The organism is Streptomyces coeruleofuscus (assembly GCF_039532725.1).
GTDB lineage: Bacteria > Actinomycetota > Actinomycetes > Streptomycetales > Streptomycetaceae > Streptomyces > Streptomyces coeruleofuscus.
In genome coordinates this window covers 57,672-115,342 of the sequence record NZ_BAAASE010000001.1, presented here as the reverse complement: position 1 = coordinate 115,342, position 57,671 = coordinate 57,672, and the positions used below count along the sequence as shown (strand labels likewise).

At 70.6% G+C, this 57,671-nt stretch carries 42 protein-coding genes and 3 pseudogenes (1 of these 45 only partly in view); 17 read left to right on the top strand and 28 right to left on the bottom strand.

Annotation, left to right across the window (positions count from 1 at the left end; genetic code table 11):
- Positions 1-246: the beginning of an insulinase family protein gene (locus tag ABFX81_RS00475; RefSeq protein WP_086845741.1), read on the bottom strand. Its footprint begins 1,149 nt before the window's first position; 246 of the gene's 1,395 nt are visible here — the first part of the coding sequence; it begins with the start codon at positions 244-246; its stop codon lies off the left edge, out of view.
- Between the two features lie 458 nt (positions 247-704).
- Here ABFX81_RS00475 and ABFX81_RS00470 point away from each other — a divergent pair, with 458 nt between their 5' ends.
- Entirely contained in the window at positions 705-3,161 is a 2,457-nt protein-coding gene (locus tag ABFX81_RS00470; protein ID WP_086845728.1) for a DNA topoisomerase (ATP-hydrolyzing), read from the top strand.
- 18 nt (positions 3,162-3,179) lie between these two features.
- Here ABFX81_RS00470 and ABFX81_RS00465 read toward each other — a convergent pair whose 3' ends face one another.
- A complete protein-coding gene (locus tag ABFX81_RS00465) occupies positions 3,180-4,238 on the bottom strand; it encodes a GTP-binding protein (protein ID WP_086845726.1) in 1,059 nt (352 codons plus the stop codon).
- Positions 4,239-4,297: 59 nt separating this feature from the next.
- Here ABFX81_RS00465 and ABFX81_RS00460 point away from each other — a divergent pair, with 59 nt between their 5' ends.
- From ABFX81_RS00460 to ABFX81_RS42145, 3 genes are all read left to right on the top strand, one after another.
- Positions 4,298-4,579, top strand: coding sequence for a DUF6082 family protein (locus tag ABFX81_RS00460; RefSeq protein WP_346137465.1), 282 nt, complete (start codon positions 4,298-4,300; stop codon positions 4,577-4,579).
- Between the two features lie 204 nt (positions 4,580-4,783).
- Positions 4,784-5,020, top strand: a complete 237-nt coding sequence (locus ABFX81_RS00455) for a hypothetical protein (RefSeq protein WP_086845738.1) — start codon at positions 4,784-4,786, stop codon at positions 5,018-5,020.
- A 292-nt stretch (positions 5,021-5,312) separates the two neighbouring features.
- Positions 5,313-5,687, top strand: coding sequence for a DUF6082 family protein (locus tag ABFX81_RS42145; RefSeq protein WP_428837128.1), 375 nt, complete (start codon positions 5,313-5,315; stop codon positions 5,685-5,687).
- Here ABFX81_RS42145 and ABFX81_RS00450 read toward each other — a convergent pair.
- Positions 5,648-6,808: a citrate synthase gene (locus ABFX81_RS00450; RefSeq protein WP_086845722.1), complete on the bottom strand. Its 1,161-nt coding sequence runs from the start codon at positions 6,806-6,808 to the stop codon at positions 5,648-5,650. The genes ABFX81_RS42145 and ABFX81_RS00450 overlap by 40 nt on opposite strands.
- Before the next feature lie 117 nt (positions 6,809-6,925).
- On the opposite strand from ABFX81_RS00450, the gene ABFX81_RS00445 reads away from it, so the two are divergent.
- The 4 genes from ABFX81_RS00445 to ABFX81_RS00430 all read left to right on the top strand — a co-directional run bounded on the left by ABFX81_RS00445 (position 6,926) and on the right by ABFX81_RS00430 (position 11,638).
- The gene (locus ABFX81_RS00445) at positions 6,926-8,185 is read left to right on the top strand and encodes a citrate/2-methylcitrate synthase (protein WP_086845719.1); all 1,260 of its coding nucleotides are present in this window, start codon (positions 6,926-6,928) and stop codon (positions 8,183-8,185) included.
- A 53-nt stretch (positions 8,186-8,238) separates the two neighbouring features.
- Positions 8,239-9,183 (top strand): sucrase ferredoxin, encoded by a 945-nt coding sequence (locus tag ABFX81_RS00440; RefSeq protein WP_086845718.1) that lies wholly within the window; start codon positions 8,239-8,241, stop codon positions 9,181-9,183.
- 104 nt (positions 9,184-9,287) lie between these two features.
- On the top strand, positions 9,288-10,958 hold the full coding sequence (locus ABFX81_RS00435) for an ATP-binding protein (protein WP_086845714.1): 1,671 nt from the start codon (positions 9,288-9,290) through the stop codon (positions 10,956-10,958).
- The gene (locus ABFX81_RS00430; protein WP_086845712.1) at positions 10,958-11,638 is read left to right on the top strand and encodes a response regulator; all 681 of its coding nucleotides are present in this window, start codon (positions 10,958-10,960) and stop codon (positions 11,636-11,638) included. Before ABFX81_RS00435 ends, ABFX81_RS00430 begins: the two co-directional genes overlap by 1 nt.
- A 32-nt stretch (positions 11,639-11,670) precedes the next feature.
- Here the strand turns inward: ABFX81_RS00430 and ABFX81_RS00425 are convergent.
- A pseudogene (locus tag ABFX81_RS00425) lies at positions 11,671-12,012 on the bottom strand (ABC transporter substrate-binding protein); the annotation flags it as partial.
- Between ABFX81_RS00425 and ABFX81_RS00420 the strand changes: the two are divergent.
- A pseudogene (locus ABFX81_RS00420) lies at positions 12,012-12,218 on the top strand (helix-turn-helix domain-containing protein); the annotation flags it as partial. The pseudogenes ABFX81_RS00425 and ABFX81_RS00420 overlap by 1 nt on opposite strands.
- 25 nt (positions 12,219-12,243) lie before the next feature.
- Here the strand turns inward: ABFX81_RS00420 and ABFX81_RS00415 are convergent.
- From ABFX81_RS00415 to ABFX81_RS00395, 4 genes and pseudogenes are all read right to left on the bottom strand, one after another.
- Positions 12,244-13,836 (bottom strand): sodium:solute symporter family transporter, encoded by a 1,593-nt coding sequence (locus ABFX81_RS00415; RefSeq protein WP_086845709.1) that lies wholly within the window; start codon positions 13,834-13,836, stop codon positions 12,244-12,246.
- Positions 13,833-14,393 (bottom strand): DUF485 domain-containing protein, encoded by a 561-nt coding sequence (locus ABFX81_RS00410; protein ID WP_086845736.1) that lies wholly within the window; start codon positions 14,391-14,393, stop codon positions 13,833-13,835. Before ABFX81_RS00410 ends, ABFX81_RS00415 begins: the two co-directional genes overlap by 4 nt.
- A 69-nt stretch (positions 14,394-14,462) precedes the next feature.
- Positions 14,463-14,744: pseudogene (locus tag ABFX81_RS00405) on the bottom strand (response regulator transcription factor); the annotation flags it as partial.
- Positions 14,745-15,096: 352 nt separating this feature from the next.
- Positions 15,097-17,220: a DNA gyrase/topoisomerase IV subunit B gene (locus tag ABFX81_RS00395; RefSeq protein WP_346137464.1), complete on the bottom strand. Its 2,124-nt coding sequence runs from the start codon at positions 17,218-17,220 to the stop codon at positions 15,097-15,099.
- Between the two features lie 442 nt (positions 17,221-17,662).
- Between ABFX81_RS00395 and ABFX81_RS00390 the strand changes: the two genes are divergently transcribed.
- Positions 17,663-17,893 carry a DUF7455 domain-containing protein gene (locus ABFX81_RS00390; protein WP_010034922.1) on the top strand — a complete coding sequence of 77 codons (231 nt, stop codon included), beginning with the start codon at positions 17,663-17,665 and terminating at the stop codon, positions 17,891-17,893.
- A gap of 167 nt (positions 17,894-18,060) precedes the next feature.
- On the opposite strand, the gene ABFX81_RS00385 is transcribed toward ABFX81_RS00390, so the two are convergent.
- The 7 genes from ABFX81_RS00385 to ABFX81_RS00355 all read right to left on the bottom strand — a co-directional run bounded on the left by ABFX81_RS00385 (position 18,061) and on the right by ABFX81_RS00355 (position 29,753).
- Positions 18,061-18,897 (bottom strand): trypsin-like serine protease, encoded by an 837-nt coding sequence (locus ABFX81_RS00385; RefSeq protein ID WP_086853813.1) that lies wholly within the window; start codon positions 18,895-18,897, stop codon positions 18,061-18,063.
- A gap of 137 nt (positions 18,898-19,034) precedes the next feature.
- Entirely contained in the window at positions 19,035-20,573 is a 1,539-nt protein-coding gene (locus ABFX81_RS00380; RefSeq protein ID WP_346137463.1) for an RNA polymerase sigma factor, read from the bottom strand.
- 426 nt (positions 20,574-20,999) lie between these two features.
- A complete protein-coding gene (locus ABFX81_RS00375) occupies positions 21,000-21,887 on the bottom strand; it encodes a FadR/GntR family transcriptional regulator (protein WP_346137462.1) in 888 nt (295 codons plus the stop codon).
- Between the two features lie 161 nt (positions 21,888-22,048).
- On the bottom strand, positions 22,049-24,277 hold the full coding sequence (locus ABFX81_RS00370) for an ATP-binding cassette domain-containing protein (RefSeq protein WP_346137461.1): 2,229 nt from the start codon (positions 24,275-24,277) through the stop codon (positions 22,049-22,051).
- Between the two features lie 110 nt (positions 24,278-24,387).
- Positions 24,388-25,146, bottom strand: coding sequence for an NUDIX hydrolase (locus ABFX81_RS00365; RefSeq protein ID WP_010034909.1), 759 nt, complete (start codon positions 25,144-25,146; stop codon positions 24,388-24,390).
- A 129-nt stretch (positions 25,147-25,275) separates the two neighbouring features.
- Positions 25,276-27,144, bottom strand: a complete 1,869-nt coding sequence (locus ABFX81_RS00360) for a glycogen debranching N-terminal domain-containing protein (RefSeq protein WP_428837127.1) — start codon at positions 27,142-27,144, stop codon at positions 25,276-25,278.
- A gap of 686 nt (positions 27,145-27,830) precedes the next feature.
- A complete protein-coding gene (locus ABFX81_RS00355) occupies positions 27,831-29,753 on the bottom strand; it encodes a DUF4192 family protein (protein WP_346137460.1) in 1,923 nt (640 codons plus the stop codon).
- 141 nt (positions 29,754-29,894) lie between these two features.
- Here ABFX81_RS00355 and ABFX81_RS00350 point away from each other — a divergent pair, with 141 nt between their 5' ends.
- Positions 29,895-32,060, top strand: a complete 2,166-nt coding sequence (locus tag ABFX81_RS00350; protein WP_086849083.1) for a RecQ family ATP-dependent DNA helicase — start codon at positions 29,895-29,897, stop codon at positions 32,058-32,060.
- 358 nt (positions 32,061-32,418) lie between these two features.
- Positions 32,419-33,033: a hypothetical protein gene (locus ABFX81_RS00345; RefSeq protein ID WP_086849086.1), complete on the top strand. Its 615-nt coding sequence runs from the start codon at positions 32,419-32,421 to the stop codon at positions 33,031-33,033.
- A 239-nt stretch (positions 33,034-33,272) separates the two neighbouring features.
- Here ABFX81_RS00345 and ABFX81_RS00340 read toward each other — a convergent pair whose 3' ends face one another.
- The 3 genes from ABFX81_RS00340 to ABFX81_RS00330 form a co-directional block, all read right to left on the bottom strand.
- The gene (locus tag ABFX81_RS00340; RefSeq protein WP_086849087.1) at positions 33,273-33,902 is read right to left on the bottom strand and encodes a hypothetical protein; all 630 of its coding nucleotides are present in this window, start codon (positions 33,900-33,902) and stop codon (positions 33,273-33,275) included.
- A 68-nt stretch (positions 33,903-33,970) separates the two neighbouring features.
- Positions 33,971-34,672, bottom strand: coding sequence for a ribonuclease HII (locus tag ABFX81_RS00335; RefSeq protein ID WP_086849089.1), 702 nt, complete (start codon positions 34,670-34,672; stop codon positions 33,971-33,973).
- 82 nt (positions 34,673-34,754) lie between these two features.
- Positions 34,755-35,375, bottom strand: coding sequence for a TetR/AcrR family transcriptional regulator C-terminal ligand-binding domain-containing protein (locus tag ABFX81_RS00330; protein WP_086849091.1), 621 nt, complete (start codon positions 35,373-35,375; stop codon positions 34,755-34,757).
- Positions 35,376-35,562: 187 nt separating this feature from the next.
- On the opposite strand from ABFX81_RS00330, the gene ABFX81_RS00325 reads away from it, so the two are divergent.
- A complete protein-coding gene (locus tag ABFX81_RS00325) occupies positions 35,563-37,110 on the top strand; it encodes a DHA2 family efflux MFS transporter permease subunit (RefSeq protein WP_086849093.1) in 1,548 nt (515 codons plus the stop codon).
- A 543-nt stretch (positions 37,111-37,653) separates the two neighbouring features.
- Here the strand turns inward: ABFX81_RS00325 and ABFX81_RS00320 are convergent.
- The 3 genes from ABFX81_RS00320 to ABFX81_RS00310 all read right to left on the bottom strand — a co-directional run bounded on the left by ABFX81_RS00320 (position 37,654) and on the right by ABFX81_RS00310 (position 39,989).
- Positions 37,654-38,562: an ADP-ribosylglycohydrolase family protein gene (locus ABFX81_RS00320; RefSeq protein WP_086849095.1), complete on the bottom strand. Its 909-nt coding sequence runs from the start codon at positions 38,560-38,562 to the stop codon at positions 37,654-37,656.
- Positions 38,563-38,574: 12 nt separating this feature from the next.
- Positions 38,575-39,234: a histidine phosphatase family protein gene (locus ABFX81_RS00315; RefSeq protein WP_086849097.1), complete on the bottom strand. Its 660-nt coding sequence runs from the start codon at positions 39,232-39,234 to the stop codon at positions 38,575-38,577.
- Between the two features lie 149 nt (positions 39,235-39,383).
- Entirely contained in the window at positions 39,384-39,989 is a 606-nt protein-coding gene (locus tag ABFX81_RS00310) for a YdbC family protein (protein ID WP_346137459.1), read from the bottom strand.
- 155 nt (positions 39,990-40,144) lie between these two features.
- Here ABFX81_RS00310 and ABFX81_RS00305 point away from each other — a divergent pair, with 155 nt between their 5' ends.
- Entirely contained in the window at positions 40,145-40,678 is a 534-nt protein-coding gene (locus tag ABFX81_RS00305; RefSeq protein WP_086855482.1) for a TerD family protein, read from the top strand.
- A gap of 254 nt (positions 40,679-40,932) precedes the next feature.
- Here ABFX81_RS00305 and ABFX81_RS00300 read toward each other — a convergent pair whose 3' ends face one another.
- Positions 40,933-43,809, bottom strand: a complete 2,877-nt coding sequence (locus tag ABFX81_RS00300; protein ID WP_086855063.1) for a vitamin B12-dependent ribonucleotide reductase — start codon at positions 43,807-43,809, stop codon at positions 40,933-40,935.
- Positions 43,810-43,973: 164 nt separating this feature from the next.
- A complete protein-coding gene (gene nrdR / locus ABFX81_RS00295; RefSeq protein ID WP_086855064.1) occupies positions 43,974-44,534 on the bottom strand; it encodes a transcriptional regulator NrdR in 561 nt (186 codons plus the stop codon).
- A 622-nt stretch (positions 44,535-45,156) separates the two neighbouring features.
- Here nrdR and lexA point away from each other — a divergent pair.
- Positions 45,157-45,936, top strand: coding sequence for a transcriptional repressor LexA (gene lexA / locus ABFX81_RS00290; RefSeq protein ID WP_010034857.1), 780 nt, complete (start codon positions 45,157-45,159; stop codon positions 45,934-45,936).
- A gap of 166 nt (positions 45,937-46,102) precedes the next feature.
- Here lexA and ABFX81_RS00285 read toward each other — a convergent pair whose 3' ends face one another.
- The 4 genes from ABFX81_RS00285 to ABFX81_RS00270 form a co-directional block, all read right to left on the bottom strand.
- On the bottom strand, positions 46,103-48,079 hold the full coding sequence (locus tag ABFX81_RS00285; protein WP_346137457.1) for an ATP-dependent DNA helicase: 1,977 nt from the start codon (positions 48,077-48,079) through the stop codon (positions 46,103-46,105).
- A gap of 345 nt (positions 48,080-48,424) precedes the next feature.
- A complete protein-coding gene (locus ABFX81_RS00280) occupies positions 48,425-49,339 on the bottom strand; it encodes a GNAT family N-acetyltransferase (RefSeq protein WP_086854994.1) in 915 nt (304 codons plus the stop codon).
- Positions 49,340-49,411: 72 nt separating this feature from the next.
- Positions 49,412-51,286, bottom strand: coding sequence for an IucA/IucC family protein (locus ABFX81_RS00275; RefSeq protein WP_346137754.1), 1,875 nt, complete (start codon positions 51,284-51,286; stop codon positions 49,412-49,414).
- Between the two features lie 285 nt (positions 51,287-51,571).
- Complete coding sequence (locus ABFX81_RS00270; RefSeq protein WP_086854995.1) at positions 51,572-52,990, bottom strand: diaminobutyrate--2-oxoglutarate transaminase family protein; 1,419 nt, start codon at positions 52,988-52,990, stop codon at positions 51,572-51,574.
- Between the two features lie 340 nt (positions 52,991-53,330).
- Here ABFX81_RS00270 and ABFX81_RS00265 point away from each other — a divergent pair, with 340 nt between their 5' ends.
- Complete coding sequence (locus tag ABFX81_RS00265; RefSeq protein ID WP_346137456.1) at positions 53,331-54,554, top strand: trypsin-like serine peptidase; 1,224 nt, start codon at positions 53,331-53,333, stop codon at positions 54,552-54,554.
- A 227-nt stretch (positions 54,555-54,781) separates the two neighbouring features.
- Positions 54,782-55,984: a trypsin-like serine peptidase gene (locus tag ABFX81_RS00260; RefSeq protein WP_086855535.1), complete on the top strand. Its 1,203-nt coding sequence runs from the start codon at positions 54,782-54,784 to the stop codon at positions 55,982-55,984.
- 114 nt (positions 55,985-56,098) lie between these two features.
- On the opposite strand, the gene hflX is transcribed toward ABFX81_RS00260, so the two are convergent.
- Positions 56,099-57,592, bottom strand: coding sequence for a GTPase HflX (gene hflX / locus ABFX81_RS00255; protein ID WP_086855534.1), 1,494 nt, complete (start codon positions 57,590-57,592; stop codon positions 56,099-56,101).
- Positions 57,593-57,671: the final 79 nt, after the last annotated feature.

The window sequence follows — 57,671 nt, the reverse complement described above, 5'->3', positions numbered from 1 at the left end:
GACGAGTTCGAAGTGGCCGTTGCCCTTCACCTGGGCGGAACCCTGGAACATCAGGTGCTCGAAAAGGTGAGCCAGGCCGGTACGCCCCTTGACTTCGTGGCGCGAGCCGACGTCGTACCAGAGGCACACCGCCGCGACCGGGGTCAGGTGGTCCTCGGAGAGCACCACGCGCAGGCCGTTGGCCAGGCGGTGCTCGGTCGCTGTCAGGCCCCCGGAGCCTGCCTGGGCTGTGGCCGTGTGACCCATGGGCATGTACGTCCCTTCGATCGCGGCGCGGTCGTTCAAACCGCGGTTTTCCTGGCGAGTCCTGCCACTGTATGCAAGCGTGCGGGGCCCTGGTGAAGTTCCCGAGGGGCGTACGCGGAGAGCGAGAGTGGGAAGCGGCCGGGGGCGGTGTGCGGTGGTGACGGCGTGCCTCCTCCGGGGCCCGGTGACCGCCGTGTCCGCGTACGGTCATCCCGGTGCACGACAGGCCGCCCGGAGCCTGGAGGGCGCCGGACGAAAGACCGGAGACGGGCCGGCCCACGGCAGTCCTCCGACGGGGTCCCGGGCCGCCGCGGCGGCCCGGCGACCGGCGTCCACTTCCCGTGTGCGAACCCCTGCCGGTGGGGCAGAGACAGGGTCCTGGTCCCGGTTGTCAGTGCGGCGGTCCACAATGGTCGGCGTCAGATCTCGTTCCACGCTTCAGCAAGGAGCCGGCAGCGATGGCCCGCCGCAGCACGAAGACCCCGCCGCCCGACGACTCGTACGAGGAGAGAATCCTCGACATCGACGTCGTCGACGAGATGCAGGGCTCCTTCCTCGAGTACGCGTACTCGGTCATCTACTCCCGCGCCCTGCCCGACGCGCGCGACGGCCTCAAGCCGGTGCATCGCCGCATCGTCTACCAGATGAACGAGATGGGCCTGCGCCCCGAGCGCGGGTACGTCAAGTGCGCCCGCGTCGTCGGCGAGGTGATGGGCAAGCTGCACCCGCACGGCGACACGTCGATCTACGACGCCCTCGTGCGCATGGCCCAGCCCTTCTCGATGCGCGTCCCCCTGGTCGACGGCCACGGCAACTTCGGTTCGCTGGGCAACGACGACCCGCCGGCCGCCATGCGGTACACCGAGTGCCGGATGGCCGAGGCGACGAGCCTGATGACGGAGTCCATCGAAGAGGACACCGTCGACTTCAACCCCAACTACGACGGCCAGGAGCAGGAGCCGGTGGCCCTGCCGGCCGCCTTCCCGAACCTCCTGGTCAACGGGGCCTCCGGCATCGCGGTCGGTATGGCCACGAACATGCCTCCGCACAACCTGCGCGAGGTGATCGCCGCCGCCCGCCACCTGATCAGGTACCCCAACGCGGACCTCGACGCCCTGATGAAGCACGTCCCGGGCCCCGACCTGCCCACCGGCGGCCGCATCGTCGGCCTGTCCGGCATCCGGGACGCCTACGAGACGGGCCGCGGCTCGTTCAAGATGCGCGCCTCGGTGTCCGTGGAGGCCGTGACGGCCCGCCGCAAGGGTCTCGTGGTCACCGAGCTGCCCTTCACGGTCGGCCCGGAGAAGGTGATCGCCAAGATCAAGGACCTGGTGGGCTCGAAGAAGCTCCAAGGCATCGCCGACGTCAAGGACCTCACCGACCGCGCCCACGGCCTGCGCCTGGTCATCGAGATCAAGAACGGCTTCGTGCCGGAGGCGGTCCTGGAGCAGCTGTACAAGCTGACGCCGATGGAGGAGTCCTTCGGCATCAACAACGTCGCCCTGGTCGACGGCCAGCCGCTCACGCTGGGTCTGAAGGAGCTGCTGGAGGTCTATCTCGACCACCGCTTCAACGTCGTGCGGCGGCGTTCGGAGTTCCGCCGCGGCAAGAAGCGCGACCGGCTGCATCTGGTCGAGGGTCTGCTGACGGCCCTGCTGGACATCGACGAGGTCATCCGCCTCATCCGCTCCAGCGACAACTCCGCGCAGGCCAAGCAGCGCCTGATGGAGCAGTTCTCGCTGAGCGAGGTGCAGACGCAGTACATCCTCGACACTCCGCTGCGGCGCCTGACCAAGTACGACCGCATCGAACTGGAAGCGGAGAAGGACCGGCTCAACGCGGAGATCGAGGAACTGACCCGGATCCTCGACTCGGACACGGAACTGCGCAAGCTGGTCTCCACCGAACTGGCCAACGTCGCCAAGAAGTTCGGCACCGACCGGCGTACGGTCCTGCTGGAGTCGGGCGGGGCCCCGGTCGCCGCCGTGCCGCTCCAGGTGGCCGACGACCCGTGCCGGGTGCTGCTGTCCTCGACGGGCCTGCTGGCCCGTACGGCGAACGGCGAGCCGTTCCCGGAGGACGCCGGTGCCAAGCGAGTGAAGCACGACGTGATCGTCTCGGCGGTGCCGGCCACCGCCCGCGGCGAGGTGGGCGCGGTCACCTCCGCGGGCCGGCTGCTGCGGCTGAACGTGGTCGACCTGCCCCAGCTCCCGGAGTCGATGCCGACGCCGAATCTCGCCGGAGGCGCCCCGCTGGCGGAGTTCGTCTCCCTTGAGGACGACGAGACGGTGGTCTGCCTGACGACGCTCGACGAGTCGTCCCCGGGCCTGGCGCTCGGCACGGCACAGGGCGTGGTCAAGCGCGTGGTGCCGGACTATCCGTCCCACAAGGAGGAGCTGGAGGTGATCACCCTCAAGGAGGGTGACCGGATCGTCGGCGCGGTCGAGCTGCGCACCGGCGAGGAGGACCTGGTCTTCATCACCGACGACGCCCAGCTGCTGCGCTTCCAGGCGTCCCAGGTCCGGCCGCAGGGCCGCCCGGCCGGTGGCGTGGCCGGCATCAAGCTCACCGAGGGCGCGAAGGTCATCTCGTTCACGGCGGTGGACCCGGCGGTGGACGCCGTCGTCTTCACCGTCGCCGGCTCGCGGGGCACGCTGGACGACTCCGTGCAGACGACGGCCAAGATGACCCCGTTCGACCAGTACCCGCGCAAGGGCCGCGCCACCGGCGGCGTCCGCTGCCAGCGGTTCCTGAAGGGCGAGGACTGCCTGTCCCTGGCCTGGGCGGGCCCGGCCCCGGCCCTCGCCGCGCAGAAGAACGGCACACCGGCCGACCTCCCGGAGATGGACCCGCGGCGGGACGGCTCGGGTGTGTCCCTGGCGAAGACGGTGGCCGTGGTGGCGGGGCCGGTCTAGAACCCTCCGGCGGAGGGCTCAGGCAGGCTCTGCCGGGTCCTCCTCCGGATTCTGTACGTACCTCAGGACGCCCCACATGCCGCGCTCGTCGGCGTGTGGGGCGTCGCTCGTGCACGCGCCGAGTTCCTTGTCGAGGGCGGAGGCGTCGATGCCGGAGCCGATGAGCACCAGCTGGGTGACGCGCTCGCCGCCGGCCGGCCAGGGTTCCGGGTAGAAACGCAGGAACCGCCCGACGGCATGGACCGCGTAGCGGTTCAGGACGTCGTACGGCCCGAAGTCGACATAGCCCTTGATCCGGTACAGCCCCTCGGGCCGGCTGTCGAGGAACTCCATCAGCCGGCGCGGGTCGAGGGGCTCCCGCGAGACGAACGACAGGCTGTCGTAGGCGCTGTGCAGGTGCTCGGCGTGGTCGTCCGTGCCGTGCTCGTGCAGGTCGTCGAAGGACAACTGCCCGATCCGCTCCTCGCTCGGCCGGCAGTCGAAGAGGAACTCGGGGTCGATCCGGCCGTAGGAGGCCGGGACGACGGCGGCGCGGTCGACGAGGGAGCGGACCAGTGCGAGGACGCGTTCGCCGTCCGCCGCCCGGTCGAGCTTGTTGACCACGACCAGATCGGCCAGCGCGAGATGCCGGTCGATCTCGGGATGCCTGGACCGGGTGTCGTCGAACTCGGCGGCGTCGACGACCTCGACGAGACCGCCGTACACGATCCTCGGGTGCTCGCTGGCGAGCACCAGCCGCACGAGTTCCTGCGGCTCGGCCAGTCCGCTCGCCTCGATGACGATGACGTCGATGCCGAGGGAGGGCTCGGCGAGCCGTTCCAGGTACTCGTCCAGCTCGCTCGCGTCGACGGCACAGCACAGACACCCGTTGCCCAGCGAGACCGTCGAGTCGCCGAGCGCTCCCGCCACGGCCATCGCGTCGATCTCGATGGCCCCGAAGTCGTTGACGATGGCGCCGATACGACTGCCGCCACTGCGGTGGAGGAGGTGGTTGAGGAGTGTGGTCTTGCCCGAGCCGAGGAATCCGGCCAGGACGACGACCGGGATCTGCTGCGGTTCCGGGCTCGGCAGGCTCACCGTGCGACCTCTCTCACGCCGACGCGTGCACCGGCTCGGTTCCCGGCACACGTACGAGGATGGGATGCCGCCCCAGGATACGAGCCGCGGGACCCTCGCTTTCCTCCGTTCCCTCCGTTCCCTCCGTTCCCTCCGCGCGCCTCCTCTCCGCCTCCCCGCCGATCAGAGCCGCTCGGCACGCTGGGAGGCGCAAGCGCCGCCCACCGCTCGCCGGTCCTCTCCTCTTCGCCAGCGCCCTTTACACGAACGCCCTGTGCTACTACCGCATGGGCAGCATGACCCGCGAGGAGTTCTTCGGCTTCGCCCGGAGCATGCTGCAGAATCCGGCCTTCAGGGAGTAGTCAACGACGCCTCCCTCCGCATGCCAGACCGGCGGTTGATAACAAAACCGCAATACCGGCGGCCTTACCAAGGTTGACTCTGCCTCCGGTTGCGAGCGGTTCCACAAGTGTCGTTCGCTCCACCGGGCTGCCGGCGCCGCACAGAAAAGTGTCCGTCGGTTTCGGTATTCGCGTGCCCTGCCATGCACTTAAGGATCATCAGTGATGCACATTGCCCGTCGGATCGGCGTCCCCCCATGTGAACGCGGAAGCACCTCCGGCGCAAATTGCCCCGACCTCTTCGAATTGACTGACGGAAACTTCGCCGTCATCGGGACAGACGCCACCGCCGAGTTGGAGGACGAGCTTCCAGGGGACGCCTCGCGGGCCGACTACGAGAGGATCGTCATCATCACCCGGGAAACCCTCGTCCGAGCCAAGGCGGACATCCCGGACGCCTGATCCCGCACTCGAGCGCGGTCCTCGACCCGCCACTGGCCGTCAGGCAGCGACCGCCTACGCGCACTTCCCGACGCACAGGCGGTCGCCGCACGGGCAGAACCGGTTTCGGCCTCGCCGGAGCGGCACTCGTCGGTGCCGCTTCCATCGTGATCAGCGGCTGGCTCCTGAGCGGTGTCGAGGACGCCAACGGCGGGCGCCGGGCAGCGATAGAACGCAGCGCCGTCGGTGACGCGAAGAACTACGCCGCAGCGCAAGAGCCGACCTGTGAGCGCTGCACGTCCAATTGACTCAGATGGCAATGGACGATCCCGCCCTGGCGAACGTGTGGAACGGCTATCCGGGCGAACAGCATGAAGTGGTGCGCCAGCACTTGTTCGCCAACCTGACTTTCGGCCATTTCCTGCTCTTCTACGAATGGGGAGACGTAACGGAAGAGGAGTTGCTCGAGTACGCTCGCACCCTTCTCCGAAGTCCCTTGTTCCACCGCTACTGGGAAGCTTCTCGTGGCGGGAAAGAGGGCCTTTCGCCCGACAGTCACGAGGGTCGGCCTTCCGAATCTTCGAGCAGGCCATCCGCGAATCTCCGGCGCACGGAACACGCAATCCACCGTGACGTGGCGGCAGGCACTCAGACAGCCCCACTCACCTGCGGAGCGGGTCCCACATAGCGCGCCACCGGCCTGATGATCTTCGTGTCCTCCGCCTGTTCCAGGACGTTGGCGCTCCAGCCCACCACACGCGCGGCGGCGAACGTCGGTGTGAACATCTCCCGGGGCAGGCCGCAGAGTTCCATGACCACGCCCGCGTAGTACTCGACGTTGGTGTGGAGTTCGCGGCCCGGCTTCAGCTCCGCCAGGATCGCCTCGACGTGCCGCTCGACCTCCACGGCGAAGTCCACCCGCGGGCCGCCGAACCCCTGGGCGACCTCGCGCAGCATCCGCGACCGCGGATCCTCGGTGCGGTAGATCGCGTGCCCGAAGCCCATGATGCGCTCACCGGAGAGCACCCGCTGCCGTACCCAGGAGTCGATACGGTCCGGGGTGCCGATCGCGTCCAGGGTGTCCAGTGCGCGGCTGGGCGCACCCCCGTGCAACGGCCCCGACAGCGCCGCCACCGCACCGGCGAGGCATGCCGCCACGTCCGCACCCGTCGACGCGATGACCCGGGCCGTGAAGGTTGACGCATTGAATCCGTGATCAATGGTTGAGATCAGGTACTGCTCGATCGCCCGTGCGTGCCGCTCGGTCGGCACCGAGCCGGTCAACATGTACAGGTAATTGGCCGCGTACGACAGGTCCTCGCGCGGCTCCACCGGCTCGAGCCCTTTCTGCAGTCGGTGCAGCGCGGTGAGCAGCGTGGGTACGGCCGCGGCCGCCTCGAGGGTGTCCTGCCTGCGCCGGTCGGCATCGATGTCGTACACGGGCCGGAAGCCCTTGGCGGCGCCAAGCAGCGACAGTGCCGTGCGCATCCCGGCGAGCGGGCCGGAGCGCCCGCCGGCCGCCGCGATGGCCGGCAGGGCCGCTCGCACGTCGTCGGGCAGCCGCCGCAGCATCGCGGTCTCCGCCGCGAAGACCGCACCCTGCCGGGCGTCCGGCAGTTCGCCGTGTACGAGCAGGTGCCAGACATCCTCGAAGGTGCGGGTCCGTGCGAGGTCGACGGCGGAGTACTGCCGGTAGTGGTAGAAGCCCTCGCCACCACGGACGTCACCGATCCGGGTGTCGGTGACGACGACACCGGCGAGTCCTCGTGGTGCGTCGATGAGAGCGGCTGCGGACCTGTTGACGGACATGTCTTCCTCCCTGGACCCTGGACTTGATTCGACTGTCCATGGTTGACTTGAGTTGTGTCAATATTGATTGAATCAATGTACCGGTCAATGGCCCGCTAGGCGGATACGGTGACCCCCATGCGCGATCAAGAACCCGCCCCCCGCGACGCGGAACGGCGGCTGAGCACCAAGGAGGCCGCCGAGCTGCTCGGCGTGAAGCCGGAGACCGTGTACGCGTACGTGAGCCGCGGTCAGCTCAGCAGCCGGCGGGTGGCCGGCGGACGGGGCAGCACCTTCGACGCCAGGGAGGTCGAGGCGCTCGCCCGGCGCAACAGGCGGGAGGCCGCGGGAAGTTCTGCCTCCGGCGGCGAGTTGTCCGTACGGACCGGCATCACACTCATCGAGAGCGACCGCTACTACTACCGCGGTGTCGACGCCGTCGACCTGGCCACCCGGCACAGCTACGAGGAGGTCGCCGAGTGGCTGTGGACCGGCCGGATGCGGCCGGGCACCACGTTCACCGCGCCGGCCGCCTCGGTCGCCGTCGCGCGCCGCGCCGTCGACACGCTGCCCGAACACGCCGCCCCCACCGACCTGCTGCGCGTCGCGACGAGCGTCGCCGCGACCGCCGACCCCCTGCGCTACGACCTGTCCGAGGACGCCGTGCTCGGCACGGCGCGCACCCTCATTCCCACGCTCGTCGCCGCTCTGCCACCGGCGGGACACGACCGCCGCGACGAGGGACCCCTGGCCCACCGGCTGTGGACCCGGCTGTCGCCGCGCAAGGACCCCGACGAGGCGTCCCTGCGCGCTCTGGACACCGCCCTCGCCCTCCTCGTCGACCACGACCTGGCCGCCTCCACGCTCGCGGTGCGCGTCGCCGCGTCGGCCCGTGCCCACGCCTACGCGGCGGTCTCCGCCGGACTCGGCGTGATCGAGGGCCCGCTGCACGGCGCGGCCAGCGGGCTCGCCCACCGGCTGCTCGTCGACGTGCTCGACCAGGGCGACGCCGCGCCCGTGATCGCGGACGAACTGCGCGCCGGTCGCCGCATCCCGGGACTCGGCCACCGGCTCTACCCGGGCGAGGACCCACGCGCGCGTGCCCTGTTCGCCCTCCTGGAGCAGATCCCGCGCGCGGAACCCGCCCTCCTCGCGGCCCGGGACATCGTCGAGACCACCGCCCGCCACGCCCCGCTGCACGCCAACGTCGACCTGGCGCTCGCAGTGCTCACCACGTCCTGCGGCATGCCCCCGACCGCGGGCGAGACGATCTTCGCGGTGGCCCGTACGGCGGGCTGGATCGCCCACGCCCTGGAGGAGTACGGCGAGCGGCCGTTGCGCATGCGCCCGAGCGGTCTCTACGCCGGACCGAAGCCACCTCAGCCACTACCGGAGTAGCGCAGGGCGGGGCCGAGCGTCGCCGCGATCCAACTCAGGTTAGGCTCACCTCTGTGAGTACGTGTTCAAGCGTCTCCCGGGACTCGGCCGAGCCCGTTTCGGGAACCGCGGCCACCGCGAGGACCTGGCTGTTGCTGGAACAGCCCGGTCCGTGGGGTGCCAAGGCGCTCACTTCGAGCCACCTGGACCCCGCCCTGGGCCGTGCCCTAGAGGCGGCGGCGAAGGACACGGGCGTACGGATCGTGCTCATCCGCCGCCCCGGGCGCCACGCGGACCGCCGGATGCCCGCCGCACGCCGGGTGTACGCGGCCCACACCGTTCCGGGAAACGTCTGGCTGCACGGCGCGACGATCTCGGACCCCGGGCAGCTCCTCGACCTCGATTTCGCCGGACTCGGCCGGGGCGAGCACCGCTCCTTCGACGTGGCGCTCGGCGGACGGCCCCACGACGGTGAGCCGCTCGCCCTGGTCTGCACCAACGGCAAGCGCGACCGCTGCTGCGCCCTCCTCGGCCGGCCTCTAGCGGCCGAACTCGCCACGTCCGGCGTCGAGGGCGTCTGGGAGGTCACCCATCTGGGTGGTCACCGCTTCTCCCCGACGGTGCTCGTGCTGCCGTACGGATACGCGTACGGCCGTGCCGAGGCACACACCCTCAAGGAGGTTCTGCACGGCGCGCGGGAGGGGCGGATCGTCGTGGAGGGGTGCCGGGGCAGCTCGGCCTGGGAACGGCCCGGTCAGGCGGCGGAGCTCGCCGTGCGCACCAGGACCGGCGAAGACGCCGCGGAGGCGCTGAGCGTCGTACGGACGGTCGGGGCGGCCCCACGCTGGGAGGTGACCGTCGCCCACGCCGACGGGCGCCACTGGCAGGTCGAGGTGGCCCAGGGGGCGGCCCTGCCGCCCCGGCCGGAGAGCTGTGGGGCGGCAGTCCTCGGTTCGCCCGCCCGGATGGACGTCGTGGCAGTGCGCGAAGTGAGGGTGACTACGGCGCTCGCGAGCTGACCGGTCCGCCGGCCGCGGGTCCGGATCATCTCCTCAAGCATTGATCAAGAGATCCACGCCACACCCATTACGGCAGGTAGCCGGCCCCACGTACCTTCTTGGGTATGAGCCCCACTCCCCCCGCACGCCGCCTGCGCCTCGGCCTGCCCCGGCGGGTGTTCTCGCAGGTGCTGCTGATGCAAGTGGCGATCGCCGCGGGAGTCGCGGTCCTCGCGACCGGGCTGTTCCTCGCGCCCCTGAGCGACCAGCTGGACGACCAGGCGATGCGCCGAGCGCTCGCCATCGCGCAGACCACCGCTCAGCAGCCGGGCCTCGCGGAGGAGGTGAGGGACACGCCTCCCTCACCGAACGGTCCGGTGCAGAGGGAGGCCGAGCGGATCCGGAAGGCCACCCAGGCCGAGTACATCGTGGTGATGGACTGGCGGGGCGTGCGGTGGTCGCACACCGACCCGAAGCAGATCGGCGGCATCGTCTCGACCGACCCCGGCCAGGCCTTGGCCGGCAAGGAGGTCATGGAGATCGACAGCGGCACCCTGGGCCGCTCCGCCCGCGGCAAGGTGCCGCTGCGTGACAGCGACGGCACGGTCGTCGGCGCCGTCTCGGTCGGCATCGCCTACGACAGCGTCCGGGCCCGGCTGATCCACGCGATCCCGGGGCTGCTCGCGTATGCCGGAGGTGCCCTGGCCGTAGGCGCGCTGGCCGCGTGGCTCATCTCCCGGCGGGTCCAGCGGCAGACCAGGGACCTGGCCTTCTCGGACATCGCGTCGCTCCTGTCGGAACGCGAGGCGATGCTGCACGGCATCCGGGAGGGCGTCGTCGCCCTGGACCGCACCGGCCGCATCCGGCTCGTCAACGACGAGGCGCAGCGGCTGCTGGGCATCGGGGACGCGGTGGTGGGCCGTTCCCCCGACGAGGCGCTCGGCGCGGGCCGCACGGCCGACGTGCTGGCCGGGCGCGTGGCCGGCACGGACCTGCTCACCGTCCGCGGCCAGCGGGTGCTGGTCGCCAACCGCATGCCCACCGACGACGGCGGCGCCGTGGCCACCCTGCGCGACCGCACCGAGCTGGAGCAGCTGGGCCGCGAGCTCGACTCCACCCGCGGCCTGATCGACGCGCTGCGCGCCCAGGACCACGAGCACGCCAACCGTATGCACACGCTCCTGGGCCTGCTCGAACTTGAGATGTACGACGACGCCGTGGAGTTCGTCGGCGAAGTGGTCGGCGACCACCGGGCGACCGCGGAGCAGGTCACCGAGCGGATCGAGGACCCGTTGCTCGCCGCCCTGCTGGTCGGCAAGGCGACCGTCGCGGCCGAACGGGGCGTCGCACTGTGGGTGTCGGACCGGACCCGGCTGCCGGACCGGCTGATCGACCCGCAAGGGCTCGTCACCGTCGTCGGCAACCTGGTGGACAACGCCCTCGACGCCGTCGCGGGCAAGCCGCACGCCCGCGTGGAGGTCGAACTGCGCGCCGAGGGTCGTACGGCGATCCTCCGGGTGCGCGACACGGGACCGGGAATCCCGCCGGAGCACCGGGAGTTGATCTTCACCGAGGGATGGTCCACGAAGAAGCCGCCCGCGCACCGCGAGCGGGGCATCGGGCTCTCCCTGGTGCGCAGGCTCGCCGAGCGGCAGGGGGGCAGCGCGACCGTCGGCGAGGCGCACGGCGGAGGCGCGGAATTCACCGTCGTCCTGCCCGAGGCGCTGGCCCAGCCGGGCCCGGAACCGGCCCTGACCGTGCCGTCAGCTCCGCAGACCGCCAAGGAGGAGTCGTGATGATCGAGGTGCTGGTCGTGGACGACGACACCAGGGTCGCGCGGGTCAACGCCGCCTACGTCGAGAAAGTGCCGGGCTTCCATGTCGCCGGCGAGGCCCACAGCGCCGCGGACGCGCTGCGTCAGTTGGAGACGCTGCCCCGGCTCGATCTGGTGCTCATGGACCACTACCTGCCCGACGAGACGGGGCTCGCGGTCGTCCAGGAGATGCGTCGGCGCGGCCACCAGACCGACGTGATCATGGTGACGGCGGCACGGGATGTCTCCACCGTGCAGGCGGCGATGCGACACGGCGCGTTGCAGTACCTGGTCAAGCCGTTCGCCTTCGCCGGCCTGCGCTCCAAGCTGGAGGCGTACGCGGAGCTGCGTCGCACCCTCGACGGCGGCGGGGAGGCGGAGCAGGCCGAGGTCGACCGCATCTTCGGGGCGCTGTCGACCCCCTCCGAGCCGGACCTGCCCAAAGGCCACTCCCCCACCACCGCGGAGCTGGTCCGTCAGTCCCTGATGAACGCGGACGGGCCTCTGTCCGCGCAGGAGATCGCGGAGCGGACCGGGGTGAGCCGCCAGACCGCCCAGCGCTATCTGAAGCTGCTGGAACGCACGGGACGGGCCAGGCTGACCCTCAAGTACGGCGACGCGGGCCGCCCGGAACACCGTTACGTGTGGGCGACCCGCGCCTAGCCCAGGCGGTCGGTCGGAGGCCGTTTCGGCTGTCAGCCCGTGGCCTTCTTCGCGAACTCCGTCGTGTAGGTCCCGGCGAGGTCGATCTTGGCGTTCTTGATGTTGGGGTTGAACGCCTTGAGCACCTTCTCCACCGTCTCGGGACCGTCCGCGGGCATCACGCCGTCCTTGGTGAACATCGGCAGTGTGCTCTTGATGGCCTGTGCGTAGAGCGCCTTGTCGCCCTGCGAGTAGTCGGCCGGCATCTTGTCGGCGATCTGGGACGCGCTGTGTACGGACATCCATGTGAGCGTCTCGACGAATGCGTTGACCAGCTTCTGGACCGTGCTCTTGTGGCTGTTCACCCAGTCCGTCTGCATGTACAGACCTGAAGAAGCCGACCACGGAACTGATCTGCCGCGTCCTGCACCGCGCCGACCACCCGCTCTCCGCCCACGAGGTCGCCGCCGAGACAGGACTGAGCCGCTCCACCGCCCAGCGCTACCTGCGCCGCCTGGAGCAGTCCGGCCGCCTGCGCCTCTCCCTCAAGTACGGCGACACGGGCCGACCCGAACACCGTTACGCGTGGGTGGCGCCGTAACCGTACGCCGGTGAAGGCCCCGCCACTACGCCGCTCCCGCCCCGGTCAGCGACCGCACCTCGGTCTCCGCGTGCTTCGCCTCGTCCGGGACCTCCGCCGAGGTGACCGTGCCCACCCAGCCCGCGAGAAAGCCCAGCGGGATCGAGACCAGGCCCGGGTTCTGCAACGGGAAATACTGGAAGTCGACGCTCGGGAACAGCGATTCGGGGCTTCCGGAAACCACCGGGGACAGCACCACGAGCACCAGGGCCGGGACCAGACCGCCGTAGACGGCCCACACGGCGCCGCGTGTGGTGAAGCGGCTCCAGAACAGGGAGTAGAGCAGCACCGGGAGGTTCGCCGACGCGGCGACGGCGAAGGCGAGACCCACCAGGAATGCGACGTTGAGATCCCGCGCCAGCAGCCCGAGGGCGATCGCCACCACGCCGACACCGACGGCCGCGACACGGGCCACGGCCACCTCGCTACGGGGCTTGCCGCGCCGGCGCCGCAGGGACGCGTACAGGTCGTGGGCCACCGACGCCGAGGACGCGAGCGTGATCCCGGCGACCACGGCGAGGATCGTGGCGAAGGCGACCGCGGCGACGATCGCGAAGAGAACCGTTCCACCCGTGGATCCGGCACCACCGCCCAGATCGAGCGCCAGCAGCGGAACGGCCGTGTTCCCGGCCGCGTTCGACCCGCGTACCGCGTCCGGACCCACGATGGCGGCCGCGCCGAACCCCAGCACGATCGTCATCAGGTAGAAACCGCCGATGAGCCCGACGGCCCACACGACCGAGCGGCGTGCGGCGCGCGCGGTGGGCACGGTGTAGAAGCGGGACAGGATGTGCGGGAGCCCGGCCGTGCCCAGCACCAGGGCAAGCCCCAGACTGATGAAGTCGAAGCGGGCGGTCCAGTCCCCGCCGTACTTCAGCCCGGGCGCCAGGAACGCCTGCCCGTGACCGCTGCGCTCGGCCGCCGTGAGCAGCAGCCGGTCCAGGTCGCCGTGGAAGCGCATCAGGACGAGCACCGTCAGTGCGATCGTGCCGCCGAGCAGCAGGACGGCTTTGACGATCTGGATCCACGTCGTCGCCCGCATACCTCCCAGCGACACATAGATCACCATGAGCGCGCCGACCCCGATGACGGTCCAGGCCCGCGCCGCCTCACTCGTGCCCCCGAGCAGCAGCGCCACCAGGCTGCCCGCGCCGACCATCTGCGCCACCAGATACAGAACGGACACGGTGACCGACGACGTTCCCGCCGCGATCCGTACCGGCCGCTCCCTCATCCGCGCCGCCACGACGTCCGCGAGCGTGAACCGTCCGCAGTTGCGGACCAGTTCGGCCACGAGGAACAGCACCACCAGCCAGGCCACGAGGAAGCCGACGACATACAGCAGCCCGTCGTAGCCGAACAGCGCGATGAGCCCGGTGACCCCCAGGAAGGAGGCGGCCGACATGTAGTCACCGGCGATGGCAAAACCATTCTCCATGGGTGAGAAGAGCCGCCCGCCCGCGTAGAACTCCTCAGCCGAACCGCGCCGGTTGCGGCTCACCCAGGTCGTGATCGCCAGCGTGACCGCGACGAACCCGCTGAACAGCAGCAGTGCCAGAGTCTGGTGTTCATCCGTCACGAGACACCCCCGTTGACGCCGCGCGTCAGCTCCTGCGTGTCCCAGCGCAGTTCGAGCGCCGCCCGGTCCCTGCGCAGCCGCGCGTGCCGCGCGTACGCCCAGGTGAACAGGAACGTGCTCAGGAACTGCCCGAGCCCCGCCACCAGCGCCACGTTCACCGCTCCCGCCACGGGCCGCGCCATCAGCTCCGGCGCGGTCGTGGCAGCCACGACGTAGCCCACGTACCAGGCGAAGAAGGCCACGAAGCCCGGCACCACGAACCTCCGGTACCGCCGCCGCACCTCCTGGAAGGCCTCGCTGCGCTGCACCTCCAGATACACATCGGCCGCAGCGACCCGGGTCTCGCCGTCCCTGCGTGCCGACGGGACCACGGCCGGATCCGGCACCCCGGCACCCGCCGATTCGCCCCAGCCGGAGGCGAGGGCGTCGTACCAGGGATCGTCGTACCTGAGGCGCCCGGCCTCGTCGGCCGGGACCGGGCCGACACCGTCGAGTGGCTCGACCGGACTTTCCTGACCAGCCCCGTCTCTACGGGGACGGCCCTTGCTTGGCTGCATGTCCAAGGATGGACAGAACGGGAAGATCCCCGACTCTTCTTCCCTTAGCTCTTCACCCCATCAGGTGACTCAACCCGCTGGTGGCCGCACCAGTCCCTGGCCGTAGGCGTAACGCACCGCCTGCGCACGGTCCTTGAGCCCCGTCTTGGCGAAGAGGTTGTTGATGTGGGTCTTCACGGTCGCGACGGAGACATGCAGCCCGCGGCCGATCTCCTGATTGCTGAGCCGCTCGGCGATGAGCAGCAGCACCTCCGTCTCACGCACGGTGAGCCCGTCCGGCGCCTCAGGGGGCGCAGCCCGTCTCCCCTCGGTCTCCGCCAGCCGCTCCAGCCACCTCTGGATGCTCGGCGAGCCCACATCAACACACCGAGGACCAGTCCCCTCACCGTCCAGGCCAGCAGACAACGGGAGCGTGAGAGTTCCTCGCGGCTGAGCGCCTCCCGGGAAGGCCAGCGCGTCCAGGCGTTCTCCCGCACACGCGCTCCCTCCCCCACAGGCCGCACCGTGCTGTCACCGTACGCCCAGCCCGAGTTCACAGCAGGGCCCGGCAACCGACCGCGCCGGGCCAGGATTCCGGCCCGTAAAGCTCAGGCCAACACCAGCACCCAGCCCGCACGGCCCCGCCCAGCACCCGCCCCGCTCAGATCACCAGCACCCAGCCCCGCCCGGCCCTGCCTTGCCCGGCCGAAGCCCAGCGCAGCGGCTACGCATCGATCCGCGACCGATCCAGCGTCGCCGCCGAGTTGGAGATGAACTCCTTGCGCGGCGCGACGTCGTTGCCCATCAGCAGGTCGAAAACCTGCTCGGCGGCCTCGAGGTCGGAGAGGTTGATCCGGCGCAGAGTGCGGTGGCGGGGGTCCATGGTGGTCTCGGCCAGCTGGTCGGCGTCCATCTCGCCGAGACCCTTGTAGCGCTGGATCGAGTCCTTGTAGCGGACGCCCTTGCTCTGGAGATCCATGAGCTTGTCCCGCAGCTCGCGGTCCGAGTACGTGTAGACGTACTTGTCCTGGCCCTTCTTCGGCTGGACGATCTCGATGCGGTGCAGCGGCGGCACCGCCGCGAAAACCCGGCCTGCCTCGACCATGGGCCGCATGTAGCGGTGGAACAGGGTCAGCAGCAGTGTGCGGATGTGCGAGCCGTCGACGTCGGCGTCGGTCATCATGATGATCTTGCCGTAGCGGGCCGTGTCGATGTCGAAGGTGCGGCCCGACCCGGCTCCTATGACCTGGATGATCGCGCCGCACTCGGCGTTCTTGAGCATGTCCGTCACGGACGACTTCTGGACGTTGAGGATCTTGCCCCGGATCGGCAGCAGCGCCTGGAACTCGGAGTTCCGGGCGAGCTTCGCCGTGCCGAGCGCGGAGTCGCCCTCGACGATGAACAACTCGCTGCGGTCCACGTCGTCGCTGCGGCAGTCGGCGAGCTTGGCCGGCAGCGAGGAGGACTCCAGCGCCGTCTTGCGGCGCTGCGCGTCCTTGTGCTGCCGGGCGGCGATGCGCGTACGGGCCGCGGCGACGGCCTTCTCCATGACCACGCGGGCCTGCTGGGCGGCGTCCCGCTTCGTGGACGTCAGGAACGCCTTGAGTTCCTTCGTGACCACGTTGTTCACGATGCGGCGGGCCGCCGAGGTCCCCAGGACCTCCTTGGTCTGGCCCTCGAACTGCGGCTCGGCGAGACGCACGGTGACGACCGCGGTCAGGCCCTCCAGGGCGTCGTCCTTGACGATGTCGTCCTCGGCGACGCGCAGCAGCTTCTTGGTGCGCAGCACCTCGTTCATCGTCTTGGCGACGGCCTGCTCGAAGCCGGCGACATGCGTACCGCCCTTGGGGGTGGCGATGATGTTGACGAACGACCTCAGCGTCGTGTCGTAGCCGGTTCCCCAGCGCAGCGCGACGTCGACACCGAGTTCGCGGGTGACCTCGGTGGGCGTCATCTGGCCGTGGTCGTCCAGAACGGGGACCGTCTCCTTGAAGGAGCCCGATCCGGAGAAGCGGAGGACGTCGCAGATCGGCTTGTCGTTCGCCAGGTACTCGCAGAACTCGCTGATGCCGCCGTCGAAGCGGAAGGACTCCTCGCCCTTGCTGCCACCCTCGCCGAGCCCGTACTCGTCGCGCACGACGATGGTCAGGCCGGGCACCAGGAACGCGGTCTGACGGGCGCGCTGGTGCAGGTTCTCCAGGGAGAGCTTGGCGTCCTTGAGGAAGATCTGGCGATCGGCCCAGTACCGCACGCGCGTGCCGGTGCGGGTCTTCGGGATCTTCTTGGCCTTGCGCAGGCCGCTCTTGGCCTCGAACTTTGCGTCCGCGCCGTTCCCGGCGAAGGCGCCGGGGACACCACGACGGAAGCTGATCGCGTGGGTGTGTCCACCGCGGTCCACCTCGATGTCCAGACGGGCGGACAGGGCATTCACCACGGAGGCGCCGACGCCGTGCAGACCGCCGGAGGCGGCATAGGAGCCGCCGCCGAACTTGCCGCCGGCGTGCAGCTTGGTCATGACGACCTCGACACCGGAGAGGCCGGTCTTGGGCTCGACGTCGACCGGGATGCCCCGGCCGTTGTCCCGGACCTCGACCGAGCCGTCGTCCTGGAGGATGACCTCGATGTGGTCGCAGTAGCCACCGAGGGCCTCGTCGACGGAGTTGTCGATGATCTCCCAGAGGCAGTGCATCAGGCCACGGCTGTCAGTCGACCCGATGTACATACCGGGGCGCTTCCGCACGGCCTCGAGCCCCTCGAGGACGAGCAGGTGCCGCGCGGTGTAGTTGGACCCGTCCCGGTCTGCTCCTGCCAGCAGAGCTGTGGACGGCACGGACGTCTCGGCGGTCACGCGGTTCGCTCCTCGCTGAATTTCAGATGGGGCCCTCATGGGTAAGGGCGCGGCTTCAGTCACCGGTGAGAGGGTACCGAGGCCTGGTAGAGCCGTTGTAACGCCACCCTCGTCGGAAACTCACCCTAGTCCAGACTCGCATGCCTGTTCGATCCCTCGTTGGAGTGAAGCACACATCACGTTCCCTTCCAGGCATGAACCATTTAGGCTCCGGGCACGTCCTCATGAACAACCGGCAACCCAGCCGGGAGGACCGACCACCGATATAACGCGAAGCTCCGTAAGACACATAGACACGCAATACGGCACATTCGCCGCCAACCGGCAGCAGACAGCCGCCTCGCAAAGATTCTTTCGAGGAAAAGCCACGAGCGGGAACGTTTTGGGGCTGGTTGGATGTTGACCCTGGTACGACAGCTCGTCGAGCTAGAGAAGAGGCGACGTGACTACTGTTCTGACCCCTGCGAGCCAGTTGACGGCCGCTGATCGCTGCGACCGCTGCGGCGCCCAGGCGTACCTGCGCGTCGTCCTGCTCAGCGGCGGAGAACTGCTCTTCTGTGCCCACCACGGGCGCAAGTTCGAGCCGGAACTCAAGAAGATCGCCGCTGAGATACAGGACGAGACGGAGCGGCTGACGTCCGCTCCCGCGACTGCCTCCGAAGAAGAGCGCTGACACCTCGCGTCCGACGACGAGCCAGCACGGCACAGGCCGGTGAACGGGCGGCTGCCTCCGCTATGGAGGCAGCCGCCCGTCCTCGTTCTCGCGAGTCCGCTCAGGCTGCCCCCGACGCCCAGCGCGCGGTTTCTTCACGCCGTGTCAGCCGAGCTTGCGCATGATCCTCACGTGTGTGCCCAGCCGAGCGTGCGCATGATGTCGGACACACGCATGTACACCCCGGGGCTGCCGGCCTGACCGCAGCCGCTCCCCCAGGACACGAGGCCGATCAGCCGCCCCTGGGCCACCAGCGGCCCCCCGCTGTCGCCCTGACAGGCGTCCCGGCCCCCGTTCGCCTCTCCGGCGCACAGCATGCTCCTGGCGTCGTAGACGCCGTCCTCGCCTCCCGGATACGCCTCCTCACAGAGAGCATCGGGGAGCACACGCACGCGTGCCGCCCGCAGACTGTTCGGGTACTCCCCGGCGCCCGAGACATCTCCCCACCCGTACACCGTCGCGGCTTCGCCCACGGCGTACGCGGGGTCACCGCCGGCCGCCATGCCGATGACCGAGTCGGCGGGGAGAGGCTCGGCCAGGGTGAGCACGGCGAAATCCCCGACATTGCTGACACCGTCGTAGGCCGGGTTGACCCAGATCTCTCGCACCGCGACCTCCCGGCCACCCCGGCCCGAGAGCAGGTCCGTGCGCCCCGCTATGACCTTGAGATCGCGTACGCGCTCCGGTGGCCCGCCCAGTACCTCCTCGTCCACGCAGTGGGCCGCGGTGAGCACGGTGCTGCGGCCGACGGCCACACCACCGCAGAACTGCCCCGCGCGCGTTCCCCCGAACCGGTCACGACTGGACAGGGCCACCGTCCACGGGCTCTCCGACGCGTCGACGGGGAATCCCCCTATGACGACCCGGTCGGCGGCCACAGGGCCACTGGGGCCCACTGACAGGGCGAGTACCGCTGCCGCCAGGACCAGCGGTCGGGCCATGGCTCGAGAAAGGCGACGACGCATGAACACTCCTCACTCCGTGATGTCAGCGAGACACCCAGAGTGATTCACCCCGCGGCGGCCCGCACCTGCGGAGGGGCATGACGAAGGCCCGGTCCCCCTGGGGGAACCGGGCCTTCCGCGCCATACGACCGCGACGACTAGTCGAGGTAGTCGCGCAGCACCTGCGAACGGGACGGGTGGCGCAGCTTCGACATCGTCTTGGACTCGATCTGGCGGATCCGCTCACGCGTGACGCCGTAGACCTTGCCGATCTCGTCGAGGGTCTTCGGCTGACCGTCGGTGAGACCGAAGCGCATCGAGACGACGCCCGCCTCGCGCTCGGACAGGGTGTCCAGGACGGAGTGCAGCTGCTCCTGGAGGAGCGTGAAGCTGACCGCGTCGGCCGGGACGACCGCCTCGGAGTCCTCGATGAGGTCACCGAACTCGCTGTCGCCGTCCTCGCCCAGCGGGGTGTGCAGCGAGATGGGCTCACGGCCGTACTTCTGGACCTCGATGACCTTCTCAGGGGTCATGTCGAGCTCCTTGGCCAGCTCCTCCGGGGTGGGCTCACGGCCCAGGTCCTGGAGCATCTGGCGCTGCACGCGCGCGAGCTTGTTGATGACCTCGACCATGTGCACCGGGATACGGATGGTGCGGGCCTGGTCGGCCATGGCGCGCGTGATCGCCTGGCGGATCCACCAGGTGGCGTACGTGGAGAACTTGTAGCCCTTGGTGTAGTCGAACTTCTCCACCGCGCGGATCAGACCGAGGTTGCCTTCCTGGATGAGGTCCAGGAAGAGCATGCCGCGGCCGGTGTAGCGCTTGGCCAGGGAGACCACCAGACGGAGGTTGGCCTCCAGGAGGTGGTTCTTGGCGCGGCGGCCGTCCTCGGCGATGATCTCCAGCTCACGCTTGAGCTTCGGCGCGAGCTTGTCGGCGTTGGCCAGCTTGTCCTCGGCGAACAGACCGGCCTCGATGCGCTTGGCGAGCTCGACCTCCTGCTCGGCGTTGAGCAGCGGGACCTTGCCAATCTGCTTGAGGTAGTCCTTGACCGGGTCGGCGGTGGCACCGGCGGCGGCGACCTGCTGGGCGGGAGCGTCGTCCTCGTCGTCGTCGGACAGCACGAAACCGGCGTTCTCCGTGCCCTCGGGCTCATCGCCGGCCTTGCCGGGAGCGGCCTCCTCGAGCACCTCCTCTTCGAGAAGCTCGGCGTCGTCCTTCTTGGCGCTGGTCTTCTTCGCCGCGGTCTTCTTGGCAGGCGCCTTCTTCGCGGCCGCCTTCTTGGCGGTCGTCTTCTTGGCAGCTGCCTTCTTGGCGGGCGCCTCGTCCTCGGCGGCGGGCTCGGCTGTGGGCGCCGCCGGCGTGGCGGTGGCGGTGGCCTTCCTGGTGGTCACCGCCTTGGCCGCGACCGTCTTGGTGGCGGTGCGCTTGGCGGGACTCTTCGCTGCGACGCTCTTTCGGGTGCGCTTGGGCTCCGCGGCACTGACCATCAGCGTCACACCCTCTTCCTCGAGGATCTGGTTGAGGCTGCGCAGTACGTTCTTCCACTGAGTGGCCGGAATCTGGTCAGCTTCGAAGGCCCGACGCACGTCATCGCCGGCGATCTGCCCCTCAGCCTTTCCCCGCTCAATGAGAGCCATGACAGAGACGGACTCGGCGATCTCCGGCGGGAGCGTACGGGATGTGCTGGCCGACACGAACAACCTCTCGGAACGTTGGAAAACGGCTTCCGGCCCCGTCCACAGTGGACAGGAGCCGACCGCCGGCTTGGGGGTGGGCCGACGGCGCGGGCGGGGGCCGGGAAGATGCACAGCGCCGTGAACGGCGTCCGTATTCCCTCCGCGGCTGTCACCTCTTAGGTCATCGCGTTCTTCCCGCGAGCGTTACGCCCAATTCGCGTGGCCCGAGTCACACCCCGTAAGCGACCAAAAGCTGTCACACCCAGACAAAAGAGGTCACACCTGGCCGTTCACTGGCCGCTCCGGCGATCTGCGGCCCCTTCGCGCCGTCGGACCCCGCGGGATCGTGAGGATCCCGCGGGGTCCGACGGGAGGCGGTTCACCGTACGGGCACTGCCACAGGAGGGGGGTGGCAGACCCGGGCGCGCCGCCCGCGGAACGCGGTCAGCGCTCGCGCGGAGCGGGCACCACGCGTTCCACCTCGGGATGGACCGTGAGAAGTTGCCGCATCGCCGCCTCGGCCGCCGCCCCGTCGCCGGTGGCGAGGGCGTCACAGATGCGGCCGTGGTGCGCCAGCGACGCCTCGGTCGGCCGGTCACAGCCCGCGATCGGACCGCCGGAGACCTGGAGGGCCGCGGACACGATCCCGGAGAGGTGTTCCAGCATGCGGTTGCCGGCGACCTGGATGAGCAGCGAGTGGAACTCGGAGTCGGCGCGGGCGAAGGTGAGCGCATCACCCTGGGCCATCGCGTGCCCCATGATCTCGACCATGTCCGCCAGGCGCTGCTGGACGTCCTCGCGCCCGTGCCCGGCGGCGAGGCGGGCGGCGAGCGGCTCGATCGTCCAGCGCAACTCGCTCAGCTCGCGGCGCTGATCGTCGCGCTGCGGCCCGAAGGCCCGCCACTCGATGATGTCCGGGTCGAGGAGGTTCCAGTCGCTGACAGGGCGCACGCGCGTGCCGACGTTCGGGCGGGCGCTCACCAGGCCCTTGGCCTCCAGGACCCGGAGCGACTCGCGGACGACGGTGCGGGAGACCTCGAACCGCTGGCCGATCTCCTCGGGCACCAGCGGACGGTCGGCGCCCAGGTCGCCGGAGACGATCATCTGACCCAGCTGCTGGACGAGTTGGCCGTGCAGCCCGCGTCCGCGGCTGCCTGCGGCGCGCCTGCCGACCCGGCCCAGCTCGGGGTCCCCGCCGTCCCAGACAGGGGCACCGACGCGGTCGACGGCGGGCGCCTCTGCGTAGGGGTAGCGGTCGAGTTCGCCCGGGCTCGCGAGGCCGGAGTCAGCGGAGCGGGCGGCGGTCATCATGGTGTGCGCAAGGGTACTCACGCATCCTTTGTCGGCGTCGTCTCCAACTCCCTTGAGGTCTTTGGTGAAAAGCACACGAAAGGGTGATCGCTCCCCCCGTCGCAATTGACGCCTTATCGGAAAGAAATGGGCGTTCTGCGGGGAGTTGTGCGCATGGCCGGACTAAGGGTTACGGACAGTCGTCACCGGAACCGGCTCCGCAGTGCGGTGAGGAGATACGCGCAGAGCAGTGCGGTCAGCGACAACGTCAGTGCGCCGCCGACAGGTTGGGAGACCACGCTGAGCGCGGCTTCCAGGTAGCGCTCTCCCCCGAAGGGCCATCGCGGCAGCAGGGCCTCGCGCAGCCGCACGGGAAGTCCCGCCGCGGTCCGCACGGACGGCCCTTCAAGAACCTTGTGCACCGCGGGCACGACCAGGAGCGGCACGGCGCCCACGGCGGCCAGTCCGGCCGTGGTGGAACGGAAGACGCCTGCGGCCAGTACGCCCGCCCAGGCACAGCCGACCACCAGCCCGATCCAACTCGCACTCAGCGACAGCCACTCGGCGGGAACTCGGGCGAGCTCCGGTCCGTACACGAGGTAGAGCACCTCGGCGTCGCAGCCGACGGTGAGCGCGGCCAGCATCAGCGCGGTGGCCGTGGCGACGAGCAGCTTGGCGGCCAGCAGCCCCAGCCGGCGGGGCACGGTGCCGCGGTCCGCGGCCAGGGCGGGGTGGCGGAACTCGTCGCCGAAGGCCAGCGCGCCGAGCAGCCCAGCGCCGAGCGCCGCGGGCGGCAGGGGCAGCTCCTGCGGCCACGCGGCCAGCAGGCGCGGCTGAGGAGTGTGCCCGATACGGGCGAGCACGACGGCGGTCACGGCGGACACGACGAGTACCGCGGCCCCGGTGATGAACCCGGTGCCGATCCCGGCGGCGCGGCGGATCTCGTAGCGGAGGGGGCGGAGGGGGCCGGAGGCAGGGCGGACGGAGATGGGAGGCGGCAGCGGGGGCAGCGCTTCGAGTGTGCGGGCTGTGCGTGCGGTGCGGGCGTCGGCGGGGTGGAACGTCCGGCGTGCCGTCGCCTCCTGTGGATGGGTCTCGGCGTTGGACGGGTGGCCGTCCGCGGGGGCGTCCAGGCGCTCGTGCGGCTCCTCGGCGGGCTGCGCGTGCCCGGCGGGGAGCACGGGCTCGACGGTGACTGGTTCCGCCACGTCGTCAGTGGTCCGTGGCTCAGCCGGGCGTGGCGGCTCGACGGTGACGGCCATGGGGTCGGCAGTGACTGGATCAGCGGTAACCGGGTCGGCGGTGAGCGCGGCCGCCTTCGAGGCGTCGAGTGTGGGTCGCGGCTCGTCGTCGGCGGCCGGGGGCTCAACCGTCGCCCCAGGCGTTTCGGCGACGTGCCCCACCTCGGCACTCGCGCGATCCGGCTCCACGCGGACGAGCTCGAGCGTGTCGGCGGACGATCGCGCTGCGTCGGTCTCGCCCGCCGCCTGCCCCGCCTTGCCCAGCCCCGGGGCGCTGCCGCCTTGCGGCTCATCTGCGTGTACCGCTCCCGCACCGGGCCCCATGTCACCGATTTCATCGGCCAGTTGGTGTACGACGATGCCGTGACGGAACGCCGTCTCGCCGATCTCCGCACAGGTACTGCCGTACACGGAGAGGCGGTTGCCGTCTTCTCGTACGATCTCGACGGAGCGCTGAGCGGTGCGGGCCTGCTTGGCCAGGAGGGCCGCCAGACGGGCCGCGTACGGGCTGCGTACGGCGACCCGGGGACGCAGGCGGGTACGCGAGAACTCCGCGGCCTCCTGGTCGGCCACGAGCCTGCCCTGTTCCAGGGTGACGACGCGGTCGGCGGTGCGCGCGGCCTCCTTGGGGTCGGCCGTGGTGAACAGGACCGTGCCGCCCTGGGCGGCATGGGCGCGCAGCATGCCGTGCAGCCAGTGGCTCTCGCGGACGGACAGCCCGCCGACGGGGTCGTCGAGGACGAGCGTGTGCGGGTCGGCCAGGAGGGCGCAGGCGAGGCCCAGGCGGCGGTCCATGCTGCGCGAGAGGGCGCCGAGGCGTTCGTCGCGCAGGCTCACGAGCCCGACCGCCTCGAGCACTTCGTCGGCGCGCCGGACCGGGACCCCTGCGGCCGCACACAGCATGCGCAGATGACCGCGGACCGTGCGGGCCGGATGTCCCGGCACGTCGCCCATCAGCACACCGACCTCGCGCGACGGATGGGCGATGCGGTGCAGGGGGCGGCCCCGGAAGTAGGTGACCCCACGGCCCCGTTGGAGTTCCAGCATGAGTCTGAGAACTGTCGTCTTACCGGCGCCCGGTGCTCCGTGCAGCGCCGTGACGCGACCCGCTCGCGCCTCGAACGAAACGTCGTCAGCTGCGGGCGGAAGCTCTTTGCGGGGGTTGCTGGTCAGTCCGAAGGCCTGGATCACTCGCAGCAAGATAGCGCGCTATGTCCGATTTTCCGGGCAGCACGAGGCCTGCCTCGGGCACGACCACCACCCTTGTCCGGGCAGGGGGCGCGTGGTGTTCGGACTCGGCGTCAGACCTCGGGGCGCAGCATCGGGGGGTTGAGCAGAGTCGCGCCACCGGCACGGAAAAGCTGAGCCGGGCGGCCGCCCTGGCGGGTGGTCGTCCCACCGGTGGGGACGAGGAAGCCCGGTGTGCCCGTGACCTTGCGGTGGAAGTTGCGCGGGTCGAGCGCCACGCCCCACACCGCCTCGTAGACACGGCGCAACTCTCCGACGGTGAACTCGGGCGGGCAGAACGCAGTGGCCAGCGACGAGTACTCGATCTTCGAGCGAGCACGCTCGACTCCGTCCGACAGGATCTGCGCGTGGTCGAAGGCGAGCGGCGCGACCGGTTCGGCGTCCCGCCCGTAGCCGCCCTGCCGCAACAGTTCCTCCACCGGAGCCCAGCGGGCGTTGCTGGCGTCGCCGCCTGCCCTGGGCGCGGGCAGGTCGGGAGCGAGCGCCAGGTGGGCGACACTGACGACCCGCATCCTGGGGTCCCGCTTGGGGTCGCCGTAGGTGGCGAGCTGCTCCAGATGCGCCCCGTTGTCCTGGGCGGGGACGGACGGGTCATGAACACGCAGCCCGGTCTCCTCGGCCAGCTCGCGTGCCGCGGCCTGCGCCAGGTCCTCGTCCGCCCTGACGAAACCGCCGGGCAGCGCCCAACGCCCCTGGAAGGGGGGCTCGCCCCTGCGTACCGCCAGCGCGCACAGGGCATGGCGGCGCACGGTCAGCACGACCAGGTCCACGGTGACGGCAAACGGCGGGAACGCTGACGGGTCGTAGGGCATGCGGCGATCATAGTCGTCTGCCTGACGATAAACACTCCCTTCGCCGGTCGCATCGGCGACTGATCCGCTTCGGTCGGATATGAACGTCACTCTCCGGGCCGGTGTCCGACAGTTGAACGTCGTACCAGGTCACACGCCCAATTGAAGTCCGTCGGCCGCTTCCTCGACCATAACGAGGCCGAGCCTGCTGACCCGTACGGAGAAGGGGGCGCCCGCGATCCGCAGTCCCGTGAAACCGATCTCGCCCAGGGGTGCGCTGCGCATGGGGCGCAGGGTGACCGTCCCTGCCGGGGCGTCGGGGCGGATGCCGACGAGCGTGGTCAGCAGCAGCACTCCGGCGGCCGCCGATGTGGCTGCCGGACGGCAGGCCGCCGGGTGCGGGAGGGGAGCGCTCCCCTCCGTCCGCTGTTCCCCGGCGTACATGTCAGGTAGCCGGTGGGCGAAGGTCTCGGCGGCCGCGAGTACGCCGCGAAGCAGCGAGGACGCCTCCTTCTCGTAGCCGGCGGCGGCCAGGCCGGCGACGGCCAGTGCGGTCTCCTGGACCCGCACGGCCCCGGCGCGGTGGCCGAACGGATTGAACCCCGTTTCCTTGGCGCCCAGTCCGCGCAGGCCCCAGCCCGAGTCCATGACGGGACTGCCGAGCAGCCGGGCGAGGTGCTCGGTCTGCACCTTGTCGAGCAGACCGGGGGCCGGGGCGCCTTCGCCCAGCAAGCCGGTGTCGAGGAGGTGGGCGGCGGCCGCGCCCAGATGGGGCACAGGCCTGCCGTCCGGGGCACGGGCAGCCGCGGGCCGGCCGCCCCCGAGGTCGTCGACCCAGAAGTCCCTGCGGAAGGCGGTTCTCAAGGCCTGCGCCCACTGCCGGAGTGCCGCTCCGCCCGTGCGGCCGCAGGCGTCGAGCAGATCGGCGCCGAGGAGCGCGGCACGGTGGGCGTGCGCCTGTGTCTCGCAGCGGACGGGATCGCCGGGGTGCGGATCGCGCAGGTACGGGTCGTCGCCCGCGGTGGTTCGCAGCCAGGTCAGGCAGCGCTCGGCGGTCGGGAGCAGTTCCTCCGTCTCCTGCTCGCCCAGGCCCCAGCGGCGGGCCTCTGCGAGCAGTGCCGGGAAGAGCAGTGTGGCCTCCGTGCCGGTGCACTGCGGCGGGAGGTGCGGGCCTGCGTCCCGTCTCGGGCCGGGGATCATCCCGGACTGTGGCCCCGGGCCGGTGAGTTGGGTACGGGCGAGGATCCGCAGCGTCCCCGCTGCCAGACCCGTCCCGAGCGGCAGGGCCATCCGGGCGGCCACGAGCGCGTCGGCGGGGGCCAGACCGCAGCGCCAGGGTGCCCCGGCCGCGAGGTGGGTGTCGGCGGGGTTCGCGGAATCACGCAGCAGGAGGGCCTGGAGGTCCTCGATGCTCGTTCTGAGGAGCGCGGGAACTCTGGGGTCGTCGCCTTCGGCCCGCGCGGCGGCAAGGGGGCTGGTCGCCGCGCGGCCCACGGCTCGGAGGGGACCGGCCCCGTCCGGCCGCACCCGCAGTTCCACGCTTCTGCTGCCGCCCGGCGGCAGGTCGAGCTCCCATCGCAGCAGCCCGGCGGAGGCCAGGGCGTCCGAGGGAGGCGGTGCGGCCGTGACGGACGCATTGCCGGTGGCGCAGGACCACCGCAGTCCGGAGTCGTGGACGCTCGCGGGGAGTTCGGGACCGGGGCGGCCCGAGGCGATTGACCCGAGGTCGGCCAGGTCCGTGCCCAGGGACACCTCGACCGGCAGACGCAGCGGACGGGGTGCCGCGCTGTGGAAGGTGATCCGCTCCGTGCCGTCCGCGAGACGGTTGCGCTCCACGACCACGTCCGGATCCGGGCCTGCCTGCGGTGACGTGCGGAGCGTGCCCACGAACCTGGCTCGGTCGGCGGCAGCCATGCGGGCCTGCACGGCGAGCGGTTCCCGCCCGGCCACGCGGATCTCGCACCGGGAGAGCACGCGCCGGCCGGCGCGATAGAAGCCTTCCAGCCCCCGGCCGGTCATCTGCCCTCCCTCAGTCGAGATGGCCAGACCGGGAAGCGCGACGCAGATCATCATGGTGTGGGTGGGCGGCAGGTCGGCAGACCAGCGCAGTCCGGGGATCGTGGCACCCCGCGGAGGCCCGGCGGGCTGCCCCGCGGAGGACGGGCCCCGGCTCTGGGGCAAGGGCGGCGGGGGCGGGCCGTACCCCGCCGCGGCACCAGGACGACGGTTCCGACCCGCCCCGCGGGGGGACGAACGGCCCCGGTCCGGTGTCGAGGGCGGACACGAGCCCGGGCCGGTGGGCAGCGAGGCGGGCGAGGCGCCTCCGGGGAACCTGGGCCCAAATCCGTCGACATGTGCCGCCGACCGCGGCGGGACGTCTTGGTCCCCCGACCTCGGAGTCCCGGCCCCGGCCCCGGGCAGCCCTGGGCCGGGGCCCGACGCCCGGGGCGGCGGGGGCCCGCCCGGAGCGTGGCGGTCGTCGGCGGCGGAGGAGGGCGGAGTCGGCTGATGCATGGAGAGGCTTCCTCTGCGCTCTGTGCGCCTCGATCGAGTCCGGCGCCGGTGCCGGAGGGCTCCGACGGGGCAGGGGCAGTGCGGCGTCACGCCTCGTCCGGGCGTTCCGCCACTCAGGTGAACGGCGTGAACCTCATCCGGGTCACGCCCGCGTCCCCGCCCCGGGCGCGTCGAGGTCGCCGGGAGGACACTCACTCCTCGCCCTCCGTCTCCGTGCCCTGGCCGGGCGGCACGCCTTCTTCGCCCATGTCGTGGCACGGCATGGCCGCCTTCCGCGACGTACGCGCACGCGTGCCGCCCGGGTGAGCGCTGCGGGACCGCGCAGCACCCGCGGTCGCTCGGCCGGCACGCGTGCCGGCTTCCACGACCCTGGCAGGGCGCGTGGTACCCGTCGGAGTACGCCGACGAGGCACCCGCGCGCTCGGGACGTGATCTCCTGCACGGGCACCGTTCGGGGCCGCGCCGACGGCACCGGCGGAGCGGGCTGGACGGGTACGGCGTCGACGACGTGAGGGCATCGCCGTGGACGCGGGTGCGGGCTCCGGCTCGGACTCGGGCGCGGCTGCCTCACCTGTGGCGGCCTCGTCAGCTTCCGGCCGAGCCGGGTGGTCGGCCTCCTGCGCGACGGAGCTGTCCTCCCACCCGGCGGAGTCGTCCGCCCTGGCCGGGGAGCCGCCCGTCCGTTCGGGAGAGTCCTCCGCCCCAGCCCGGGAACTGCCCGCCGACTCGACACACTCGCCCACCCGGGCAGGGGAGCCGCCCACCGGCTCGACACACGCGTCCGCCCGGGCCGAGGAGCCGCCCGTCCCAGCATCCAAGCCGTCGACCCGAACGTCCGAGCCGACAGCTCCCGGGCACCCCCGGCCTTCGCGCTCCGCTCGCAGGCAGCTGCGGATCGACTCCGGGTCCAGGCCCTCGTTGCAGGCCTGGTGCAGGAGGCGGGCGAAGAGATAGTCAGGGTCCGCGCTCAGGGCCATGGCGAGAGCTTCCCTGGCCTCCAGTTCGTCACCGGTGGACCATGCGACCCAGCCGGCGAGAGTGAGGGGAGCAGCGGCGTGCTCGCCGTAGGGTCCGACGCAGCGGCGGGCCAGTGACCGCCACAGGCGCAGGGCGCGTCCGGCCTCGTCGCCCTCCATCCACTCGGCCGCGCGGTCACGGGTCGCGCGGTCCTGGAGGCCGAGGATCAGCCGGGCTGCCTCGTCGTGCCGGAGGAGTTCGTCGTCGCGGAGGTCTGCCAGGAGCATGCCGGAGACGGGCTGTGCCTCGGCGAAGCGGTCCAGGATCCGCCCGGCCAGTTCCAGTGTCTCGTCGGCCACCTCGGCACGGCCGGCGTCGTCCAGGATCCTCGGGACCAGCGCGAGGCTGGCGGTGTCCAGGGCGGTCTCCTGCTCGAGAGCGGCGGCGTTCTCCCAGGGGAGCAGACGGGCCCGAAGCTCCCGCAGCGTGCCGCGTACCTGGATCCCCGCGTAGGTGGCAGCGGCGGCCAGCACCGATGTGCCCGGCAGGCCCATAGGGGCTCCCTCGGGCGAGCAGCATGTCGCGTTGTCACAGCAGTAGGACCAGTAACGACCGTCGGAGATGCACAGCGCCTCGACCACCGTCACGTCCAGGGAACCGCACTCCACACGCAGCTTGTGGGCCAGCGGCCTCAGTCGTTCCATGACCTGTCGGCCGGACTCCCCCTTTTCCGGTTCCTGGCAGAGGAAGGCGACCATCGACTCGGGGCGGGCCCCTCGGCGCTCACTGCCCTTCACCAGACCGTGGGCCAGTTGCCGGGCCGCTGACGGCCAGTCGTCCGCGTTCGCGGGGATGCCCAGCCGGGCCCGGCCCCCGAACCGCCCGCGCCCGTCCCTGTCGTGCAGGGCGACCAGGATGATGCTGTCCTCGGGACGGTATCCGAGCAGGTACGGCAGGGCGTCGGCCAGTTCGGCCGGGGTACGCAGGGTGACCTGGTGCTCGCCGCCGTGGCCGTCGTACGTGGGGCTGGGGATGTGCGGCCCGGTCTCTTCGTTTCCCTGCTTCTCCCGTCCACCGTCCATGTGCCTGCCATGCGCGTCAGGCCCGGTGATGTCGCCGTTTTCGGAGGATCCAGTCGTTTCGCCGTGGTTCGTCATGCGAAGACGATCTCGCGGAATCCGAAGCTCCGCTTGACCCTGTGGATAACTACGATCAGGGACACGTCATTCAAAAACCGAGGCGCCTGATTGCCCCGCGCACCGCTCGCGCTGTCAGTGCCGTCCTGTTGTATGGGACGCATGGAGCACACGAGCAACGCGGATCTCCGGGCGGCGGCCGACGCGGTCCTCGCCCGTCTCGTCGGGGACGTCTCGGGAACGGCCCGGCTGCGCGAGGACCAGTGGCGGGCGATCGAGGCACTCGTCGCCGACAGACGCCGCGCCCTGGTCGTCCAGCGCACGGGCTGGGGCAAGTCCGCGGTCTACTTCGTGGCGACCTCGCTGCTGCGGGCCCAGGGCAGCGGTCCGACCGTGATCGTGTCCCCGCTGCTCGCGCTCATGCGGAACCAGGTCGAGGCGGCGGCCCGGGCGGGCATCCACGCCCGGACCATCAACTCCTCCAACACCGAGGAATGGGAAGGCGTCCAGGACGAGATCGCCGCTGGTGAGGTCGATGTCCTGCTGGTGAGTCCCGAGCGGCTGAACAACCCGGACTTCCGGGATCAGGTGCTGCCCCGACTCGCGGCCGCCACGGGGCTGCTGGTGGTGGACGAGGCGCACTGCATCTCCGACTGGGGCCACGACTTCCGGCCGGACTACCGCCGGTTGCGCACGATGCTCGCCGACCTTCCACCCGGCGTGCCGGTGCTCGCGACCACCGCCACCGCCAACGCGCGCGTGACGGCCGACGTCGCGGAGCAGCTCGGCACCGGCGGCAGTTCGGACGCCCTCGTGCTGCGGGGCCCGCTGGACCGGGACAGCCTGAGTCTGAGCGTGCTACGGCTGTCCGACGCCGCGCACCGGATGGCCTGGCTCGCCGAGCACCTCGACGAACTGCCGGGTTCGGGGATCATCTACACGCTCACCGTGGCCGCCGCAGAGGAGGTCAGCGCCTTCCTCCGGCAGCGCGGGCACACGGTCGCCTCGTACACGGGCAAGACGGAGAACGCCGACCGTCAGCAGGCCGAGGAGGATCTGCTCGCCAACAAGGTGAAGGCGCTGGTCGCCACCTCCGCGCTCGGCATGGGCTTCGACAAGCCCGATCTGGGTTTCGTGGTGCACCTCGGTTCGCCCTCCTCCCCCATCGCCTACTACCAGCAGGTGGGCCGCGCGGGACGCGGTGTGGAGCACGCCGAGGTGCTCCTGCTCCCCGGGAAGGAGGACGAGGCGATCTGGGCGTACTTCGCGTCGCTCGCCTTCCCCTCGGAAGAGCTGGTGCGCCGCACGCTCGACATCCTCGCGCACGCGGAGAAGCCCCTGTCGCTGCCCGCCCTGGAACCCCTGGTGGAGCTGCGCCGCTCCCGCCTGGAGTCGATGCTCAAGGTCCTCGACGTGGACGGGGCGGTCAAGCGGGTCAAGGGAGGCTGGATCGCCACCGGGCAGCCCTGGTCGTACGACGCCGAGCGGTACGCGTGGGTGGCGCGTCAGCGCAAGGCCGAGCAGCAGGCGATGCGCGAGTACGCCTCTACGACCGAGTGCCGGATGGAGTTCCTGCAGCGCCAGCTGGACGACGAGGCCGCCAAGCCGTGCGGTCGCTGCGACAACTGCGCGGGCCCGCGCTTCACCGCGGACATGTCCGAGGAAGCGCTCGACGCGGCGCGCGTGGACCTGGGGCGGGCGGGTGTCGAGGTGGAGCCCCGCCGGATGTGGCCGACCGGGTTGCCGGCGATCGGAGTGGACCTCAAGGGACGTATCCCGGCCGGTGAACAGGCCGCGCCTGGACGCGCTTTGGGGCGCCTGTCCGACATCGGCTGGGGCAACCGGCTCCGGCCGATGCTCGCGCCCCAGGCACCCGACGGGCCCGTGCCGGACGACGTGGCGAAGGCCGTGGTGGGGGTGCTGGCCGACTGGGCCAAGGGACCCGGCGGCTGGGCCCCGGGGGTGTCGGACCCGCAGCCCCGCCCGGTGGGCGTGGTCACCGTCGCCTCGCGCACCCGGCCCCGGTTGATCCACTCCCTGGGGGCGCGCATCGCGGAGGTCGGCCGGCTGCCGCTGCTGGGCACCGTCGAATACACGGGCGACGTGTACCCGGGGCCCCGGAGCAACAGCGCCCAGCGGCTGAAGGCGCTCGACGGGGCACTGACCGTACCGCCCGCTCTCGCGTCCACCCTCGCCGAGGCCCAGGGCGCGGTGCTCCTCGTGGACGACTACACGGAGACCGGCTGGACCCTCGCGGTCGCGGCCCGCCTGCTCCGGCGCTCCGGTGCGCAGGGGGTGTTGCCGCTGGTGCTGGCCGTGCAGGGCTGACCGTGTGCCGGGAGCCACGGCCGCCGCAACCTGGCCGGGCATCGACCCTCTGACCGGGCACCGCCACCTGGCCGGTCGCGCACACCTCTGGACGCCGTGCACCCCCGTAACGTACGAACGTGTCGTGCTCGAACGCCCCATGGGTGGCCCGGCGACGCGCAGGGTGGGGATATTAGCCGCGCATCATCTGATAACGGTCGGCTGCCCCAATTGCTCGTTGCCGCATTCAAGTTCGACAGGAAGAATTGAGGTCCGCTCCCGCACGGTACGACCGCCGATCCGGTCGGGCTTCGCTGCGGTGCGCGCTCCCAGAATCCGACCCCGCCCGCAGTGTGGGCGCGTAGCCGAAGGGAGGACCGTGACCTTCGGATTCGCTCCGGCCTCGGCAGCGGCGTCGACGTCCGCCGCTTCCGCCAACCGCTTGCTCGAACCCTCGGAATGGGCCGCCGCCGGGATCCCGCTGCTCCGCAACCCCCGTGAAGTCGTCAGTGGACTGCACGCCCGGCACCACCCGCAGTTGGCGACCGCAGTCATCGCCGTGCTCGACCCGGACGAGCGTCTGCGGGCGAGCGCCTCGTTCGTCCGCCGCCCGGCCCCGGCCGACGGCTGGATGTTCCGCAATGTGCTGCTGGCGCAGCTGCGCCTGATCATCCCGCACGATCTGCGGCGCCGCACACCGGTGCGCACCGCGGTGCTGCTCTACTGCCGTGAGGGCGACGCCCGTTGGACGGAGGAGGACGGCGCGTGGATGTGGGGGCTGCGCGACGCCTGCACCCTGCACGGGCTGCGCTGCGGGGCGTACATCACGCTGACCCGTGACGGCTGGCAGGTGCTCGGCGAGGGCCGCGGCGGGCGCCGCCCTCACTCGGCCTCGGCACCGGAGCCGTTCGCCACGTCGGAGGCACCGCCGCCGCTGCCACGCACCGGTGGCGCCGCCTCCGAGGTGCTGCGCCGCGCTGCGGCGGCTCGCTGAGGCCCCGGCAGACCGTTCCGCACGGACTCGGGGCCGTACGCCGTCGCTCGGCACGCCACAGTTGCCTCGACGGACACTCGGAACGAGCACCCCGGACCAGGCTGAGGCCACCCGGGCAAGACCCGTACGCGGCCCCGCCCTTCAGCCCTCCGAGCGCGCCGAAGCAGCCGCCGTGCGGAGCCCCCGGAGCGGCGCCCGAAGTCAGCCACCGGCGCCCGACCGGACGCCACGGCACCGACTCAGACGCTCGTGCCCAGCACCGAGTTGATCCGCTGCGGATCACCGCAGACGATCAGCAGGGCAGTGGCCCGGGAGTGGGCCGAGGACAGGGCGCTCGCGGCCGCGGCCTCGGCACCGCCGTTGACGGCGACCACGACCACCGGACGAGACGCGGCGCGGTCGGCGACGGTGGCGTCCGTGTAGAAGACGTCGTCACCGGCGTCGTGCTGGGCCCAGTAGGAAGTCTCGCCGAAGGACAGCTCGTGGGCAGCCCACGGGTGCTGTTCGCCGGTCGTGATCACCAGGACGTCGCCGGGGGCGCGACCGGACTCCAGGAGCAGGTCCACGGCCTCCTCGGCGGCGTCGAGCGCGCCTTCGGCGGAAGCCGGGATCAACTGGATCTGCGGGGCTGCCGGAGCGGTGGCATCGGCTGCGGGACCCGACGGACCGGGCTTGGCGGCCGCGTCACGCGGCGTGCGCTGCACGGGCGGCGCGGGCCGGAGAGGACCGGGACGACCGGGACGCGACGGAGCCGCGGGACGGGGGCCGGGTACGGGGCGAGGGGTCGGCGCGGTACGGCCGCTGGCCGGAGTGGCGCGGGGACCCTGGGCACTCTCGTGAATCTGAGGCTCCTCGGGAATGAGAGGCATGGGTTGATATTTATCAAACGTTGGTACGGCCCGCTTCGGCGGGTGGCGCATGAGTGCGAACGAAACCGTCAGAAATCGAAGCCGAGCTGACCCTCGATTTCCGGAACGCTTCCGTCCGTACAGCTGCGGACCTTCTTGAGGTGCCGCCACTGGGGCAGCGCATCAAGATACGCCCACGACAACCGGTGGTACGGGGTGGGGCCCCGCTCCGCCAGTGCGGTCTTGTGCACGGGTGAGGGATACCCGGCGTTGTCCGCAAAACCGAAGTCTGCATGGTCGATACCCAGTTCGGCCATCATTTTGTCGCGCTGGACCTTGGCGATCACCGAGGCCGCCGCGACCGCCACGCACGACTGGTCGCCCTTGATCACCGTACGGACCCGCCAGGGTGCGCCGAGGTAGTCGTGCTTCCCGTCGAGGATGACCGCGTCGGGGCGGACCGGCAGGGCGTCCAGGGCACGGCCCGCGGCGAGCCGCAGCGCGGCCGTCATCCCCAGGTCGTCTATCTCCTCCGGGGAAGCGTGCCCCAACGCGTACGACGTCACCCACTTCCGCAGTACCGCGGCGAGTTCGGTGCGTCGCTTGATGGTGAGCAGCTTCGAGTCGGTGAGACCCTCGGGCGGCCGGCGCAGTCCGGTGATCGCCGCGCAGACGGTGACGGGACCGGCCCACGCGCCGCGCCCCACCTCGTCGACACCTGCAACGATCTTCGCTCCGGTCGTGGCTCGAAGGGAGCGCTCGACGGTGTGAGTAGGCGGTTCGTACGGCATGGCGACCCTAGGTTACGCCGCCCGCAACCGCCCGCGACACCCCGGTCGGGCCGAGCGGTGTCACGGCTCTCCCCGGCCCCCGTCAGCCGCTGTTCGACCGCAGCAGCGGAACCATCAACTGGTCGATCATCTCCTCGATTTCCTGGTCTCGCCATTCGCAACCGCACATCTTGGAGCGGTACATCATCATCGCCGGGATGGCGTCGAAGACGTATCCGTTCGCAGCGTCGGAACGCACCTCGCCTCGCGTGATCCCACGCTCGATCACCTCCCGCAGCATCTTGATCGTGGGCTCCACGACCCCGTCGAAGATCACGGCATGGAAGCGCTCGGCCTGCGTTGTATCGCATTCGTGAATCACTGAGCGAAGCGCGAAACCTGGCCGGGAGAACATCGCGTCACGGGCTCGCCGGCACAGCGCCAAGAGGTCCTCACGCACGCTCCCTTCATCCGGTACCGCGTCGAACTGAGGCAGTCCGGCACGCAGGGCGTCGGCGACGAGGTCTTCCTTGGACGGCCAGCGCCGGTAGACGGCGGCCTTTCCGGTCTGGGCGCCGGCGGCGACCCCTTCCATCGTCAGGCCGTTCCAGCCGACGGTGCTGAGTTGGTCCAGCGCGGCGTCGAGGATCGCGCGTTCGAGTACGGCGCCGCGGCGGCGGGCGGCCGTCTGAGCGGGGGCGTCCGCCCAGCTCGGGGTAACCATCGGACTCTCTCCAAGGAGCAGAGGAAGCGGGGATTTCGGGGACGGGGGACGTGCCGAGCGGCGACAAAGGGGGACGTGCCGCACGACAACGCCGTGAGTGAACGCTTGCGTTCACTGTCGGGGACTCACTACCGTTGACGCGGCAGTGAACGCGAGCGTTCACTAACGCACTCGTGGGGGACCCATAGTGACAACCTCTCCATTGCTCAAGAACCAGAAGCCAGGTGCGGCACGCCGGGAGGGGCGCCCCGGCATCGCCCTCACCGTCATCGCGGCCTGCCAGCTCATGGTGGTACTCGACGCGACGATTGTGAACATCGCGCTCCCGCACATTCAAGACGCACTCAAGTTCAGCACCACCGACCTCACCTGGGTCGTCAGCTCCTACACACTCACTTTCGGCGGTCTGCTGCTCCTCGGCGGCCGCGCCGGCGACCTCCTCGGGCGCCGCCGGGTGTTCATGACCGGCATCCTGCTCTTCACCTTCGCCTCGCTGCTCGGCGGGCTCGCCCAGGAGCCGTGGCAGTTGCTGGCCGCGCGGGTCCTCCAGGGCGTGGGAGGCGCGATCGCGTCGCCCACCTCGCTGGCGCTCATCACCACCACGTTCCCCGAGGGGCCGGAGCGCAATCGGGCCTTCGGTGTCTTCGCCGCGGTGTCCGCGGGCGGTGGTGCCATCGGCCTGCTCGCGGGCGGCATGCTCACCGAGTGGCTCGACTGGCGCTGGGTGCTCTTCGTGAACGTGCCGATCGGCGTGCTGATCGCCGTGCTCACTCCGCTCTACATCGGCGAGTCCGAACGGCACACCGGCCGCTTCGACATAGCGGGCGCGGTGACCTCGACCGCGGGCATGGCATCCCTCGTCTACGGCTTCATCCGGGCGGCGGACGAGGGCTGGCGGGACAGCCTCACCATCGGATCCTTCGCCGCCGCGGTGGTCCTGCTGCTGGCCTTCGGGATCATCGAGTCCCGGGCCAAGGAGCCGATCACCCCGCTGAGGATGTTCACCGACCGGAACCGCTCGGGCACGTACGTGATCATGCTGAGCCTCGCGGCGGCGATGTTCGGCATGTTCTTCTACATCGTGCTGTTCGTGCAGAACGTGCTCGGCTACAGCCCGATCGAGGCGGGGCTCGCCTTCCTGCCCGTGACGGTCGTGATCGCGCTCGGCGCCGGCTTGTCGCAGCGGTTCCTGCCGGTGCTGGGCCCGAAGCCGTTTATGCTCCTGGGCTCGGCGCTCGCGGCGATCGGACTGGCCTGGCAGGCGCTCATCAGCTCCGACAGCTCGTACGTCGGCGGGATCCTCGGGCCGATGCTGGTGTTCGGCTTCGGCATGGGGCTGAACTTCGTGACGCTCACGCTCACCGCCGTCTCCGGTGTCGCCCAGCACGAAGCCGGCGCCGCGTCCGGGCTGCTCAACACCACGCAGCAGGTGGGCGGATCGCTGGGTCTGTCCATCCTGACGACCGTCTTCGGCACGGCGACCAGGGACGAGGCGGAGAAGCAGCTTCCGCAGTTCATGGCCGAGGGCTCCGCGGAGCAGAAGGCGGAGTTCGCCGCGACGCAGCAGCTGCCCGCGCCGTGGGGGCACGAGGTGCTGGCCGAGGGCATCTCCGCTGCTTTCATCCCGGCCGCGGCCATGGCCGTCCTCGCCCTGGCCACCGCCTGGTTGGTGATCCGGGTCCGCAAGAGCGACCTGGAGGCGCTCTCCGGCTCTGCCGGGCCGGGGCTGGGCTGACGCAAAGGCATCGCGAGACGGCTCAGGCGGCTCGCCGGTGGGCTTGAAGCAGGCCTGCCGGCGGCTGTCGGGCCGAATCGCGACCGGCCCCGGATGGGCGGACCGGGTCCGGGGGAAGGACGGTGAGGGCAGCGGGCCTGCCTTACGCGCATGTCCCACGCGGCGCGCGAAGGCGTCCCACCAGTGGATCAGAACAGTGAGCAGGGCCCTCATGGCCACCCCCTTTCGCGCTCGATGCATGTACCTCCGTCGTGTGCGGCCTCATGGCTCGCACAGCGGATGTCACGACAACGAGCAGCCGGTCACGGAGAGTTCCCAACGCGCACGGAGAGTTCTTGGCCCCGGGTCGATGCCGGAGAGTTCTGATCGCGAAGACAGACGGAGACTTCTGATCGCTCAACCCGACGCGGGAGAGCTCCGACCGCCAGGCCGACGCAGGAAAGCTCCGACCGCCAAGCCGACGCCGGAGAGCTCCGCCCGTCACACCGGCAGGGGAGAGTTCCGACCGTTAGACCGCATATACGGGGGCGGGAGATCCGACCCTCAGACCGACCCGGGCACCCAGTCCGGCAGAGGCTCCGTCCGCTCCACCCACTCGGCGGGCGGCGCCCCCGCCTTCCCGGAAGCGATCACACCTCCCACGATGGCACAGGTGGTGTCGACGTCCCCACCGACCTGGGCGGTCGTCCAGAACGCCTGCTGGTAATCACCGAGGCTTCGCGCGGCCGACCAGAGGGCGAACGGCACGGTGTCGTGGGCGGTCGTCCGCCGTCCGCAGCCCAGGACCGCCGCGACCGTGGCAGGGTCGCCGTAGTCGAGCATGTCCCGGGCCCGGCGCAGTCCCGCACCGACCGCGCTCTTCTTCGGCACCAGGTCGATGACCCCGTCCATGAGGGCCTCGGCGCCGGGCGGCCCTCCCGGGGCGGCGGCGAACGCGGCGGCCGCGGAGACGGCCATGGCACCGACGACGGCCTCGCGATGCTGGTGGGTCGTGTAGGCCGAGATCTCCGCCTGGTGGGTCGCCTGCTCCGGGTCGTCCGCGTACCAGGCGCCCAGCGGGGCGATCCGCATCGCGGCGCCGTTTCCCCAGGACCCCTGTCCGTTGAAGAGCCCCGCGGCGAGTTCACGCCAGTCGCCGCCCTCCCGGACGAGCCGCAGCATGCGGTTGACCGCGGGACCGTAGCCCCGGTCGAAATCGTGGTGCTCGGCGAAGGACCGCGCCAGGGCGTCCTGGTCGATGCGGCGGTGGGCGACCAGGACGGCGACCACAGAGGCGGCCATCTCCGTGTCGTCGGTCCACTGCCACGGCCCGGACGGCACCTCGCGGCGCTTCAGCAGCGGGTAGTTCACCGGCACGAAGTACTGGGAGCCCAGGGCGTCCCCGACGGACAGTCCGCGCAGGCTGGCCAGGGCGCGGTCCAGGCGCCCGTCGGGTGAGGAATCAGCGGTCATCGCCCTGCCACTCTATCCGGTGATCCCGTAGGGCTCGGGATCTCGCCAGCGGTCGAACGGCCGGTCAAGCGTGTACTTGCCGTCGTCTCCGAGAACGAGCATCCGCACCTCGCCGTTCCCCGGGTTCGACAGCGACTCGAACTCGGCGACCGTCCAGTGGAACCACCGCATGCAGAACAGCCGCATGGCCAGACCGTGGGTGACGATCAGGACGTTCGGCGGGTGGTCAGGGTCCTCGAAGCTGCGGAACAGGCTCTCCAGGAAGCCGCCGACCCGGTCGTAGACGTCGGCGCCGGACTCGCCCTGGACGAAACGGTAGAAGAAGTGGCCGTACGCGTCACGGTAGGTCTTCTGGAGGCGGACCTCGTCCCGGTCCTGCCAGTTGCCCCAGTCCTGCTCGCGCAGCCGGGGTTCCTCGCGAACCCGTATGAGCCCGGGGTCGAGACGGAAGGCGCGCAGCGTCTCGTGGGTGCGGCGGTACGGGGAGACGTACACGCTGACGCGCTCGCCGCCGAACAGCCCGCGCAGCTGCTCCCCCGTCGCCTCCGCCTGCCGCCGGCCCCGTTCGGTCAGCGCCAGGGCGTGGTCGGGTTCACGCTCGTACACGGAGTCATCAACATTGCCCGTTGACTCGCCGTGCCGGACAAGGACGATGCGCCGTGGTCGTGCCATGCCAAAACCCTAGATCGGGTGAGGGCTCGTCGAGCACTCGTACCGCGCCCATACAACGTAGGTCACACACATACTGCACCACAGATCACACATGTCGCACGTATGTCCGACCGGGATCCATCGATTCAGGCCCGTCAACCACCCGAATGTCAGACCGTCCAGCTCGGCTCCATATCCACGACGTCCCCCGTGAGCGCCGCTACGTCCGCCTCCGTCTGGGCCCGCAGGGCGAGCCGTTCCACGCGCTCGGCGCGGTACTTGCCGTGCTCTGCGGCCGACCGCCACATCGACAGCACCATGAACTCGTTCCCGGGCGCCTCGCCGAACAGTCCGCGCACCATGCCGGGCGAGCCGGCCATCGCCGGGTTCCAGACCTTCTCCTGCATCAGCACGAAGTGCTCGACCCGCTCCTCGTGGACACGGCAGAGCGCGACCCGCAACAGGTCGGCGTCCGTGAAGCGCGGTTCGAACCCGGTCTTCACGTCGAAGCGGTAGTCGAAGAGTCTGACCTGGGCGTCCTTGAACGTGCCCGACTGGGTCGACGCGAGCCGGTCGTGGGATCGCGCCATGAAGGAGTCGTAGAAGGCGCGGCTCTCCCAGAACGCGAAGATGTGCACCACGTCCGGCCGCCCCCGGCTCCAGCCACCCCCTTGTCCCCGAAACCCCGGCTCCCCCAGAAGCCCCGCCCACTTCCGCTGCCCCCGCTCAAAACCACGGCGGTCCACCACGGTGCAGCGAATCCACTTGACCAGCACCGCGCCATGGTAAGGCCAGGGAGCGTGGCGCCGGTCACTCTCGGCTGGACCGCTCTCCGGCGCGCGCACCCGCACGCGTGGCAGGATGGACAAACAGTCGTGACGGCCCGGCAGTTGAGGTGGACGGGCAAGTCGGTACGGGGAAGGGGACGCCGGTGGACGGGCTCAACAAGGGGCTTCGCAAGGTCGAGATCGCGGTGCGGTGGGATCCCAGTCCGGCGGGACAGCCGTCCACCGACCTGGACCTCGTCGCGGCGACCTATCTGGCGGATGATCCGCACGGCGATCCCGCCTACGTGGTGCACTTCGACAGCCGCTCCCCCGACGGCACCATCTATCTCAACCGGGACAGCAAGGACGGCCAGGGTTTCGGCTACGACGAGGTCATGACGCTGGAACTCGACCGGCTCGACGGCCGGTACGCGCGCGTGGTGGTCGGCATCGTCATCCAGCAGCGCCCGGCGGAGCGCACTTTCGTCAGTGTGGTGAACCCCGGGCTGCGCATCCGCGAGGGGTACACGGTCCTGGCCGAGGACGACTTCGGGGGCGTGCTGGGGGCCACTGCGGCGACGGTCGCGGAGTTCGTCCGGGACGGTTCCGGTCCCTGGGACTTCCGGCCCGGCGTCCGTGGTTTTGAGGGTGACCCCGCGGACTTCGCCAGGACGATGGGTGCCGCGCACCAGCCGTGAGCTTCTCCCAGGGAGCCTGCAGGGCTGGGATGGGCTCGGCCTGTTCGGGGCGGCTGGGACTGCGAGGCACGGCTGGCCGACGGCCGCCGGGTCGAACGCCGTCCCGGCCACCCGGACTGGGGTGAACCTCTGTGCACTGGACAAGCGCGCCGGTGTGTACTGGACAAGCGCGCCGGCTTCCGTAACCCCTGACGACAAGAGGGGCACCGGCCCGAAGGCGGTGCCCCTCTGTCATCTACTCAAGGCGCTGAGCGTCAGCTGCAACCGCTGGTCGAACCGCAGCCTTCGCAGATGTAGCAGGAACCGGCGCGCTGCATCTTCGTACCGCAGGAGAAGCACAGCGGGGCGTCGGCCTGGATGCCCATCTGCATCTCCACCAGTTCGGCGCTGGTGTGCGCCTGCTGCGGTGCGGGCTGGGCCACCACTTCGTTCTTCGGCGCGGAGACGGCCTTCAGCTCCTGGGCCCGCGGCGCCGACTGGGCCAGGCCCTCGACGTCGACCTCGTCCTCGTTCGGCTCGTACGAACCGGTCTCCAGGTGACGCTGACGCTCCTCGGCCGAGTGGATGCCGAGCGCGGAGCGCGTCTCGAACGGCAGGAAGTCCAGCGCCAGGCGGCGGAAGATGTAATCGACGATCGACTGCGCCATCCGCACGTCCGGGTCGTCCGTCATGCCGGCCGGCTCGAAGCGCATGTTGGTGAACTTCGAGACGTACGTCTCCAGCGGGACGCCGTACTGGAGGCCGACGGAGACCGCGATGGAGAAGGCGTCCATCATGCCCGCGAGGGTCGAGCCCTGCTTGGACATCTTCAGGAAGACCTCGCCGAGACCGTCGTCCGGGTAGGAGTTGGCGGTCATGTAGCCCTCGGCACCGCCGACGGTGAAGGACGTGGTGATGCCGGGACGTCCCTTCGGAAGGCGCTTGCGGACCGGGCGGTACTCGACGACCTTCTCGACCTTGGCCTCGACGGCGGCGGGCTCCTCGGTCTTCTCCTCCCACTTCTTGGTGGAGAGCGGCTGGCCGACCTTGCAGTTGTCGCGGTAGATCGCGAGCGCCTTGACGCCCAGCTTCCAGGCCTCGAAGTAGATCTCCTCGACCTCCTCGACGGTCGCCGTCTCCGGCATGTTGACCGTCTTGGAGATGGCACCGGAGATCCACGGCTGGATCGCGGCCATCATGCGGACGTGGCCCATCGGGGAGATGGCCCGCTCACCCATGGCGCAGTCGAACACCTCGTAGTGCTCGGGCTTGAGACCGGGCGCGTCGATCACGTTGCCGTGGTCGGCGATGTGGGCGACGATCGCCTCGATCTGCTCTTCCAGGTAGCCGAGGCGGCGCAGGGCCTGCGGGACCGTGCCGTTGACGATCTGCATCGAGCCGCCGCCGACCAGCTTCTTGAACTTGACCAGCGCGAGGTCGGGCTCGACACCGGTGGTGTCGCAGGACATCGCGAGGCCGATGGTGCCGGTCGGGGCGAGCACGGACGCCTGGGAGTTACGGAAACCGTTCTTCTCGCCGAGGCGCAGTACGTCCTGCCACGACTCGCTGGCGGCGGCCCACACCGGGGTGTCCAGGTCGTCCATGCGGACGGCCTTGTCGTTGGCGTCGGAGTGCTGCTTCATGACGCGCTTGTGGGCGTCGGCGTTGCGGGCGTACCCGTCGTACGGGCCGACGACCGCGGCGAGCTCGGCGGAGCGGCGGTACGCCGTGCCGGTCATCAGGGAGGTGATGGCACCGGCGAGGGAGCGGCCGCCGTCGGAGTCGTAGGCGTGGCCGGTGGCCATCAGCAGGGCGCCGAGGTTGGCGTAGCCGATGCCGAGCTGGCGGAACGCACGCGTGTTCTCGCCGATCTTCTGGGTCGGGAAGTCCGCGAAGCAGATCGAGATGTCCATCGCGGTGATGACCAGCTCGACGACCTTCTGGAAGCGCTCGGCCTCGAAGGACTGGTTGCCCTTGCCGTCGTCCTTCAGGAACTTCATCAGGTTCAGCGAGGCCAGGTTGCAGGACGTGTTGTCCAGGTGCATGTACTCGCTGCACGGGTTCGACGCGGTGATCCGGCCGGACTCGGGGCAGGTGTGCCAGTTGTTGATGGTGTCGTCGTACTGGATGCCGGGGTCGGCACAGGCCCAGGCGGCCTCGGCGATCTTGCGGAAGAGCGACTTGGCGTCGACCTCCTCGATGACCTCACCGGACATCCGGCCCCGCAGGCCGAACTGGCCGCCCTGCTCGACGGCCGTCATGAACTCGTCGTTCACGCGGACCGAGTTGTTGGCGTTCTGGTACTGGACGGACGCGATGTCGTCGCCGCCCAGGTCCATGTCGAAGCCCGCGTCGCGCAGGACGCGGATCTTCTCCTCTTCCTTGACCTTGGTCTCGATGAAGTCCTCGATGTCCGGGTGGTCCACGTCGAGGACGACCATCTTGGCGGCGCGGCGGGTGGCGCCACCGGACTTGATCGTTCCTGCGGAGGCGTCGGCACCGCGCATGAAGGAGACCGGTCCGGAGGCGTTGCCGCCGGAGGACAGCAGTTCCTTGGAGGAGCGGATCCGGGAGAGGTTCAGGCCGGCGCCGGAGCCGCCCTTGAAGATCATGCCCTCTTCCTTGTACCAGTCGAGGATCGACTCCATGGAGTCGTCGACGGACAGGATGAAGCAGGCGGAGACCTGCTGGGGCTGCTTGGTGCCGACGTTGAACCAGACAGGGCTGTTGAAGCTGAAGATCTGGTGCAGGAGGGCGTACGCCAGCTCGTGCTCGAAGATCTCGGCGTCGGCGGGCGAGGCGAAGTACTTGTGGTCCTCTCCGGCCTTCCGGTACGTCTTCACGATGCGGTCGATCAGCTGCTTGAGGCTGGTCTCGCGCTGCGGGGTGCCGACGGCACCGCGGAAGTACTTGCTGGTGACGATGTTGACCGCGTTCACCGACCAGAAGTCGGGGAACTCGACGCCGCGCTGCTCGAAGTTGACCGAGCCGTCGCGCCAGTTGGTCATGACGACGTCACGGCGCTCCCAGGCCACCTCGTCGTACGGGTGGACCCCAGGGGTGGTGTGGATGCGCTCGATACGCAGGCCCTTGCTCGCCTTGGTGCTCTTGGCGCGGGAACTCCGTGCCGGACCACTCGCCGTCTCTGTCATGCCGCCTCCCTGTACGGGCGAAAACGCCCTGAAGTGCCCCGTTGTTCCCGTGGCACGGTGTTCTGTCTGGTGTTGCGGGCACCCACTCACCTCGCCCGCAACAGGTCTTCACATCGCCGCCGCCCGGCCGGGCCCGGAGCTGCCGTCCGGGTCCGGCCCGCCGGTCAGTCGGCGGCGCCTGCGGGCTCGGGGACGTGTGTCGTCCCTCCGGGCCCGCGGTCGTCTTCCTGGCTCCCCGCCCCCGCGCCCTCGCCGTCTCCGTCGTCCGTGCCGGGGGGTCCCGTCTCTTCCCTGAGCTCCGCGATGGCCGCCTCGAAGTCCTCGAGCGAGTCGAACGCCCGGTAGACGGAGGCGAATCGCAGATAGGCGACGAGATCGAGCTCCTGCAACGGGCCGAGTATGGCCAGCCCCACGTCGTGAGTGGTCAGCTCGGCGCTTCCGGTGGCCCGCACCGCCTCCTCGACCCGCTGGCCGAGCTGGGCGAGCGCGTCCTCGGTGACGGGCCGTCCCTGACACGCCTTGCGCACACCATTGATGATCTTGGTACGGCTGAAGGGTTCGGTGACTCCGGACCGCTTGACCACCATGAGCGAGCACGTCTCCACGGTCGTGAAACGACGGGAGCAGTCAGGGCACTGGCGGCGCCTGCGGATCGATGTGCCGTCGTCGGTCGTACGACTGTCGACGACACGGCTGTCGGGGTGCCTGCAGAAGGGGCAGTGCATGAACTCCAACCCTCCTCACAGCAGACTCAATAGCCTCGCTGGGTCTCTTGCGCCCCACGAAGCAGCCCCCAGCATAGGCGATGACCATGGGCACTGAGACCCGGGGGACCACAACTTGTGGGCTGCTGCTGCAATCCAACCACTAGATGTGGGGATTGGCTCATACATCCACGCCATACGCGCGTGTCGCCCAAGTAGACGCAGGTGACGCGCGACCGACCGCGACGCGCCCGACCTCGCACGCCTGCGGCCGCACCTCCGGACACGGTCCGCCACATCCGCCGGCCGCATCCGTACGCGCACAGCCGTATCGCTGTGGCACATGCGGAGATACCGTGGGCGCCGCGAGGAGGGGACGTGGGACTCCCGCACAGATGAGGGCTGGTCCCGGGGCAGGGGAATGCCGGATGGCAGACTGGGGCAACAGTCCCCGAGACGATCACCCCGGCGGTGAAGAGTACAGCAATGGGCGCTTTTGCCCGCCAGGTGGAGCGGTAGCCAATACACCCGGACACATGATCGCGTCAGCCGATTCGCGATTTTTCACTCGAACGTGTGTTTGGCGCAACCTTTCGAAAGCAACTACCGTTGTCCAGCAGGGAGACCATCGAGAGGGGCCGACGTGACCACCACCGCAGACAGTGCCGCCATCACAGCCCAGGAGCGCTCCCAGGGCCGACTGGAGCCGGTGCACGCGATGAACGAAGCCACGAACCCGGAGGGGCACAAGCGCTCTCTGCCGGGACGACCTCCCGGCATCCGGGCGGACAGTTCCGGACTCACCGACCGCCAGCGTCGCGTGATCGAGGTCATCAGGGATTCGGTGCAGCGGCGCGGCTACCCGCCGTCGATGCGCGAGATCGGCCAGGCCGTCGGCCTGTCCAGCACCTCTTCCGTCGCACACCAGCTGATGGCACTGGAGCGCAAGGGCTTCCTGCGCCGTGACCCGCACCGCCCGCGCGCCTACGAGGTGCGCGGTTCCGATCAGGCCGCCTCCGTGCAGCCCACGGACACCGCGGGCAAGCCGGCCGCGTCGTACGTCCCGCTGGTCGGCCGAATCGCCGCCGGTGGCCCGATTCTCGCCGAGGAGTCCGTCGAGGACGTCTTCCCTCTTCCCCGCCAGCTCGTCGGCGACGGTGAGCTGTTCGTCCTGAAGGTCGTCGGTGACTCGATGATCGAGGCCGCCATCTGCGACGGCGACTGGGTCACGGTCCGCCGCCAACCGGTCGCCGAGAACGGCGACATCGTGGCCGCGATGCTCGACGGAGAAGCCACCGTCAAGCGGTTCAAGCGCGAGGACGGCCACGTCTGGCTCCTGCCGCACAACGCGGCCTACGAGCCGATCCCCGGCGACGACGCGACCATCCTCGGCAAGGTGGTGGCCGTACTGCGCCGCGTCTGACACCGCGCACCGCGTCGGGTGGGCCCAGCGGGCCCTCCCTCTGACCGGGCCCCGGGACCCCTGCGCCGGTTCCGGGGCCCTGCGCTGTCCGGGCCCGGTGCAAGGGGGTAGGGATCGGCCCGCGGCTTAGCCGCCGCAGACCGCAGACCGCAGACCGCCCCGAGGCTCAGTCGCCTTCCGTCTGCTTCGCCAGCGCGTCGATCGCCGCCAGCGACTTCCGCACCTGATTACGGTCCGTCGTGTACCAGAAGTCGGGCAGTGACGCCTTCAGATAGCCGCCGTACCGCGCGTTTGCCAGACGCTGGTCCAGCACGGCGACCACACCCCGGTCGCCCGAAGCCCGGACGAGGCGGCCGGCGCCCTGGGCCATGAGGAGCGCGGCGTGCGTGGCGGCGACCGCCATGAAGCCGTTGCCGCCCGCGTCCTCCACCGCCTTCTGGCGGGCGCTCATCAGCGGGTCGTCGGGGCGTGGGAACGGGATCTTGTCCATGACGACCAGCTGGCAGCTGGGGCCGGGGACGTCCACGCCCTGCCACAGCGACAGGGTGCCGAACAGGCAGGTCTTCGGGTCGGCCGCGAAGTTCTTGATGAGTTCCCCGAGGGTCTCCTCCCCCTGGAGGAGGATCGGGAACTCCGGGATCCGGGAACGCAGTTCCTCGGCGGCCAGCTGGGCGCCCCGCATGGAGGAGAACAGGCCCAGGGTGCGGCCCCCCGCCGCCTGGATGAGTTCCGTGAGCTCGTCGAGCATGTCGCCGCGGTCGCCGTCCCGCGCGGGGCGCGCCAGGTGCCTCGCGACGTACAGGATGCCCTGCTTGCGGTAGTCGAAGGGCGAGCCGACGTCGATGCCCTTCCACTTCGGGAGGTCATCGCCCTCGGTCCCCTCGGGAGCAAGCCCGAGGGACGCGCCGACCCCGTTGAAGTCCCCGCCCAGCTTCAGCGTCGCGGACGTCAGGACCACGGAGCGGTCCGCGAAGAGCTTCTCCCGCAGCAGCCCCGAGACGGACATGGGGGCGACGCGCAGGGAGGCGCCGAAGCGGTCGTGGCGCTCGTACCAGACCACGTCCCACTCGGAGCCGTTCGTGATCCGTTCCGCCACGTCGTGCACGTTCTCCACGGCCGCCAGGGCCTGCTTGCGGACCGCGTCCTCGTCCTGGACGGACTTGTCGCGGGTCGTGCCGATGGCGGAGATGACCGTGCGGCACGCGTCGCGCAGTGCCATGAGGGCATACCCGAGGTCCTCCGGAATCTCCTCCAGGCGGCCGGGCAGCGCGAGCTCCATCAGCCGCTCGAAACCCTCGGCGGCGGTCTGGAGCTGGTCCGCGGCCTTCTCGTTGACGAGTTTCGCAGCCCGGCGCACCGCGCGGTTGACCTGGCCGGGGGTGAGCTCGCCGGTGGCGACTCCGGTGACGCGCGAGACCAGCTCATGGGCCTCGTCGACGATCAGCACCTCGTGCTGCGGCAGGACCGGGGCGCCCTCGATGGCGTCGATCGCGAGCAGTGCGTGGTTGGTGACGACGACGTCGGAGAGCTTGGCGCGCTCGCGGGCCATCTCGGCGAAGCACTCCGCGCCGTAGGCGCACTTCGAGGCGCCCAGGCACTCCCTCGACGACACCGACACCTGGGCCCAGGCCCGGTCCGAGATGCCGGGCGTGAGGTCGTCACGATCGCCGTTCTCGGTCTCGTCGGCCCAGTCGCGCACCCGCAGCAGGTCCTGGCCCAGCTTGCTGGTGGGCGCGGCCGCCTCGAACTGGTCGAAGAGGCCCTCCTCCTCGTCCTGCGGGACACCCTCGTGCAGGCGGTGCAGGCACAGGTAGTTCGACCGGCCCTTGAGCATCGCGAACTCCGGGCGGCGGCGCAGCAGGGGGTGCAGCGACTCGACCGTTCTCGGCAGGTCGCGCTCAACCAACTGGCGCTGGAGTGCCAGGGTGGCGGTCGCGACGACCACACGCTCCCCGTGCGCGAGCGCGGGCACGAGATAGCCCAGCGACTTGCCGGTGCCGGTGCCGGCCTGGACCAGCAGGTGGGAGCCGTCGTCGATCGCTTCCGCGACGGCTTCGGCCATGGCCACCTGACCGGGGCGCTCCGTACCGCCGACGGCAGTGACGGCAGCATGCAGGAGTTCGGGGAGTGAGGGCTTCGTCATAGCGCGACCACCCTACGACCCAGCACTGACAAACGGGTGATCAAGGCGGGGACGGGGGACGGGATCAAGACCTTGGACTCCTCGGTGAGGGCGGCTCGGATAGGCGGAGGGGTAGTGCTGGGCCCGGGGGTCGTGACGGGTTGGGAACGGGCGGGGCGGCTCGGGCTGTAGGCGGGCCGGCAGGGCGGGCGGCGCCAGCTGTACGCGGTGCGGGCTGGAGCCGGCCCCGGCCTTCCGTTGTCACGACGTGGTGCACCGGCGAGCGGCTCAGGAAATTCTGCGGCACGAGTGGGAACTGCGGCGGCACGCGCCGCGTTCAATGAGTGACGGTGCGATGACACAGCGCTACAGCAGATGCCGAAGGGTCCGGTCTCGGACCATAAGAGCGGCTCGCTTGTCGGGCAGGTCGACCTCGGCGGAGAACCGGAAGCCGGCGGTCAGGAAGGCGGCGATGGAGGGGGTGTTGCGAATGTCGGGTTCCGCGATGACGCGTGCGCAGGAGGGCCGCCGCACGAGTACGAGATCGGCTGCGGCACGAAGCAGCAGACCGCCGAGACCACGTCCTCGGTCGGCGACAGCGCCGACCAGCAGATGAAGCCCCGTGTCGTGAGGACGGGCCGGGTAGCGGCGGGCCAGCGGATCAAGGTCCGCCCGGTAGATCTCCCAGTAGCTCATCGGCGTTCCGTCCAGCACCCCGATGCACGGCACGCTGCGTCCGTCGCCGGCCAGCTGGGTCAGCACATGGTCCTCGGTCACCTTCTGGGGGCCGGACAGCCCCCAGAACGCCGCAGCGGCGGGGTCGTTCATCCAGCGGCCGATGAGCGGAAGGTCACGTTCGACGCGCACGGGGACGAGCTGGAAGACGCCCACGCGAGTGTCGGTCGGGCCCCAGTCGGCGACACGGTCGAGGAGATCGTCCTCGGCCGGGACAAGGGAGGGAACCGAACGGACGGAGGCCTCACGGGTCGTGGCGATGGAGGCGGAGGGCTGTGCCGTGTCCTGGTCCGGCCGCCGTGCTCCGTGGTTGTAGGACGACTCGTCCGCGGCGAGGGCGAAAAGTTCGTCCGGCAGCCGTAGATCCATGGTGTCCTCGCCGAGACCGCCGGCACCGGCATCCGCACCCAGGTCCGCGTCGACTCCCGCGCTGGAGCCCGCGTGGGAACCGGCACGGACGCGGGCGTTGGAGCCGGCACCGGCGTTGACGTCGGCCGTGGCGGGGACAGCGGTACCGGTGTGGGCGGTCGGGTCGGCGGGGGCCACCAAACGCTCCTCTCAGGAAGGGGGGTGAGGCGTGTCCTCAGGGATGAAGGAGGTCGGTTGTGGTCAGGGCGATCAGCAGTGCAGGGGGTTGGCGATGGTGACGTAGACGGACTGGGTGTCGACCGGGCCGACGAGTTCGTCGAGACCGTGGAGCCGGGTCAGCAGGTTGGCCTTGCAGCGCAGTACGGGTGAGTCCAGGAGCCGGGCCGGCAGCGAGGAGCGCAGCCTGGCCGGTCCGGAGGCGACGTTTCCGAGGAAGCGGCGGAAAGCGGCGAGCAGCAGCCGCTCGTCGGCCAGTCGCTGGGAGCCGAACGCGCCGATGAGGCCGAGGACGTTGTTGACCGCCAGGTAGTAGGCGAGCCGTTCGTCGGAGATCTCGTCACAGACGAACGTGTCGCTCCGCTCTCCGATACCGGGCAGCCGGGCGTCGAGGTCCGCGCGCCGGGATTCGCGGAAGTAGTAGCCCTGGTTGTCGCGGTAACGGCCGCCCCTTGGCCACCCGTCGGCGTCCAGCAGAAGCAGAGTGTTCTGCTGGTGAGCCTCCAGGGCGATGCCGGCCTCGCCGTCCAGCCACAGGACGGGACGCACGACGTGCTCGAGGTAGCGCAGAAGCCACTCGGCGGCGACGGCTCCGCAGGACCGGCCGGTCCGGCGGGCGAGACGCGTGACGATCTCGGCGAGCCGGGACCGAAGGACCGGGCCATGGGTCTCCGGGCTGCCTGGAGCGGTTCCCGGTCGGGCAGGTGGGCAGGGACGCGGCGAGACGAGTCCGGCGACGCAGGAGACATCGTCCGAGGGGCTGAACGGGTTGTGGCGGATCACCACGTCCAATCCGGGCAACGGGACGCCGTCGGAAGCTCCGTTTCCGTCCCATCCGTCGACAGCGATCCAGGCCGGGTCGCGAACGATGTCGAAGCTCGGATGGACGGCCCGCCACTGCTGCGCGAGTCCGCTGCGGAGCAGGCGGTGGACCTCGACACCGCGGTGGAGCTCCTTACGGAGGTTCTCGCGACGGGAGTTGGTGATGCGCAGGCCCAGCGACAGCTTGAGCATCGCGGGGGCACCGGTTCGGTAGACGGTCCGTACGGAGGAGGTGGGTTGCCAGGGAGTGCCGTGGGTGCCGAGGTCGCGGAGCAGTCCGCTGTCGAGCAGGGCAAGGGTCTCCGGGCGGTGCCGGATCTCGCGTGCTTGCCAGGGGTGCAGGGGCAGTAGGGCGTAACCGTCCGGCGACGGCAGGCCGGTCCCGGCCAGGCGCGCGGTGAGTCGGGCCGCGGCGACAGGGCGGCCGCGTTCTGTCCAGGCGGAGTCGGTGGCGAGAACAGAGGGGGCGACAGCCATCCAGTGCAGAGAAAAGGATCCCCGCAACTCGGGCGAGTACAGCCGCGCTTCGGCCTCTGAAAGGCCCTCGCGGCTCTTCGGAGACGGGTGCAGGGGGTGCCCGAGGACGAGGGACTGCTCCGCGGCCAGGAAGAGGTCGGGGCCGTCGACCGGGTGTTCACGGCGGTCGCTGAGGAAGGAGGCGACGCGGCGGAGAGAGTCGGCAACGCCCGCGACGAGTTCGACGCCGGCGCCGTTACCGCCGCGGTCGCCGTGCCCGCGGCCGTTCCCGCCTGCGGGTGTTTCCCTGGAGAGCAGAGCGGCGACCGTGACGGCGTCGGCCGGTGGGGCGTGGTCGGGAGCGTCGGCCAGGCGCGGGAGACCGAAGCGGTGCCAGCCCGTCGGGGACCAGTAGCGGACGGGGGCGAGCAGAGCCGTGCCGCTGGCGGGAAGGGGGATGCGGAGGATGCCGTCGGCGGGAGCGGACTGGTTGGTCTCGCGCACCCAGCAGCGGAGCAGCGTCTCCACTGTTGCTGCCTGGGCGACGGTGTGCGGGTCGGGATGCTCCAAGAGGTCGGCGGTGGCTCCCCCGGCCCTCAACGCGCCACCCGGCGACTCACCGTCCGTCACCTCGCCGCCCTGCACCTCGGCGAGCTGCGCCGCCCCAGGCCTCTGACACGGCACCGCCGGGAGCACCGGGTTCAGCGACGCCCCCGAGTCGCAGACGTCAGCAGTGCCTCGTCCCGGTGTCGTGGTGTGGTGGTCGGGCTCGGAGATGGCGTTCAAGACAGGTACCTCGTCGGGTGGTTCCGGGACGTGCGTTCGGGGTCAGCGAGCGGGGGGTTCTACATGGGCTCGCCATGTGAAAACTCGCGGTGTGGAGGCTCACGGCATGAGCTCTCACGGCGTCAAGGCTCACGGTGTGAACGGCGCCGCTGCCGCATCCCCATCACACCGAGCCGCCGCCCGGACGGCGTCGGCCAGGCGGTCCTGCACGGCGGCCGCCTGTTCGTCGGTGATCGTCAAGGGCGGCAGCAGCCGGACGACGCCGGCGTGACGGCCGCCGAGTCCGACGATGAGGCCGCGCCGCAGGCACTCCCGCTGGACGGCGGCCGCCAGTTCTGGGGCGGCGGGGAGGGGCGTCCCCGGCGCCTCAACCACCTGCCTCGCTCTCCCGGTCTCTCCCTCCGGATCCACGAACTCCACCCCGATCATCAACCCCCGTCCCCGCACATCACCCACGCACGGGAACTCCGCGACGAGCCCCTGGAGTTGACTCAGCATGCGCGCCCCGAGCGTCGCCGCGCGCTCGGCGAGGTGGTTTTCCCGGACGTGGGTGAGGGTCGCCGTGCCGGCGGCCATGGCGAGTTGGTTGCCGCGGAAGGTGCCGGCGGGGGCGCCGGGTTCCGGGGCGTCGAGGTCCTCGTGGTAGACCACGACGGCCAGCGGCAGGCTTCCTCCGATGGCCTTCGAGAGGACCATCACGTCGGGAGTCACTCCGCTGTGCTCCACGGCCCAGAAGGCGCCGGTCCACCCGACGCCCGTCTGGATCTCGTCGGCGATCAAGGGGACGGACCGGTCGGCCGTGAGCTGCCGCATGCGCCGCAGCCAGGTGTCCGGCGCGGGGATCACCCCGCCCTCGCCTTGTACGGGCTCGACGATCATCCCGGCGGGGAGCGGAGCGCCCGGCCCGGAGTCGTCGAGGACGGACTCGGTCCAGCGGGCGGCGAGGTCGGCCCCGCGCTCGCCCGCGACGCCGAAGGGGCAGCGGTAGTCCTGCGGGTAGGGCAGGCGGGCGAGCGGTACGTCGTGGGCACCGGCGGACGCGTCGAGTGCCCCGGCCGTCCGTCCGTGGGCGGCGCCGGTGAAAGCGATGAGGCCGGTCCGGCCGGTCGCCGCACGCACCAGCTCGCAGGCGGTCTCCACGGCGTCGCCGCCGGCCGGTCCGCAGAACCGTACGCGGGCCCGGTCGGCGAGCCCTGGGGGAAGGGTGCGGAACAGCTCGGTGATGAAGGCGTCCTTGACGGGTGTGGCCAGGTCGAGGGCGTTCAGGGGCGCGCCGGAGTCGAGGACCCCGCGAATGGCCTCCAGGACGACCGGGTGGTTGTGCCCGAGGGCGAGCGTGCCGGCGCCGGAGAGGCAGTCCAGGTAGCGGCGGCCGTCCGCGCCCTCGATGGTCAGTCCCCGGGCCCGAACCGGCACGATCGGCAGGGCGCGGGCGTAGGTGCGGGCGGCGGACTCGCGCGCGGACTGTCGGCGCAGAATCCCCTCGTGCGCGGCGCGCGCTCCCGGTGCCGTGTCGTCGACGGCACTTGGGAGGGCCCTCACCGGCATACGCCCCACAGCGGCCTCCTCGGACGCACATCCCCCTTGGGTGGATTCCGCCACGACTTCCCTGACCTCCCACTGGGCACGGGCACAGAGGACCGCACACAGACAGCAGGCCCCCAACCGCTACCAACCCCGATCCGCTCACCGGGTTACGGGTTGCCTCAAGATCCTTTCCGTGACGGAACTGTTGCGGTTCCGTCGGGCCGCCCCCACAGCCACCGCATAGTGTGTGGTGCCGTTCCCGGACGCCGTGACGTCGGCCCGAACTCCCCATGAACTGGCGGAAAGCAGGGCTGAAGCACCGGTTCGTCCATGTTCGTTCCATCTCAGGGGGAGTCACATCATGCGATCCATACGGCCGTCGTCCATCGCAAGCCGAGGGGGGAGGGTGCGCCGCAGGAACTCCCCCGTGCTGGCCGCCGTGGCCCTCACCTCGGCGCTCGCTTTGACCGCCACCGCCTGCGAGACGGGCGACGCCGCGGCGGGCGGCGAGGCCTCCGCGTCGGCCGGCGCCTCCGATGACGGCAAGCTGAAGATCCCCGACGACATCAGGGACCGGCTCCGCGAGCACGGGATCGACATCGACAAGTGGAAGAACGGCGCCTGGAAGAACTGGGACCGGGACGACTGGCTGCGCGAGGCCAACGAGTACATCAACCCGATCATCGAGGGGCTCTGGGACCCGGATCGCATGCGGGAGGCCGAGGAGCCCGATCAGGGCGTGGACGACAGCGACCTCGCCGGTGACCAGGGCGTGACCGATCCCACGCCCGAGCCGGTCCGGGCGCAGGCCGTGCCGCCGTCGTACCACGCCAACGCGCCCACGGCCGGGAAGGTGTTCTTCGACTCCCCCAAGGGCTCGGCCGTCTGCTCGGCGACGGTCGTCGAAGACCCGGCCCATCCGGGCAAGTCCAACCTCGTGTGGACGGCGGGCCACTGCGTGCACGCGGGCAAGAAGGGCGGCTGGTACCGCAACATCGCGTTCGTGCCGTCGTACAACGACGACGGCAAGCCGGTCGCGGAGCTGGAGAACGCCACCAGGGAGGACGTCGCTCCCTACGGCGTCTGGTGGGGCGACTGGGCGCAGACCTCGGACCAGTGGATCGAGCAGGGCGGCTCGACCGGCGGGGACGGCGCACCCTACGACTTCGCGGTCATCCATGTGACGCCGGAGAAGGGCAGCGGCGGCAAGTCGCTGGAGGAGACGGTCGGTTCGGCGCTGCCGGTGGACTTCGGGGCTCCCGCCGTACCGAAGGTGAAGAGCGTCACGGCGATCGGCTACCCGGCCGCGCCCCCGTACGACGGGCAGAAGCTGTACCGGTGCCAGGACCGGCCGGGCCGGCTGTCGGTCACCGCTTCGGACCCGACGATGTACCGCATCGGCTGCACGATGACCGGCGGTTCGTCCGGCGGCGGCTGGGTCGCGCCGGGTTCGGACGGCAAGCCGGCGCTGGTGTCCAACACCTCGATCGGCCCGGTGACGTCGGGCTGGCTGGCCGGTCCGCGCCTGGGCGAGGCGGCGAAGGGCGTGTACGACTCGGTCAGCGAGAAGTTTGCGGGCCGGTGACGGCCCGCTGACCACCTTCGGCGGTGGGGCGGTGCCCCGTGTCCGCGCCTGTGCCCGTGCGCGCCTGGTGCAATGGCCCGTGGACTCACGGAAACCTTCACCGCCCCACCCCGGTACACCCTCAACTCCACCGGCATAGTGGGGTGTCGCGCCGGGGGGCTCCGGCGCCAGGTATGACATGCACACGAAGCAGCACACGGTTATGCACCAACGGGGGTCATCGCACCATGCGTTCCACACGTACGCCCGCGGCACCGAAGCGCGGGCGGCGCTCCCTTCTCGCCGCCACCGGGCTCATAGCCGCCCTGGCGCTCACCGCGACCGCCTGTGAAGGTTCGGCGGACTCGGCGAGCGACAAGCCCGACGCCACCACCTCGCAGGCCGCGGACGGCGGTGGCAAGGTCAAGATCCCGGCCGACCTCGCCGGCAAGCTCGAGGAGCACGGGATCGACGTCGACCGGTGGAAGGACGGCGGCTGGAAGGACTGGGACAAGGACAAGTGGCTCAGTGAGGCGAAGGACTTCGTCAACCCGGTGATCGAGGGCCTTTGGAAGCCGGAGCGGATGCAGTCCGCGAAGGAGGCCGACAAGACGGTCACGACGAAGGACGCGTCGGCCGGCCAGGGCGTGAGCGATCCGGACCCGGCGCCCGTCCAGGCGCAGGCCGAGAAGACGCCGTACCACCGGAACGCCGCCCCGGTCGGCAAGGTCTTCTTCGACTCCCCCGACGGCCCGGCCGTCTGCTCCGGCACGGTGATCAAGGACGTCAACCACCCGGGCAAGTCCAACTTGGTGTGGACGGCGGGCCACTGCGTGCACGCCGGCGGCGACGGCGGTTGGTACCGCAACCTCGTGTTCGTCCCGGCCTACAACGACCTCGGCAAGTCCGAGGCGGAGCTGAGCAACGCGAACCCGACGGAGGTCGCGCCGTACGGCAACTGGTGGGCGGACTGGGCCTCGACCTCGAACCAGTGGATCCGGGGCGGCTCGGAGACCGGCGGTGACGGCGCCGCGTACGACTATGCCGTGCTGCACGTGAAGCCCGAGCAGGGTGCCAAGTCCCTGGAGGAGACGGTGGGGGCCGCGCTGGACGTGGACTTCTCGGCGCCGTCCGCGGCCGGGGCCGCCAAGATGGGCGCCTGGGGCTACCCGGCGGCGCCGCCCTACAACGGCCTGAAGATGTTCAAGTGCGTCGACGTCCCGGGCCGGTTCTCGCTCAGCCCGAGCCTGCCGACGATGTACCGCATCGGCTGCACCATGACCGGCGGTTCGTCCGGCGGCGGCTGGTTCCGGGTGGTGAACGGCAAGTCCGTCCTCGTGTCCAACACCTCGATCGGCCCGGCCGACAACAGCTGGCTGGCCGGCCCGCAACTGGGCCGCGATGCCGAGGCGCTCTACCAGAACATGAGCAAGACGTACGGCGGTCGGTGACCGGACCATGTTGAAGGCCCGCTCCCTGCGGACAGGGAGCGGGCCTTCACGTGCTCAGGCCGTAGCTCAAATCACAGACACGCTCACGCCGAAGCCTCGCTCACGCCGAAGCCGTCAGAGCGCCGGCGCCGGGACGTACGGCGCGAGCTCCGCCGCCAGCTCCTCGTGCACCCGCGCCTTGAGCAGGGTGCCCTCCGGGGTGTGCTCCTCGGAGAGGACCTCGCCCTCGTCGTGGGCACGGGCGACCAGCTTGCCCTGCGTGTACGGCAGGAGCGCCTCGATCTCGACCGACGGGCGCGGCAGCTCGTTGTCGATGAGCGCGAGCAGCTCGTCGATGCCCTGGCCGGTGCGGGCCGAGACGGCCATGGACCGCTTCTCGACACGCAGCAGCCGCTGGAGCGTCAGCGGGTCGGCCGCGTCGGCCTTGTTGATCACGACGATCTCGGGTACGCCGGTGGCGCCGACGTCCCTGATCACCTCGCGCACGGCGGCCAGCTGCTCCTCCGGGTTCGGGTGCGAACCGTCCACCACGTGCAGGATCAGGTCGGACTCGCCGACCTCCTCCATCGTGGAGCGGAACGCCTCGACCAGGTGGTGGGGCAGATGGCGCACAAACCCGACCGTGTCGGCCAGCGTGTACAGCCGGCCGCTCGGGGTCTTGGCCCGGCGCACGGTCGGGTCGAGGGTCGCGAACAGGGCGTTCTCGACCAGCACGCCCGCGCCCGTGAGGCGGTTGAGCAGCGAGGACTTGCCGGCGTTGGTGTAGCCCGCGATGGCGACCGAGGGCACCTTGTGACGCTTGCGCTCCTGGCGCTTGATCTCGCGGCCGGTCTTCATGTCCGCGATCTCCCGGCGCATCTTCGCCATCTTCTCGCGGATCCGCCGCCGGTCCGTCTCGATCTTGGTCTCACCGGGACCACGGGTAGCGAGGCCGCCGCCCTTGCCGCCGCTCATCTGCCGGGACAGCGACTGACCCCAGCCGCGCAGCCTCGGCAGCATGTACTGCATCTGCGCGAGCGCGACCTGCGCCTTGCCCTCTCGTGACTTGGCGTGCTGGGCGAAGATGTCCAGGATCAGGGCGGTCCGGTCGATGACCTTGACCTTGACGACGTCCTCGAGGTGGATCAGCTGGCCCGGGCTGAGCTCACCGTCACAGATGACGGTGTCCGCGCCCGATTCGAGGACGATGTCGCGCAGCTCCTCGGCCTTGCCGGAGCCGATGTAGGTGGCCGCGTCGGGCTTGTCGCGGCGTTGGATCACACCGTCGAGCACCAGCGCGCCGGCCGTTTCCGCGAGGGCGGCGAGCTCCGCGAGGGAGTTGTCCGCGTCCTGCGCGGTTCCCGTGGTCCAGACGCCGACGAGCACGACCCGCTCCAGGCGGAGCTGGCGGTACTCGACCTCGGTGACGTCCTCGAGCTCGGTGGAGAGGCCCGCCACACGGCGCAGAGCCGCGCGCTCGGAGCGGTCGAGCTGATCGCCGTCCCACTCTCCGTCGATCTCGTGGCTCCAGGCGACGTCCTCTTCCATCAGGGCATCGGCCCGAAGACCCTCGGGGTGGCTGTGCGCGAAGCGCTTGGTGTCCTGGGAAGGGGAAGAAGAGGAGGTCATTGGATCCTTACGTAGCTGGAAAACCGTTTACGGCGACGGAGCGCTGCGAGCTTTCCGTCACCGGGCATAACGCGCGAGC

What these genes read in the sequence shown, in the direction of transcription:
- nrdR (WP_086855064.1), bottom strand. Translation starts at nt 44,534, where the DNA reads ATGCACTGCCCCTTCTGCAGGCACCCCGACAGCCGTGTCGTCGACAGT.
- ABFX81_RS00320 (WP_086849095.1), bottom strand. Translation starts at nt 38,562, where the DNA reads ATGACCGCTGATTCCTCACCCGACGGGCGCCTGGACCGCGCCCTGGCC.
- ABFX81_RS00450 (WP_086845722.1), bottom strand. Translation starts at nt 6,808, where the DNA reads ATGTCCGTCAACAGGTCCGCAGCCGCTCTCATCGACGCACCACGAGGA.
- ABFX81_RS00435 (WP_086845714.1), top strand. Translation starts at nt 9,288, where the DNA reads ATGAGCCCCACTCCCCCCGCACGCCGCCTGCGCCTCGGCCTGCCCCGG.
- ABFX81_RS00265 (WP_346137456.1), top strand. Translation starts at nt 53,331, where the DNA reads ATGCGATCCATACGGCCGTCGTCCATCGCAAGCCGAGGGGGGAGGGTG.
- ABFX81_RS00410 (WP_086845736.1), bottom strand. Translation starts at nt 14,393, where the DNA reads ATGCAGCCAAGCAAGGGCCGTCCCCGTAGAGACGGGGCTGGTCAGGAA.
- ABFX81_RS00355 (WP_346137460.1), bottom strand. Translation starts at nt 29,753, where the DNA reads ATGACGAACCACGGCGAAACGACTGGATCCTCCGAAAACGGCGACATC.
- ABFX81_RS00315 (WP_086849097.1), bottom strand. Translation starts at nt 39,234, where the DNA reads ATGGCACGACCACGGCGCATCGTCCTTGTCCGGCACGGCGAGTCAACG.
- ABFX81_RS00455 (WP_086845738.1), top strand. Translation starts at nt 4,784, where the DNA reads ATGCACATTGCCCGTCGGATCGGCGTCCCCCCATGTGAACGCGGAAGC.
- ABFX81_RS00285 (WP_346137457.1), bottom strand. Translation starts at nt 48,079, where the DNA reads ATGACGAAGCCCTCACTCCCCGAACTCCTGCATGCTGCCGTCACTGCC.
- ABFX81_RS00340 (WP_086849087.1), bottom strand. Translation starts at nt 33,902, where the DNA reads ATGCCTCTCATTCCCGAGGAGCCTCAGATTCACGAGAGTGCCCAGGGT.
- hflX (WP_086855534.1), bottom strand. Translation starts at nt 57,592, where the DNA reads ATGACCTCCTCTTCTTCCCCTTCCCAGGACACCAAGCGCTTCGCGCAC.
- ABFX81_RS00460 (WP_346137465.1), top strand. Translation starts at nt 4,298, where the DNA reads ATGGGATGCCGCCCCAGGATACGAGCCGCGGGACCCTCGCTTTCCTCC.
- ABFX81_RS00330 (WP_086849091.1), bottom strand. Translation starts at nt 35,375, where the DNA reads ATGGTTACCCCGAGCTGGGCGGACGCCCCCGCTCAGACGGCCGCCCGC.
- ABFX81_RS00445 (WP_086845719.1), top strand. Translation starts at nt 6,926, where the DNA reads ATGCGCGATCAAGAACCCGCCCCCCGCGACGCGGAACGGCGGCTGAGC.
- ABFX81_RS00470 (WP_086845728.1), top strand. Translation starts at nt 705, where the DNA reads ATGGCCCGCCGCAGCACGAAGACCCCGCCGCCCGACGACTCGTACGAG.
- ABFX81_RS00365 (WP_010034909.1), bottom strand. Translation starts at nt 25,146, where the DNA reads ATGCCCTACGACCCGTCAGCGTTCCCGCCGTTTGCCGTCACCGTGGAC.
- ABFX81_RS00335 (WP_086849089.1), bottom strand. Translation starts at nt 34,672, where the DNA reads ATGCCGTACGAACCGCCTACTCACACCGTCGAGCGCTCCCTTCGAGCC.
- ABFX81_RS00260 (WP_086855535.1), top strand. Translation starts at nt 54,782, where the DNA reads ATGCGTTCCACACGTACGCCCGCGGCACCGAAGCGCGGGCGGCGCTCC.
- ABFX81_RS00385 (WP_086853813.1), bottom strand. Translation starts at nt 18,897, where the DNA reads ATGCGTCGTCGCCTTTCTCGAGCCATGGCCCGACCGCTGGTCCTGGCG.
- ABFX81_RS42145 (WP_428837128.1), top strand. Translation starts at nt 5,313, where the DNA reads ATGGCAATGGACGATCCCGCCCTGGCGAACGTGTGGAACGGCTATCCG.
- ABFX81_RS00360 (WP_428837127.1), bottom strand. Translation starts at nt 27,144, where the DNA reads ATGACCGGCCGGGGGCTGGAAGGCTTCTATCGCGCCGGCCGGCGCGTG.
- ABFX81_RS00350 (WP_086849083.1), top strand. Translation starts at nt 29,895, where the DNA reads ATGGAGCACACGAGCAACGCGGATCTCCGGGCGGCGGCCGACGCGGTC.
- ABFX81_RS00300 (WP_086855063.1), bottom strand. Translation starts at nt 43,809, where the DNA reads ATGACAGAGACGGCGAGTGGTCCGGCACGGAGTTCCCGCGCCAAGAGC.
- ABFX81_RS00430 (WP_086845712.1), top strand. Translation starts at nt 10,958, where the DNA reads ATGATCGAGGTGCTGGTCGTGGACGACGACACCAGGGTCGCGCGGGTC.
- ABFX81_RS00270 (WP_086854995.1), bottom strand. Translation starts at nt 52,990, where the DNA reads ATGCCGGTGAGGGCCCTCCCAAGTGCCGTCGACGACACGGCACCGGGA.